This is a genomic window from Lentibacillus salinarum (assembly GCF_042679865.1).
Classification (GTDB): domain Bacteria; phylum Bacillota; class Bacilli; order Bacillales; family Amphibacillaceae; genus Lentibacillus; species Lentibacillus salinarum.
This window is the reverse complement of sequence record NZ_JBHTNH010000019.1, coordinates 1-57,671: the sequence shown is the minus strand read 5'-3', so window position 1 is coordinate 57,671 and position 57,671 is coordinate 1. Positions and strand designations below refer to the sequence as shown.

Here is a 57,671-nt window from a genome sequence, read left to right as displayed (position 1 = left end):
AAGTTATTTTTGGCTAGTTATCTCGGCTCTTCACCATAATCTATGGTTGACAAATCAAATTTAATTTGATTATAGCGATCGCTACGGAAAAACACTACGCTTTCCGTGGGCCCCGAGCTCAGCCTCCTCGAAAAAAGAAGTTCGCTTTTTTCTGCTCAGGTCTACACTGCGCTTTCCCACAGGAGTCTACATGTTTTTCCTCCGCTATCTAGTTGGTAATACCATATTTATTCATATATTTCAACCCTAGATTTTGGTGTTGACCCGTTATCCCCCAGCCTCTTTTTTATTCCAGATTAGTTATATATTTATCTTTAGTTTATTTTAAGAAAACATCCCACCCTTTTTTCGATATCAGAAAAAAAGGTGGGATGGTATTTAAAAAATATTGGACTCTTTCAGTCGCCCTATTTCTCGCTGCTTTACGTTCCGTTTTGATTAGAATTGCTCGCTCAGATTTGTAACAATTTGTTTCTTACGGGAGACAACGCCTTTCAAAAGCGCCCGATTATTCGCATCCAGTGACACGTCAAATGCTTTTTCAACTTTTTCTTTCGCACTGCCCAATGCGAGGACATCTGAATCGTTTTCCAAAAAATCAGTCGCAACGAACAGGAATAATTCCAGTCCTTTGTCGCTGATGAGTCGTTTCATTTCTTGTTCAATCGCAGCCTGTGATTCATAAATCTGGCTCGTGTCCACCGCATTCACCTGTGCGATTTGTACGTTGGCCTCACCGATTGTAAATTCTTTGGCATCCATCGTTACCAGGTCAAGTGCTGACTTATCACTTAAGTCGGCACCGGCTTTCAGCATTTCCAGGCCATATGTTTCAAGATCCACACCGGCAATTTCTGCCAGTTCATGGGCAGCCTCCTTATCAGCCTGTGTGCATGTCGGCGATTTTAACAGCAGCGAATCTGAGATGATGGCAGACAGGAGCAAGCCGGCATTTTCTTTGGATAAAATGACAGCATTTTCTTTGTGCATTTTATTCAAAATCGTCGCTGTGCATCCAACAGGCTCTACTCGGAAATAAAGCGGTTCTTTCGTTTCAAAATTGGCCACACGGTGGTGATCAATCACCTCTGAGATGTGGACATCCTGAATATTGTCGACGCTTTGCTGAAATTCATTATGATCGACCAGAATGACGTTATCAACATCGTCATCCACTTTTTCAATCAGTTCCGGTGCCTCTACACCGAAACGATCAAGCGCAAATTGTGTTTCTTTGTTTACGTCACCAAGGCGTACAGGACGCGCTTCCAGACCAAGTGCATTTTTTAAATCCGCATAGACCAATGCTGAACAAATCGTATCTGTGTCCGGGCTTTTGTGTCCGAAAATTAACGTCTTATCCATTATCCATTACTCCTTTAATGCATTTAATCTTAAACCCTTTTATTAGATTATCAGAAAATATGTCGAATGAACACTAATTAGTGCTAGTCAATGTTTCCGTTGCATTCCAGATTTTATCATAGGTATTATAGTTATTTAATGCAATATCGAGATCATGGAACATACGGTGGAGGTCGCGGATAACTTCGGATTCTTCCTCATTTTTAACGTTTTCCGCCAATTCCTGAATATGCTCCAGATCGTCCTGCAGTGTCTCATCCGTCACATCCGGCAATTCCGCATCTAGTGTTTCCAGAATGACATCTGCTTCTTCCCGCTGTTCGGACCAATCAAGTGAGGAAATAGCACCATAACCGGTTGTCTCATTATAAAAATCGTGCGCATCCGAGACAAACTGCCCGATATCCTGATGTTCTTGTCCCACTTCCTCCCGTACTTCCTCAACATTGGCCACCTCATCGTCTGACAAATCCTCCGCTTCGGTTGCCTGATTGTCACTATCATTCAATAAAGACGCCGGTCGCAAATCAAATAGATTAAAAAAGAATAATACCGAACCAAGGACCGTTACAGCGATAACGCTTGTCAATGTCCAACCGAACCAGCCCATTTTCATAAATTTCCTCCCAGTCAAAATGACACCCCTAACCTTGATCTGTTCCTCACATTATGACGTCTCGGCTGTACATGTTGATGTACCGCTTACGCCACTTCTGCTGTCGTGAGTCTTTTCATTATACCATTCAATGATGGATTGTCTGATAGCAGGATCGTCTGTTTCCTGAACGCCAAACCCCCCGGCATAAACAACCCTTACATAATAATCATGCCCGCTTTTAAACCGGACCAAACAGTAATCCTCTTTTGGTGATCGAACGAGTTCCACAATCAACTCATCCGGGTAATGATCATAAAGTGAATCAATTGTCGCTTTCTCATCCTCAACCAATCTCGATGATACACGCAGGTCGTTCATTTTCTGTACGGGCTGCCGCTTTTCCTTGTTACTGACTGATTCTGATCCGAGTTTGTCATGGATACGCTGCAGCAAACGAATGTTTTCGGCAAAACCAATGAACAGCATACCAGTTATAAACCCACCGGCCGTCCAGACAAAAAAGATGGACCAGCCTGCTCCCGCATAATACACATTCGCCCCATCGTGATGATCACTCCGATAATCAACCCTCCATCTGGGCAATCCCGATGACAAATAAGATTCTGGCAATGATATTGTCGTACATGGCTTTCAAACACCTTTCCCTTTTATCATTTGTTATGTATCATTGAAAACAACGTCACAATCAATGGCGTTTCACTTATCGTTGATGAAGGGAACTCTGAAAGGATGTTTTCATGAATAAAATGATTGTCATTGGCGCCGGCATTCTGGGTGCCTCGGCAGCCTACAAACTGGCCAAGTCCGGCGCAGACGTTGTCATCATCGACCGGCATGATCCCGGCCAGGCAACCGATGCTGCGGCCGGCATCATTTGTCCATGGCTCTCCCAGCGCCGGAATAAAGCATGGTATCGATTGGCCAAGGGCGGCGCACGGATTTATCAGGATTTAATCCGGGAACTCGCTGCTGATGGTGAAACGGAAACAGGCTATGCCCAAACCGGCGCGATCAGCATTCATACCGATGAACAGAAACTCATCGCCAAAAAAGATCGCGCCCTGAAACGCCGGGAGGACGCACCCGAGATCGGGAACGTGAGCCTGCTTGATGCCCAACAAACGAACGATCTATTTCCCCACCTTGCTGAGGACTATGCGTCCGTCCATGTCAGCGGCGCTGCCCGGGTTAACGGCCGGGCATTACGGGATGCGCTCATACGTGGCGCTCAAAAACATAACGCAACCGTCATACATGGTGATGCCCAGCTTATCAAAAACGGTTTTCGTATAAAAGGCGTGACGGTAAACGGCGAAGCAATAGAAGCCGACCAAGTCATCGCGGCATGTGGCGCTTGGATGCACGAATTACTGAAACCCTTAACTATTCAGTTTAATGGCACAGCACAAAAAGCGCAAATCCTGCATTTACAGTCGCCGGGGTTGGACACATCCAACTGGCCTGTTGTGATGCCGCCCAATGACCAATTCATGCTGACATGGGACGACCGGATTATTATTGGTGCCACCCACGAAGATGATGTTGGTTTTGACAACCGGATAACGGCCGGGGGATTGAATGAAATTTTGGCCAAAGCCCTAGACATCGGGCCAGGGCTTGCGGATAGCACAGTTCTTGAAGCACGTGTCGGGTTTCGCCCGCATACCCCGGGATTTTTGCCGGTTATGGGTCCGCTCCCCGGTATTGATGGGCTTCTCATTGGCAATGGACTCGGTTCGTCCGGCCTGACAACCGGACCGTTTGTCGGAATCCAGCTCGCCAATCTGGCACTCGGAAACGAATTGGCAATTGATTTGGCTGACTATGATGTTGCCGGTGCTGTGAACAATTTATAACGGTTTTCTAGATGAATTTACAGCAGACGCCGCATTTGCTAATCTTATGACAGGGATTATAAGGGGGGGCTCTTCAGTGGGGAAAAAAGTTGTATTGCTCGTTATTACCGGAACGTTAGCCATATTGATCGCCGGCTGGTTCGCTTTACAATATGTCATCGATCATTACGATGTGGACCGGGACACCTCACAGCCGGTCCAAACTGACATGATACAAGATACAGATACCATCACATAAGAGAATCAGTAGCACACTGATTCTCTTCAGGGTTTCTGTATCCTATCCGTTTAATTGCTCAATTATTGATCGTCATCTTCTATGATACCCAATACGACATCGGCCACTTCTGAGGATCGCAGCAATTTATCGGTTAATGAAAATTTGATATCATCCGCTTCAGCCAGTGACAGTCCTTTCGCCAATTCCACCGTCCCTTCCACGTGGTATTGCCGTCCTTCCTGAAGCACCCGCATTTTATAAATATCAACAACGTCATCTTCCGCCAGCAGTAAATCCTTGATCTTTTTTTCCACTTCCGCCGGTGCAGACACACCGATGAGCCCGACCATATTGTCATAACCGACCCGGAACGCAACAAATAACATCAAGACACCGATCAACATCGTGAAAATACCGTCCGCTCGCAAAACGCCAAACAGCTGTGCCAGCAATACACCGAGCAACGCAAAGACCGCACCAGATGTCGCCACAAGATCCTCATAAAACACTAGCCTTGTCGCTGGTGCTGCCCGCTGTGCACTTTTAAAAGCTCTTGTCACAATCCACCCATCGTGCTCTCCCGATGTTTCATTCGTGATTTCTTTCATCGCTTTGATTAAAACATACCCATCAATGAGAAAAGAAGCAACAAGCACACCAATGTTAAGCCAGATATTCCCAGATTCAGACGGATTCCAAAGCAGGTGCCACCCTTCTTTAATGGTTTCATAAGCCATCACCGTCACAACCACAACGGCAACCATGCAAAATATATTGATGACTCGTCCAAAACCCATCGGAAACCGTTCGGACGGTGGGCTTTCCGCCAATACACTGCCTATAAAGACAAAGCCCTGGTTTACAGCATCGGCCAGTGAGTGCATCGTTGTGGCAAACATCGACCCGCTGCCGCTGAAAAAAGCAGCAACACCTTTTATACCCACTAGAAATATATTGCCGAGGGAAGCCATGCCGGAAGACGTATTTCCTTTTTTTACGCGTTCAATGAATCCCATTTTTTCAAACCTCCACAAACGTTGCTACAGGTACTAAATAGGATTCTTATTTAGTGGGATTCTATTCATTTCAGGGATTGGTCTTAAATCGATTCATCGTTTGTAAAATCATAAATTTGATAATTATTTTTTCCGGACTGTTTTGCCTTATAGAGCTGGTTGTCAACATACTTGAGCAGCGTATTTGGCAACTCAGGTGAACACGGTGACGATATAACAATTCCCAGACTGGTCGTTGTACTGAATGCATGATCCTCGATACACCACGTCTCATTGACCGCCTGTTGAATGCGGTCAGCCACTTGGATTACATCGTCTCTTGCACTAACATTCGGCAGCATCAGTGTGAACTCATCACCACCGAGCCGTGCCAGCATATCATTGTCCCGGATGATCCGGTTGACCCGATGACCAAATTCCCGAATTGCTTTATCTCCAATATCATGCCCCAGCCGATCGTTAATGGTTTTAAATTGATCCAGATCCAACATCATGATCGCCATGCGTCGTTTCGTCCCTTTGATAGCGTCGATCTGTTTTGACAGCTGTTCCATGAAGTAACGGCGGTTCGGCAGCCCTGTCAGTGGGTCATGATAAGCCATGTGCTGCAACTGCAGTTCATAGTCTTTCCGGACCGTAATATTACGGGACACCACAACCATATGGGTGAATGCATCTTCCTCATCGTAAACCGGGCTGCCGCGCAGTTCCGACCATATGTATTGTCCCGCACGATTCTTCTGTCTGAATTGATCCTGCCATGTCGTCTGCGTCTTTACTGAATCAGCGAACGAATCCAGCAGCCGTTCGGTATCATCCTCATGAACATTATACAGGAAATGTTTGTTAATATAATCGTCCGGATCATGATCAAGCACATTTTTATAAGATGGTGAGACATAATCAATATAGCCGTCCTGATTGATCATCGTGATTAAATCATTGGAGTTATCCGTAATGATCCGCAACTGATCTTCACTTTCCCGGTATTTTTGCTTATTCCGGTCCAATTCGTGCCGCGAATTCCGCAACTTGAATTCGTTTAATTTATGTCTGGTAATATCTTTGACGAACGCCGTAATATGACTGCATCGTCCGTTTTCAAAAAGCGGGGTTAACGTGGTTTCTGAATATTTGATGCCTGCCGGCGATTCGTAGCTGTCTTCATATGTCACGCTTTCCTCTGTATCAAGCACTTTTCTGTATTGTGAAGCCAAATGATCTGCTATCTTCACAGGATAAACATCATGAAATGTTCTCCCAATCACGTCTTCCGTGAGTTTTGTCTGCTCTTTCGCCGCTTCATTTAAAAATGCATAATGGAATTGTGCCGCTTCGTCCACATTAATAATGAAGACCATTTCCCTAATTCCGTTCTTCAGCACATTCTGAAACAGTAACGATATGTCCGTGTTCACACTGTTACCTCCTCTCTGTCGTATTTTTCGATTTTCAGCTTTTAAAACGTTGTAAAATGGGCTATGTACTTATATTATATATGTTTTCTGAATTTTTTCTAGTACTTAGAGCCTAAATATTTGAAAAACTCGGCATACGACAAGTTTTACAGGCCTGGTGCGGGAGATCCAAAATTAGGGGGAGACGCACTTGAAATCGTACAAGGCGACATCAAAGTAGAGCGCGAGCAGCGTGCAAAATCAACCGAATGCGTCCCGAAATCGAACGAGGCCACCCATAAACAATCAACCATAATTTTGAGTTTTAACATGAAAATAAAAAACTGAGCCGGTTCTCAAGCTCAGTCGTTGTTCTTAATATGCTTTTTTCCAAAATCCCTGAACACAAAATATTTCACCATGAAAAAACTCGCAAGAAATGAGAGAAGCATCGCCAGTCCTTTGGCGGTATTATAGCGAAGCCAGTTGGGAAAAGCCGTGAGCTCCAGCAAATCATTGACACCAAGGAAAACAAGGTTGCTGACGCCCAGACTAATAAGACCCTGCGCGATGAACAAAAAACGCTGGCGGTTGCTGCCCTTTGCCGAGCGTTTAAACGTGATATTCGCATTCCAGAAGTAACTGTTCACTACAGCAAGTGTATAGGCAATGGAGTTGTACAATAAAAGCAACATGCGGTTATCCGTATGAAATAACAGTAATAGCAGATTCAAGGTGCCGATATCAATCCCTGCATTGGCAAAACCGATAACGCCAAATTGCAGAAATTGTAACGGGCCCCGTTTTCGTTTTTGTTGTGCCATGGCATTCCTCTTGTGGTTCGTATCGTTTGGCGTCTGCCCACACGCACTCGGGCAGCTCTATTCATTCTCCGTTCTCAGATCAGACGCGTCCATATGATCATCCTTAACCGTTGTGCCATTTTCTCCGGCGATTTCCTTGTAATAATCAAGGATTTGCTTCGACTGGGCATCCCAGCCCATTTCGGCGATATCGCTACGGGCTGCCCTTGCTAGCCGCTTGCGCAATGTTTCATCCGCAAACCGGAGAACGGTGTCTTTAAAGTCACCCTGCTTGTCCTTATCATAAAGTAGCCCTGTGCGACCGTCCTCAATCTGTTCACACGTCGGACCACTTCTAGCGGCAACCAGCGGCAAGCCTGATGCCATCGCCTCGGTAATCACCAGACCGAGCGTTTCAGTCGTGGACGGAAAAACAAAAACATCCGAGGAGGCATACGCTTTCGCCAACTCTTCGCCATGCATAAAGCCGGTGAAGACGGTATTGGTACCCGCAAAATGCTTTTCCAGCGTTTGACGATGCGGACCATCACCGACAATGGCCAACACAAATTCATCCGATGCGTCCAGAACAGATTTGATTTTTTCGATTTCCTTCTCCGGTGCCAGCCTGCCGACATACAGCAGCAACTTTTTATCAGCTTGTCCATTCGAGAGCTTTTCCCTTATCGCTTTATCATATTTGGACGGATCGAACAACTCGGTGTCCACACCACGCTTCCAGACACGCACATTATGAAAATGCTGTTCCACCAATTCTTCCCTGACGGCTTCCGACGTGCACAAATTCAGCTCCGCTTGATTATGAAGTTTGCGAAAATACCACCATAACAGCCCTTTGAACATAGGGAGGTTATAGTAATCCGCGTATTTCGGCACTTGCGTATGAAATGAAGCAAGCATCGGGTAGCCGAGCTTCTTGGCGTAATAAACCCCGGACATGCCAACGAGTGCCGGATTGACGACATGGACGACATCCGGATTATAGGCTTCAAGCATCTTTTTGACTTTTCGGGTCGGCAGCGAAAATTTTTTGGAACGATAAAGGGGGAGCGTACGTGCCGGCACCCCCTCAATTGTTACGCCCTCAAATTCATACACGCCAAGGTCCGGTGCGATAACCCGGACATCATGGCCCTGCTTTTTAATGTAACGAATACAAGCCTTTAAACGTGTCACCACACCGTCTGTAGAAGGTACGAACGTCTCCGTGATAATGGCTATTTTCAATGAAGACACTTCCTCAATATTGTTCTGGTTAAAGTTTGTTGATTTGCTTTGGCGTTTCAAGATGGACATCGGCTAATTCACCGATGTCCATCCATCTGACCTCTAGAAAAACGAGGCGGTAGCTGAGTTGTTCTATCGCCACGATACTTGCGGTAGCACATTGTCCTTAATGACCCGGTCTTTATGCCGCACCACCGTTCTAAAGATCGCACGGATCACGTCATCATCCAGCAAGTGCGGTTCCAGTCCTAGATCCCGCAGTTTTGTATTTTCAGCCTGGAAAAAGTGTGCTTCCAGTTCAACGCGCGGATTGTCCAGATTGGCGATAGTTGTTTCGCAGCCCTCTTCCTGTGCCACCTTTTGAACTTTTTCGGCCAGCTCGCCGACTGAGAATTCTTCCGTGAACTGGTTGAACACCCGGAATTCACCTTGGTCAGCCGGATTTTCGGCGGCAATTTCGATACAGCGGACGGTATCCTCAATGTTCAGAAAACCACGTGTCTGGCCGCCTTTTCCGTATACCGTGATATCATGGCCAATCGCGGACTGGATGATAAACCGGTTCAACGCCGTCCCAAACACCCCGTCATAGTCAAGGCGATTCGTCAGCACTGGATCCATTTTCGTTTCATCTGTCTCCAGCCCATAGACGACGCCCTGGTTCAAATCCGTTGCCCGGATGCCCCAGATTTTGCAGGCAAACGTCATATTATGGCTGTCATGCACTTTGGAAAGGTGATAAAATGAGCCGGGCTGTTTCGGGTATGGCAGGACATCTTTTCTGCCCTTGTGCTCAATCTCAATATACCCTTCTTCAATCGGAATATTCGGCGTTCCATATTCACCCATTGTCCCCAGCTTGATTAAATGGCAATCCGGGACAAATTCTTTAATGCCGTAAAGAACATTCAGCGTACCGGCAACATTGTTTGTCTGGGTATAAACAGCATGTTCCCGGTCAATCATCGAATAAGGGGCCGAGCGCTGTTCAGCAAAATGCACAAACGCATCAGGCATTTCCTGTTTCAACACTTCACGCAGAAAATCATAGTGCGTTAAATCCCCTTCGTATGTACGGATGTCGTTTCCGGTCAATTCTTTCCACTTGGCGACACGCTCTTCCAGCGAGGCAATCGGTGTCAATGAATTCGAATGCAGTTCGTTATCCATTTCACGTCTGACCATACTATCTACAATGGCGACATCATGGCCCTGCTTTGATAAATAAAGCGCTGTCGGCCAGCCACAAAAGCCATCTCCCCCAGCAACGATTATTTTCATGTTACTCCCCTCCAGTTTTTAACACTATTATATGCCACTTTCCATCGATTTAGAGCATTGTATAAATAAAGTCACCTCTATCATGTCTATAAAAAAATTACCATGCTACAGGCAATTTTACAAACGATGCGGTTATAGTGTATTTATGTCTTTTTCCATACGGAGGTGTATTTCTTTTTATATGGCGCGTCGTCTTCCTTTTCCAATCCAAAGAGGTTGTCTTAATTTCCTCATCGGTTGTTTCGTTATACAATAATTTAAGCCCATGAATGATATTGGAACGAATCAGGATCTTTCTAAACGCCTTCTATTAATAGTTTACGCCCTTTTTTGCAGGTTAACACACAGTTGTCTGTAGGCCGCTGCTTCCTGCTTCATTCCCAATTCCTGATAAACTTTTGCTAACCATTTGAGCGGCTTCGGATCTTCCGGTTTCAGTTCCATCTCCCAGCTAAAGCACTCAATGGCCTGATCCCGCTGGCTGAATTCATAATACAACTCCCCAAGCAGCTGCATCTGATCCAGATCATCATTGTATGTTACCAATGCATCCATTTTTAGATAGACCGGATGGACTGCGCGAGATTCAATAAAGGGTTTCAGCAACTTTTTGATAACGGATGGCTCGTATGTGTTCATTAGCTGAGCAACGTATTGGTGGATAAAATGTTCAGCTGTCTTCGGGGTCAAATCAATTGTCAATTTAAATAAGGTTTGCAGCTGTTTTGACGTTAGGGAAAGCGTCTCCAGGTCTAATTGTTCAAGCATGTCGTTTATGGATTCAGATTGTGAGGCATCAAGCTTAACATCTGAATCATCCAGGATATTCAAGACATTTTCAAGTTGATTCAGGTCAATATATTTTTTCAATAGATCCTGTTTCAGCGGAGCATAGTGAGGTAATTGGCGATATAAACTTTCCAGCATTTGCATGGTGTGCTGTTTATTCAAATGTTCGTCCAAAAGTTTTATGAGCGGGTCGTAGTTTTTCTTTGACGGATTCTCTGTCAATCTGTTGCCATACAGGGCCATCATATCCATCCATCTTGACGCTTCATCCAGAAAGGGTATTAGCTGCTCAAAATAGTGGTCTTTATCTTTTTCGGCATACAACACTTTCTCGGTAAAAATCGGATCTTGAGCCAGTATGTCAGCTGATTTGTGATGATACAAATCGGCATATTCCCTGAAGCGCCTGTCACCCGAAAGCTGTTTGACAAAGTCATGGCCCGGCGCAAAGTCCATTAAAATCCGGACAATCCGGTAGCCCAAAAAGTTCTGCCCATTCCGGCGGTAAATATAAAATATCGATTTGATTTCATTAAACAAACGCTTTTTTGAAATGAAGGATTCAAAGAATGTTAAGATACAGGCCTTTTCCTGGGGTGTGTAATGATTATCAAGTTTCTTCAGCAGTGAATCGAAGCGGGTAATGCGGCACGGGTGGTTTTCGGAGAGCAGGACATCGATAAACGGGTGCGGGGCGTCAAAAACCATCCCCTGTTTAAAGGCAGACGCGATGAACGAGCGGTGCCTTAGCTTTGTTGCTTTGGCAGCTGTAAGAAAATCATGTTTATAAAAAAACAGATAATACATGTTGTTTTGATCGCTTAACGCTTCGATGATTTCAGCCTGGCGATACAGGACTACTCTTTGCACATGGATCTGAATGGGTTTCCCGTTGGCCCGATAGATATAAAACGATTGCTGTTCCATTTTTAAGTCCCCCTGCCTCTTTTCTACCACTATAACATACTCTAAACGCCGACGGGAAACGCCTATCGATAAAACAGGGAATCAGTTTTAGCGTTCCCCTGTTTTATCTATGGTTATGCTGCACGCCCCTGTCAGCCTGTGCTGCTTGAGTTTGAATAATGCTTTTTCGCTAGCGTCATACGGTCCACAACCGGACGCATGCGCAGGTACGTCAATTCAAAAATCGGGCTTTGAATAAAGGTGAAAACAAAGGTGAAAATAAAGACAGGTCCGCCCAGCAGCAATCCAATCAAGAGAACGCCGGTTTCCGTGATGATACGCACCTTGCCGATCGATTTCCCGGTTTTATCGGAGATCGACAGCATAAACCCGTCACGCGGGCCCGAACCAACGCCTGCTGCATTATAAATGCCCCCGCCCAGCCCCATAACGACAATGCCGGCCAAAATAATGACGATATCCACCCACGTGTGCGTTGCATGCGGTAGAAAATCCAGCCACATATACAGATCAACAAAAGCGCCAATGAGAACAGCATTTAAAAATGTGCCGATTTTAATATAAGATTTATCCAATATCCAGGAGATGATGATCAAGATAAAGGAAATGATAATTGCCCAGGAACCGATGGACAACCCAATTAAGTCAAATAAGGCCACATTCAAGACGTCCCACGGGTGGATACCCAGATGCTGCACATTCACCGAAATGGTGATCCCCAGACTGAAAATCATGAGCCCGATAAAGTAAACCGACCAGCGAAATACATGAGCCATACTATCCTGCCTTCTTTCTATGTTCTATGAACGATGACGGAATCTTCATTATATCATACTCGGAAGCTTTCATCAGACGTTTGCAAAACATTCGGGTCAATGTATCGTTGGGGGGATCTGGAAACGTCCTGTTTAAACATATCCAATTCAGGATATTACTAACCGCAACGCCATAATAGCTTTAAACGAGGAGGTAGCAACAATGATGAGCTTTATCTGGAGTCTGATTGTCGGAGGTATTTTAGGCTGGATCGCCAGCTTAATCGTCGGAAAAGACGTGCCCGGTGGTGTCATTGGCAACATCATCGCCGGTATTGTCGGCGCATGGATTGGTTCCGCTTTAATGGGGGATTTTGGACCAGTCATTGGCGGCTTTGCCATCATCCCGGCATTAATCGGCGCAATTATTTTGATTTTCATCATCAGCCTGATTATGAAAGGAACACGCAAAGCGACATAGCGCTTTGCGTGTTCCCATTCGGCAGCCCTGTTATCAGTGCTTTGGATAGCAGGGCTAGTTTCTTGATTATTTATTCAACCTGAAATATCCGCTCTAACGCTCGTATGGGCATAGCGATCCTGCGGCATGGTTCCCCCATCTTGATCCGCAAAGCCTTTTGGGTTTTTCAGATAACTGAATCCGCCGATTGTATCGCGATATGCCATACGCTTGACTATTTGGCGAGATGATAGCTCTGAACCATCCGCATCCTCCAGGACAAGTCCTTGTTGCTTATAGCCAAGCGTTTGACCGTTACGGCGCAGCTGGGCATATTCCAGCGTCCACATGATAACTGTTGGCGTAATCAAAGCATGAACAGCTTCATTCTTCACTTTCTTCCTTAGAAAATATTCCACCCCGGCTGTGACAGCTGTTGAAATCGCGAAGTCAATCATAAAAGCCTTTGTCCGTTTTTTGCTAATCCGCTTCATCAAACCCGCTCCCTTTTTTGGTTCTATGTCACATACGTTTTGAATGTGAAATAGGTTTCAACGACCAAAACAGGTTTGATCTACATACTTTTTATGGCTCCCCCTCTTTATAACGATAATCGAAATTATTGAGCATTTGGGGGCGTGAGACTGAAAAATATTTTTAAAGTTTTTCGGCCGGAAGACGCCCCTATTTCCAGGTTTTTTTCGATTGTAGGGGTGAAAAGGGGTGCTTGAACATTATCGGGGCGTGTTTAGGGATCAGGACATTTTTCTCCGTTCGCGTTCATCATTTGATTTTCGTGCCCATGTTGTGAAACTCGACGCAAAATCAAGGATCGTCGCGCGATTTCGGAGTGGTGCCGCGCGAATTCAAAGGACCGTCGCGCGATTTTGGAGTAGTGCCGCGCGAATTCAAAGGACCGTCGCGCGATTTTGGAGTAGTGCCGCACGAATTCAAAGGACCGTCGCGCGATTTTGGAGTAGTGCCGCACGAATTCAAAGGACCGTCGCGCGATTTTGGAGTAGTGCCGCACGAAAAGAAACTTCAGCCAGGCGTGTCGTTTTGTCTACCTTTGTTCAATCAAAAGATTTTCGGTCACTGCCGAAAATCAACTGGATAGAAGTCTGGAAACTTATATGATTTAATCATATTCAGGTATTAACATTTAAGTAGAGCAGGCCGACCGAATGGCAGAAAAAAGTTATTGGGTATTAACCTGTTCCATTAGGTATGGCAGTCTATTTTAGCGAGCAGGAGTAATTGGAGGTCTGGATGAGAGTACTATCTTTAAATTCATTATGGTTTGTAATAGCTATACCTTTAAATGCTTTAGGCAATAGTTTTATGATAATCAGTAACTTAGGAAGTGCACCTTGGACATCTGCTGCGGAAAATCTTGAATATATATTACCGTTTTCCGTCGGTGTATGCCTCATTATTTTGTACTTCTTTGCGGTTCTGTTTAGCTATTTTATGAAAATGAAATTCACCGTGGGAATGATTGTCAAAACCATTGCTCTTTCTGTCATTTTTGGGGTTTTCATTGATTTGTTTTTGTACTTGCATCAGATGATTTATGTGCCAAATGATTTAAGCATTCGTTATATATACTTATTCATTGGTCTCAACCTAATTGCAGTCGCTATATGCATTTATTTTCAATCAAGTTCAGTATACTTGCCAAGTGACTATTTGTTGAAGGCATTTGGGAAACTGATGAACAATTATACAACAGGCACCATTTTGTGTACGGCAATTCCGCTGTCGATAAGTATTATCATTATTATTTATCGGCAAAGTATAAACGGTATTGGCCCAGGAACATTGTTGTTTATGTTTTGAATGGGGTTTCTAATCGATTTATATAATCGCTGGATTGTGATTCATCAAACGCCAGAGAAGCTTAACCAAATTAGTTAACTATACAAAAGTAGCCGGGATACCAATACGCAGCTATAGTCATTAAGAATCGACCTGACAATATGCATCGACCCCCATTCACCAAACGAAAAAGATGTAATCGGATATTTCTTTTTAAAGATCGTCGCCCAGATTTCCTGTTCATTGTAACCTTGCTTTTGGAGTGTGTGTATTCTTTCCTGCAATTCCTTTAAATAATCAAGCTTATTGGTTAAGGCTTGACGGCCGTCTTTCACGTAACCCGCATGGCAGCAGAACATTTCGTCAAAATCATAGGTCAATATTCTTTCGATGGAATGAATGATCATGGGGACATTCTCTTCACGCAATATAACTTTGGTTTTGGGCTGCACGTATAGATCGCCGGAAAAGAGCTGCCCTGTTTGGCGATTCAGAAATGACAAATGATCTTTTGCATGCCCGGGTGTCTGAATCACATCCCAGGTGGCATTCCGCGATGTAAATGATTCACCTATTGGCTGTGCTTGAAAAGGGCGTCTCCTCCCCCAGAATACTTGAAGAGCAATTTCTTAAGAAGATGCTTTACCTGGAAAAAAACAACAGCTAAACCTTCTACAGGAACAGGGTCATTTACACAAGATTATTGACACACCCAGCCAAATAATTCCTCATTAATTACAGTATAAATGATAGAATATGTTATAATAAAATACAATAGACTGGCTTCGCATGAGGGGTATGGTAGCATTGCCGATCGCCGTTTGTCTTCTTTGGGAGACTTCCCGGGGAAGGGGGTGCTTGCCATGGACATTGTTGGTACATTATCGGTCATGATATCCTTCGGGGTACTGGTGGCTATTATTATGTCTGACAAAAACCAAAAATAACCCCTCATATGCGTTGGTGTAGCGCCGAGGGATTATTTTTACCTTGTGCTGCCTAGCCCCTCTTGATGGGGTTCGGTCTATTGGCCGCTCCATGTAATAGCATGGGCGGTCTTTATTATTTTATGAACTTACTACATACATTATACCACGAATAGAATGAATGTACACATTCTATATTCCGACTTTAAAGTTTTTTCATATCTCATAATTGCGCCCGATAATGAAACTGACGCCATAAGGCGCTTATAACGGAACTTGTCGAGCGTGGCCCTTTTCTGGAACAACTATATGTCACAAAAACATCTTTATTATCATTCAACACCAAAATTATAGAGGTTTCTCAAAAGATGTGCCTCTATAGTCAATCTGAATAGGAGGATAATGCGTCTTCAAATAATCCCCAAAATTTTTTATGATTCAATTGATGGGCGAAATGCACATTCGGTTCTCGATTGGTTACGCCAAGTGTATCAACGCAAGTCATGCCATAAGTGAATTCCCCTTTTGTTTCAATATCGACACGTACATGTTTGACACCAAAAATTTCGGGATCCATTAAGTAAAGAGCGGTGCATGCGTCATGGATCGGGCCGCCATCCATATCAAAAACATCCTCATTTGTTTTGATAAAAAACTTGAGCAGGTCAACGACAAAATTGGAAACATGATTATCGATTTCGGAAAGCCTTTCTACCGTTTCCCTGGTTGCAATGGCCTGATGCGTCACATCCAAGCCGAACATGGTAATGGGTGCGCCGCTTTCAAATACAACTTTGGCAGCTTCTGCATCCACATAAATGTTAAATTCAGCCGCCGGTGTCCAATTGCCGAATGTGCCGCCGCCCATTAATACAATCTCTTTTATTTTTAGTATTATTTTCGGTTCTTTGATCATGGCTAATCCAATATTTGTTAAAGGGCCGGTCGGAACCAGCGTTATATCATCGTTTGAGGCCATAATTCTATTGATGATTAAATCGACAGCGTGCTGATCAACCGGCTTTTTATTTGGGTTATCAGGCATCTCAGGTCCATCCAATCCCGTTTCGCCGTGAATCTCTTCAGCAATTTCCGGTTTTCGGAACAATGGGGTGGAGGCACCTTGAGCAACCGGGATATCATTTAATCCAACAATGTCACATACTCTGAGCGCATTAACTGTATTTTTTTCAACTTCAACATTGCCCGCTACTGTTGTAATGGCTTCGATGTTGAGGTTACTTAATTTGGAGGCTGCTAAAATAATCGAGATTGCGTCATCATGACCTGGATCACAATCTAATATCAATTTCTTGTTGTTTGCCATATTGATTCTCCTTGGAATGTTATGTGTATCTATTATGATATTACGGTTGTCTGTATTTAATCATCTTGATTCCGAACCTCATCATCGACGTCATCATCTTGATTTTTAATAATCCTCATGTAACTTCTTATTATCGGTTAAACCATTTAAAACAGAATTACGGAATTTCACTACATAATTCGACTTTAATTCAATGTTGTGTTCTAATGCATCACATTTATCAAAGATTTGCTCAATCTTATTTACTATTCGAGCTTGCTCCTTCAGAGGTGGCAAAGGTGTTATTAGTTTACTTAATGAAGTTGCATTAACGTTAGGCTGACCTGTCCCTTTTGAAGAAGATTTTAGTTGATTCCAATATAAACTACTTTCTAAAAAATATTTAAAGAACTTTTCATTTAATGTTTTATTCAACTGAACTCTAATTAAATAAGATGCAAATACAGAAGGATATAATATATTTTCAATTAAAAAGGATTTTCCAATTGTTCCACCCGTTCGAGCTATAAGTATATCTCGCTCTTGCAGCGAATTCTTTTTATAATTGTCATCATCAATATCACAGTAGGGGACAGTATTCCAATTCACTTTATTTTTTTGTATATCGCTGATTCTAAGTAACTTTGTACCTGTATCTGTATCTTTTGCAGAAGCTGTATAGCCATAATGAATTTTATTCGATATAGTTCCTAACCTGATCCATTCCCATCCCTGTGGCAATTCATATGGTTTTTCTTCTTCCATTATCTCAGGCAATTTCTTCGGTTTTCTAATCTTGCCTTCTGCCACTAAACGTTCTTTTTCGCCTTCAATATTTTCAAGCAATACAGATGTCGGTTCATCGTTTGGATCTTGCTCAACCAATTTACCTTGAACCGCCAAACTCAACAGGCTCTGTCGTAACAAATCGACGTCTTCTTTTGTCTGACACAAATCATCCATATGCTCAATGGCAAAAGCCAAATCTTCTTTTTGATAAGGGCTGGATGCGTCTTGTATACGTGAAAAAAGATTAGTATTAAATTTGTCTGATGATTGTTTTTCCAATTCTATTTGTGTATGCAGTTGATCACAAATAGCAAACAATTGGTTTACCCTATTAACTATACGATTTTGTTCGTTGAACGGTGGTAACGGGAAAACTAAATTTTTTGCCCTTTTAATTGTTAGAGTACTAACAGTTGTTCCCATAGCATCCTTGGTTATTTGGCTTTTAGCAAAGTTAGAATGCATAAATAATTTAACAAAATCCGGATTAATGTTATAAATATTACTAAAGCATAATACACTTGCATCCTTATAGTAGAATTCATCAGACTCTTTTACTACATAGGTAACCCCTATTGTTCCTACTCCAGTAACCATTAAATCATTTTTCCTTGGCACGCCAACAGCGTCCTTTAATTGCGAATAATGATCTTTTGAAATAAATAAATCATTATTAACAAAACCATGTTTGGATAATTTCACAATCTCTCGAGCCCGGTAGAAAGGTATTCCCGAATTTCTCCAATCAGCTTTTCTAACTCTTTTTGAGGAACCAATATTCATTATGTCTCTCATGTGTAACCAAGTCCAATTACTTGGTAAATCAAAAGGATTTTCTGTTATTTCTGGTACCTTTTCATGGAGTTTTTCCTCATTTTCCAATTGCTTTAAAGCAGGTTTTTCATTTTTATTCTGTGGGACAATATTTCCCTGAATGGCTAATTCTAAAATGATCTTTTTTAATTCCTCTACATCTTCTTCCGTCTGCACAATCTCTTCAAAGTGTTTTAAAAGTAGTTCCATCAAAACACCTCTTTCATAATGGAAGCGAGTTCGTCTGCCAATTTTTGCTTGGTATCTTTCACATCCGCTTTCGCTTTCTGATAACGTGCCAAAGCTTCCTCTGGATCCAAATACTCTTCCTCTTCCGTATAAGGATTTTTGATATCCAGATTATAATCCCGTTCTTTTATGTCATCAATAGACACTTTCCAGGCATATTCGTTTTCTTCGCGGTTATTCCACCAGGCTTTTTCACGGTCAAATTCCTCGATACGGATCGGCTTAGTTTTGGAATAGCTTTTTTGCCCTTCCGGATAAGGATGTTCATAATACCAGACTTCTTCTGTGGGTTTCCCTTTTTCAAAAAACAACACGTTCGTACGAATATTTGTGTACGGTGAAAATACATTATGCGGTAATCGGACAATCGTGTGCAGATTAAATTCTGTCAGCAACCTTTCCTTTATCCGATACTTAACACCGTCATCACCAAACAAAAAGCCATCAGGTAAAACAATGGCGCCACGTCCATTATCTTTCAACAATGTCATAATCAGCACCATGAATAAATCAGCTGTTTCCTTGGTTCGAAAATTATTTGGAAAGTTCGCTTGAATGCCGTCTTCTTCTGTCCCGCCAAATGGGGGATTGGTAACGACAATATCGACTTTATCTTTTCTGGAATAATTACGTAATGGCTGCGCTAAGGAATTATCACGACGTATTTTAGGCACTTCGATATCATTCAATATCAAGTTTGTAACACCGAGCAAATGAGGCAATGGTTTCTTTTCAGTTCCCAAGACGGTATCTTGAAAGGTTTGGCGTTCTTCGACTGTTTGGGCCTGTTTTCTCAAGTGATCGATTGAACTGGTTAAAAAACCACCTGTTCCGCACGCTGGGTCCAGTATTTTTTCACCTAATTTCGGATTGACCATATCCACGGCAAATTGAGTCACGGCACGTGGTGTGTAGTACTCGCCGCTGTTGCCGGCGCTTTGCAAATTTTTTAGGAATGTTTCATAAAAATCGTTAAACAGATGACGATCTTCAGAGCTATTAAAATCTATTTCGTTAATTTTGTTCACAACTTGACGAATCAACGTCCCTGATTTCATATAGTTATAAGCATCATCAAAGACCGAACGAACCATATTCGCACGTGAATGGACTTCGGTTACTTCCAATTCTTTTAATGCTGGGAATAGTTCATCATTTACAAACGCTAGTAATTCATCTCCCGTCATGCCCTCATCATTCGCAGCCCAATGACGCCACCTGATGTGCTCCGGAATCGGGGATTGATAATCGTCCTCTATTACTTCCAGTTCCCTTTCTTTATCATCAAAGATTTTTAGAAAGATCATCCAAACTAACTGGCCAATTCGCTGGGCATCCCCATCAACACCAACGTCCTGGCGCATAATATCCTGAATACTTTTAATCACAGACGTAATACTCATGCTCGTTACCTCTCCCTATTCTAATTAAGACGCATAAATTTCCTGTTCTAATTCCTGTACGGCCATTAAATAGTTATTTTTTCCGCCGAATTCTTTTATGATCTCAATAACCGATCCATGCTCGCTGAAGGTATCTAATTTCAACACTTCCATGCTTTCAATATTTTCAACACCATCATCAGCATATTTATCCAGAAGTTTTTCCAGCACGGCTCGGGCTTTGTCGCCATATTTGGTAAAGTAATCCCGCTTTTTAACATTATTCGCTCGTTCTTGTCGTGTTAAAGGTTTCTGATCATATGCTACGTGAAGGATTAAATCGAACGGGTCATAATCACGCCCGACTGTCCGCTCCAATTCATCCAGCATGACACCCTGTTCCAGCAATTCCTGGATAATGGCTTCTTTTCGCTCTGATTCATTCCATTTATTCAGAAATTCATCTAATGTCTGATATTCATTCTGGACCGTTTTCTTTGTATAGTCTTTGAGTGACTCAGTAATTAATTTACCATCTTCACCGTAGTATTGAACTTTTTCAGAAACAACTTTTACGTTTGCATCTTTGACATAATAGATTTTGTTCTCATTATCTTTATCGTCAATAAAGATGTCCGCACCACCCGGGTCTCTTTCCGGGTAACCATCGTCAAGTGAATCAGGATCATCCGGTTCATCTCCCCCGTCTTGCTCAGGCGGTACTGCGGGATCACCATCTTTCGGTTCATAGATTTGAACAGGATCACCATCAAAGTCTGGATCAGCAAACAAATCGGTGACACCACGAAAATCAAGGATTGTAAATGAATATTTGCCATATTCCTCATTAATGCGTGTACCACGTCCAATGATTTGCTTGAATTCTATAGGGCTATTTATAACAGAGTCTAATACGATTAATTTACACGTTTGTGCATCGACCCCTGTTGTCATTAACTTAGATGTCGTTGTCACAACCGGATACACAGATTCAGGGTCAATAAAGTTATCCAGCTCCATTTTCCCTTCCTCGTTATCCCCGGTAATGCGCATGACATACTTGTGATTCTCAGTCACCAAGTCCGGATTTTCATTGGCAATCGCCTGGCGCATTCGCTCGGCATGGTCAACATTCACACAAAAGATGATCGCCTTTTGGAAACGATCCGTATGCGCCATATATTCAGCTACTTTTTTGGCAACTTGAATCGTCCGATTTTCCAGGACCAAGCCTTTGTCGAAATCTTTCTTGTTATACATCCGGTCTTCTATTAAATTACCAAACCGATCCTTTTCACCTTTTCGTGGACGCCAACCTTCCACATCACGGTCAAACGTATAACGAATCACACGATAAGGCGCTAAGAAACCGTCATTGATACCCTGCTTGAGTGAATACGTATAAATCGGTTCGCCAAAATAATGAATATTGGAAACGTCTTCTGTCTCTTTCGGTGTTGCTGTCAGTCCGATATGTGTCGCATCACTGAAGTACGCCAGTATCTCCCGCCATGCGGAATCTTCCCGTGCTGAGCCGCGATGGCACTCATCAATCACGATTAAATCAAAGAAATCAGGGGAAAATTCTTTATAAATATTTTTCCAATCTTCAGCACCTGATACGCCCTGATAAAGAGCTAAATAAATTTCATAAGATTTATCAACAGTACGATTGGTAATTTTGGTCATCTTATCGCCAAAATGTTTGAAGTCATTGGCCATCGTCTGATCAACTAATATATTTCGATCCGCCAAAAATAAGATACGTTTTTTCGCACGGGATTTCCAGAGGCGATGAATAATGTTAAACGCAATCATCGTTTTGCCTGTACCAGTTGCGCAGACTAATAAATTCCGGTCCCCGCCTTTCGCAACGGCTTCCACTGTTCGATTAATGGCAATCCGCTGATAGTAGCGAGGGGTCTTGCCACCCGGTTCCATAAAGTAGTCCTGGGCAACAATCTTCTCTTCTTCTTCGGTAAAACCCTGAGATTTCCGGTACCGATTCCACAGTTCTTCGGGAGAGGGGAAGGACTTCAGGGACAATTGCCGTGTAATTTGCTCATCTGAGTTCGTTCGATCATGCTCCACAAAGCCTTTTCCATTTGAACTGTAAACAAACGGAATATCGAGCGTCTCAGCGTAGTCCAAGGCCTGCTGCATGCCGGAGCCGACAGAGTGGTTTTGATCCTTGGCTTCGATAATGGCAAGGGGAATATTCGGTTTGTAATAAAGGATATAATCGGCCCGTTTCCCTTGTTTGCGGATATATCCGTTATGCCGTTCAATAATGCGACCTGCTGTAAAACTGACTTCCTCCCGAATTTGTTTATGTAAATCCCAGCCGGCATCTATGACAGCAGGCGTGATAAATTTACTGCAGACATCACGTTCTGATAGATTTTTCCCCATGCTTTGCCACCTCGCTACTAAAATCATCGGTGTGACTATTGTAGCAAACGACGGTGTTTTTGGGTATGGGAAAGATTGAAAGAACGGCTTCTTTATGCCACAGGAACTGATCACATAAAAAACAGATAGCGAACAGTACCAGCCATTGTTCGCTATCCATTCAAACGATTAATATTCATTTCCTTGCATCCTGCATGCTTCCTAAGATCTTCATAGTTTACGGTTTAATCCTATGATAAGCATATTTTCTAGTTTTTTATAAAAGTAGGATTCCCCTCTAAGCGGTCCGGTCAATTTCTTCTTTCATCCGCTTATCCGCATAAGCCGTGCCGTATTTCGCCATCGATACATTATACAGGACAAAGCCTAATATGACCCATAGACCAATGATTGCCCATTCATAGGGCCAAACGAGTGCTGATGGCATGCCCGGCATATACAAAATCCCAACACCAATTGACATGACGACGGCAATCCAGCCAATTAAGGTGCCACCGGAAAGCTTAAACGGACGCTCCATCTCCGGATCTTTTTTACGGAGAATAATGAACGATATCGCCACCATCAGCCATGCTACGACAAGCCCGAGTCCGCCTGCGTTAACCAGCCATTCCAGTGCAGGACGGCCAAGTAGCGGCGCTGCAGTGGACAGAACAGCAATCAGTATGATCGCCTTATGCGGTGTATTATATTTGGGGTGCAATTCCCCCAATGATTTGGGAAGCATACCCGCTCGAGCCAAGGCGTAAATGGCGCGGCTGCCGCCCACATAAAAGCCGAGCCAACTTGTTAAAATGCCGCCAATACCACCCAGCACAAGCAAATTTCCCATCATCCGGCTGTCGCCAAACGCTTTAGCCATCGCATCGGCCGTTACGAGGTTCGATTCACTCAGTTCAGCCGGACTCAGCATCCGGGAGACACCAAAAATAACGGCAACATACCAAAGGACTGCGAGGACAACTGATACAATCAGCAGTTGACCGATTCGCTTCTGGGGCACATTAATCTCTTCTGCTGCTTGTGGAATGACATCAAAGCCGACAAACATAAACGGCGTCATAATAATGACTGACATAATACCTGCAGAGCCCGCTGCAAAAAATGGCTGCATTGTTTCAACATTGCCGCTGACCGTACCACCGGTGATCAATAAAACACCTGCAGCAAGAATCAACCCGGTCAAAATCACCGTAATCGAAGACGTCAGCTTAATACCGCGGTAATTAACCCAGGCAATAATGATCGATCCTATGATACCAATCCCGGCCCAGGTTAGCGTAACGTCCCATCCAGCAACAGTATATAAATGGCCTTGGCTGTAGTTCGGTATCAGATATTCAAAGACGGTTGGCAAGGCAACTGCTTCAAATGCTATCACCGAAACATACCCAAGTATTACGGCCCATGTAGCAATAAACGAAACGATTCTTCCCATTGCTTTAAAGGAATAAACAAGCTCACCACCTGCAAGTGGCAGGGCAGAAGCTAATTCTGCATACGTCAATCCAACTAGAACCACAAGTAAACCGCCGACCAGGAAAGCCAAAATCGCACCCAATGACCCAGCTTCGGTCACCCATAAACCGGCTGTGACAACCCAACCCCAGCCGATCATGGCACCAAAAGCAAGCGCGATCACGTCCTTATTCCCCAAAATCCTCAACAGTTTCTGATCACGCATGATTACCCTCCTCTGCCTATTTTTTGGTTAGTGGGCTGATAAAAATGTATGAATAATCAAACTGTTTTATGCCGTGATCACTGCTGGGTATCTTTGTCATAGTAATTTTGAAACGATGGCTATCCCACTTTTTTCCTCAGCCAATCTCTTTTTCAACCGCCAACACAGCATCATGAACTCTCGCCACAAGGGTATCGACTTGTGCTTCATTAATGATCAGCGGCGGTGCAAAACAAATAATATCCGTGCTATCAAATGTGACAGGACGGCATATGACGCCCTGGTCATACAGCGCTTGGATGGCATTTGCTGCCACCTTCCAATCTGCCGGGAAGCGCTCGTTAGTGGCCGGATCTTTGACAAGTTCAATAGCCCCAAGCAATCCAAGTGTCCGAACCTCGCCAACAATGTTGGCATCAGCTTTGATTCGTTGGAAGCCTTTCAACAACCGCTCACCCATGTGACGAGCGTTTTCACGTAGCTTTTCATTCTCGATGATCTCAATGTTTTTTAACGCAACCGCGCTGGCCGTTGGATGACCGCTATACGTAAATCCGTGGAATAGTGTGCCGGTAGACTTCTCTTTCAACGTTTCATGGATTTCGTCTGAAACAATAACCCCGCCGAACGGAAGATAGCCACTTGTGACACCTTTGGCAAACGTCATCAAGTCAGGCTCCACTTCCCAATTTTCCACGCCGAACATCTCCCCTGTGCGCCCGAACCCGGTAATGATTTCGTCGGCGATAAACAAAATATCGTATTCATCACAAAGCTTCCGGATTTCTTGAAAATAATCATTAGGCGGAATGATCACCCCGCCAGCACCTTGCACCGGTTCAGCGATAAACGCCGCAATCGTTTCCGGCCCCTCTTGTTCGATCACCTGACGCATCGAATCAATCGCTTCAGCTGTGCTTTTTTCATAGGGTGTTTCCGCATGCACAAAATCAGGCGTAAATGTTCCGGCCATATCCCAAAATTGCGGAATACCCGTTGCACTAGTTGACGCAGCAGCCACGCCATGATAAGCCTTTTTCCGGGAAATGATTTTTCGGCGTTTCGGCTCACCTTTCACCTTCCAATAATGCCGTGCTAATTTAAATGACGTATCATTTGATTCAGATCCGCCGGACGTAAAAAACACGGCATTTAAACTGTCTGGTGCTATGGAAGCAATTTTTTCTGCAAGCAATATCGCGGGCTCGTGACTGAATGTGGAAAAGGCAGAACTAAATGCCAAGTTTTCCATCTGATCTTTGGCGACTTCCGCCAATTCAGTGCGTCCATGACCAATATTAACGTTCCATAATGCGGACATCGCATCGATATAAGTGTCACCCTTGGTATCTGTTAAATAAATGCCATCTCCTTTTTCAAAAATAAAGGCCGGACCTTCCTGTTGTTGCTGCTGAATGGAAGATGTCGGGTGAATAAAGTGTTTTTGATCCAATTCAACTAAGTTTTTTAACAATAGGATCATCTCCTTTCTGGTTGTAAACATGTATGATAAGTAACCGCATTCGACTGACTGACGACTAAGATTATTTGATACCTTTTAGCTTCATTCATGAATTGAAATAAATCGCTTACATAACTGTTACTCTGAATTTATAGACCAGTATGATATTTGGTTGGTATAATGAAAAGTGCCAGAATTTAAAAAATCATGGCACCAGGGTAATACAGGTGATTAAATTTCATATCGATAAAAGTAAAGGTGCTAATTACATTTAAAAGCAGATTTATAAGAATCTCAACTTTCACATAATGAAATAGGCGGGTATACCTTGATATAATTCGGCAACCCCGCAATCCATGCTGCAGTTGACTTTTGATGAGTTGTTACATTTTCTTATTACCCTTTTTCAGGGTATCTTCAAGAAGCTCGGTTAACTGCTGTAACGCGACAGCCCTCGAGGTCATTTACTTCATCACATAATTCATAAAACATACTGCCAAATGTTCGGTCGTCTGTGCTGCAGCAGTTTTGCCACAACATCATAATATACCTTACAAACACAATGCTTGTGTGACTGATGAGAGCGTCATAGGAACGGCTCTGGAATTCCTTCTGAAGCTTCAAAAGAGACTTAGTCGTTTTGAAGAAAACCTCAATATCCAAGCGCATGCCGAAAATACGGATAATTTCCTGGTCATTCAGGGTACAGTCTGTACTTAAAATCGCTAACCAATCACTTTCCTTATTCCGATTTCGGACGAAAACGACCTTAACAGGCACACCATTGGCCTGTGTCGTATGGATGGAGCGCAAAATACCTCTTTTCCCATCGGTTGGTACAGCCAGGCGATACAGCTCATCTAAGCTAATACGCTTGCCATCTACAAGGTAAAGCTGTTTTAATTTTTGGACCATGCCAATCACGTCCAGACCTTGTTCTGTCAGGTCTTTAATGAAGGGCAGTTGTATAAACCATGAATCCATCAGCACATAGAAGGCATCAATGCCGGCTTTCATTGCCCGGGCAATCATATATGTAATCTGTTCTGGTGCCGTTTGTAACGCCTCTTTTCGGCGCTTGTAACCGGAACTACATTTATCAATATTTTCTGATATACCATTGATCTGACTCTTTTTCGAACTCAATAACAAAAAGAAACGGGAAGAAATGTAGCACCATCAGACCAACCCAGTGTCAACATACGAAACTCTTTATAGATACGCATTTTCTGTCTCAACTTCGACAGTGACTAGGTAAGCGAAAACACCGCAAAAGGGCATAGGGATAGCGTTTTGCGGTGTTTTTGGACACAAAGAGCGTGTAACTAGGATTTTGGCTGCATTTCATGGATCTTTGGAGGAGCCTCAATCCCAAGTCTCCCATGAATTAGGCGCTGTTCATGTGTTAATTCGGTCCGCTGATAGAGGTCACCGTTTTTAGAAGAAAATCTTCCAAGGTGAATTTCATCCAATTCCTGACGAAGCCTCGGCCAGGACGCACCGGTTTCCACCTCGGCAATTCGAATCAACAGTAGCGCCAGCCAGTTCAAGAGGATGTACGCTTGAATTCGTTCATCCAGGCGATGATACATTGGACGAAGAGACAGCGTTGATTTCAACTTCCGGAAAACCTGCTCAACCTCAATAAGCTGTTTATGGCCAAGGGCTATATCCTTCAAAGATAGTGTATCATCCGACGTACGAATCAGATATTTCCCGTCATAGCGCTCTGCACCCCGAATAGCCTGTTTATTGAGCTTCAAGCGGCCATCTTTCAGCTGACAGAGATAACGGCCACATACCTTATGAACCCTGAGTTTACAAACAGCTTTGGTATGTTGCTTATCCAGCAGCTGACTGATTGTTTCCAGCTCCTGCTTCAACTGTTCAGCAATCTGTTCACGCTGTTTGCGCTCGTTTTCGGCCTCTTTTGGGTTATGGACGCCACAAATTCGGTCTCGATGAGATTCTTTAAAAATTGTTGAAAGACCGCAATCATCAAGTGAACATTGACAAATATTTGCGATGGTTGCCAACCGTGCCCTGGCACCAACAAGTACTCGGCATGGAAGATTGGATTCATGATGATGTCGTGATTCCCGGTTTACGTCAGGTCGTATTTCACTAGCTCTAACGGAGAATGGACGTCCTGCTGGAAGTGAAAGAGGCTTTAGAAAAACAGGTCTACTACGCCACGGCTGATCTGATGAACCTTGAAGTAGATCTCATTTATTTTAACACGACATCGTCTAATTTTGAGGTGGAACCTCCCGAGGCATCAGATGACGAAGAATAAACGACCTGACCTTCTTCAGGTTGTAATTGCCATGGCATCCGAAGACAATCTGCGCTATCTTCAACGAACCGGCGAGCATTACATTGTAGGCGAAAAAATGCCATCAGGTAAACCCGAAATAAAAGGGGACGTTATCACACCGATAATCTGAAGGCAAAAGAGATTATTGTCGGCGATGGAGAAGCAAGAAAACGTTTTGTGCTAAATGCCTATATTAACCTCATATAAACCGTGATGTAGAAATTATCCACAAATGTGTGCCTATGAATAACGTGAGCTCCCCTATTTTAACTGTGGATAAACGCCCTACATGGAAGAGATGTGGATAATCTTTCTTGAAACATGTACCCTTTAACTGCCGAACTTGAGTATGAGGGATTCTGAATTAGTATTATTATAAAAAAAGCTGCTCTTCCGATACATATTGCTAGCGGACGGGCAGCATTTGATATTTACCTCAAAGTGAAATAAAAACGTGGCGGTGTCTTCTTCTTTTATTCAGCTTTACTATTTGTCTATTAGTACTGAATATAAATCTGTTTTTCTACTAGACACATAATTCATTTTGGGATCCTTTACAGATAAAAGTGGTAGTGTAACCGTTTTAACATCCTCCGAACCTTCCATTGTTAATAATTCATGACCCCAAGAATCAAGCACTAAACTATCACCACAGAAGTTAAGATCTTCTTCTAGACCTAAGCGGTTACATATTACAACGGGAATTTCATTTTCCATCGCACGGGATTTGGCATATATATAATGATGTTCCTTATATGGGTCCATATTCGCGTTCACTATGACTATAATATCAGCCCCCATAAGCTTAAGAGCCCTAGCTACTTCTGGAAACTCTACGTCAAAACAAATCATTAATCCGAAGTTACCTATTGGTGTTGGAATAACTTTCAAGCCAGAACCGGAATTAAAAAATGCCTTTTCCTGATCAAAAAGATGTGTTTTTCTATAGGTCCCTATAAGTTCCCCTTTATCATCAATAAGTGCAGATGTTATATAATAATGACCGTTATCACCCAATTCCGGAAATCCGAAAACTGCATATAATGATAACGATTTACACATTTCTTTTATTTTGTTGACGCTCGGTCCATCAATTGTTTCTGCCAACTCATTTAATTTATCTCCCATAGAATATCCTGTTAAAAATAGCTCTGGAAATACAATCAGATCAGATTGTTCTTTATTGGCTTTTACCATTGCTTTACTAATTTGGTCAAAATTATAATCTTTGTCTTCTAGTTTCGGGGTAAGTTGCGCTAATGTTACGTTAATGTGTTTCAATTACTCATCCTCCCTTCCCGTGACATATAACTAACATGTTGAACTAGATTTCTATAATAAGAGTAAAACACCATAGAGATTCACTCTATGATCGGTTTACCACAATCGCGTGTGCTAGACATTGTAAAGACAAAAAGGGATTTACCTCAGTAACTCTCTTCTATCATATTTATATCTTCAAATGAGAATTATAATGTGTTTCAAATTCTTATTAAGTTAGCGGGCTGTCAGTTTAACAGCCCACTTTATAATTTGGATTCTTGAATCAATCTAGCTCCAAATATTTTACTTGTTTCATTAATTCATATTATAAATATCTTGCTCTAGAACCTAACATATCAACCGCAAATCTTGAGGCGGTTATTGCTGTAGTATCTGCATGGTCATATGGCGGTGCAATTTCGACAACATCAAAGCCGATAATATCCAATTCACCTAATTGATCAATTGCAAGGATCATTTCCCTACTGGTAATTCCTCCAGGCGTTGGTGCACAAGTTCCCGGAGTTTCCGAAGCATCAAGAGAGTCCATATCAATTGAAACATAAACACCATCTGTTCCATCAGAAGCAATTTTAATTGCTTCCTCCATAACCTGTTGAATCCCTTTAGAGTATATGTCCCTCATCGTATACAGAGAGATATTATTTTCTTTAACATATTCATACTCCGCTCTTGGGTTCATTGCACCGTGTGGACCAATAATAACAGCGTTATTCGGATTGAAACAGCTTAATTCCATCGTTCTAGGAACAGGACAACAATGGTTCCATTTATCCCCATCTATGTCGGTTGCCGTATCAAGGTGCGAGTCAAAAATAATAAACCCATAGTTTCCCTTAGGATTAAATTCTTCAAAAGCTCTAGTTGCACTAACAGTTACTAAGTGGTCACCACCGACTACCATTGGCATTGCCCCTCCATGGAGTAATTCTAAAACATCTTTCTTTCCTCTTTCAACTGTTTCAAATGGAGACCCTATTTTGACCTGAACATCCCCACAGTCATGAACATTATAGGTTTCCACAATATCCGTATCATAATCAAAGTGATAAGGAATAGTGCTTGATGAAACATCACGGAATTTACGGGGGCCCATTGTCGATCCAGTTCTTGTGATGGTAGTGCCATCAAAGGGTATCCCTAGTAGGGCAGCTTTAACATTGTTATTTTTAATTGCATCCCTTTGAGGTTTAACAATCGGTCTTTTCATAAAAGTTGCTATTCCCTCATGTAGTACAGAGCTCCAAGTATCATTCGCCATTTGTTACTCCTCCTTAAGTAAATTTTATATGAAAGGGAAAGGCCGTAAAAAATAGAACGGCATTCCCTATCAAAACTGTAGTTATATTATATTTCAACATTCAACCTATTTTAATTAGCTTTATCTAATTCCTTCTTAATTTCTTTCAATTCCCCAACTCTGTTTTCTTCTTCATAATCATTCAAATGGTAATCTCCCATTAATTTTCCTTTAAAATACCGCCTAGCTAATATAACATATACCGTTCCAGAAACTATCATAGCCGGTAAGGTAGCAGATGTAATCGTAAATATGGCATCTCCTGAAGCAAAAGTGATAATTTCAAAACCTGTCATCCATCCTCCAATATATATCCATAGAAGCATACCTACTATTTGGGCTATTACTGCTATCGGGTTTATCCCTCTAAAATAACTGTAAACACCTTTAGGGTCAAAACAAGCTTTCAGATTAATTTTTCTCTTTCTCAAAATGAAGTAATCCGCTAAAATTATTGCCCAGTATGGCCCAGCCAACATTCCCCCAAATATTAATACTAAATCAAAAATGTCACGTAAGGTACCTTGAAAGACAAAAATAATAGAAGGTGCAGCAACACATAACGCTACTAAATGAAATTTCCACTTTGGAAAGACAGTCAATACAGCCATTATTGCAGCATATAATAATATTGCACAACTAGTAATAGTCCCTAGAATAACAATGACAAATCCAAATATCCCCAAGTTTAGTTCAGCCATCCATAATGTGGGATCGATTTTACCTGTTAGTAGCGTAGCAAGTCCACCTATAATACCAAACAACATACCAACTAGAGCTAACCCTAAGTAAGTTCCCCAGAAGCCTCCACGCTCCTTTTTCGAAAATTTATTCCAAGCTCCTAGGTAAGGTAACCAAACTACGGCGAATGCAAAAATAACTTCAAAAGCATACATCCAGCCGAATTCTCCAGTTGGTTCTACACTAGATATAGCAGAAAGGTTTTCTGCACTTAACATTTGGAACAACATAATAATGGAAAAAATGATCATTAATGGAACCGTAATATTAGCCACCTTAAATCCCATTTTAGGGTTGATTAAAAGTAATAATAGAGGAATGACTATTCCACCGCCTAGTGCATATATACTATAGTCTCCTGGGAACGTGTATCCCCCTGTAATTGTCTCCATTACCATTTGACCAGCTGTTCCAGTCATAGAGGAGAGGATACCAACCCAACCAATAGTAATAAAAACGATCAGAAAAACACCAAACAAGGCGCCATAATATCCGAATGCTGGTCTATGTGAGATTGCTTCATCCAAACCATATTTAATGTTTTTCTGAGCTGACCAAGCACATATAGTGTAAGCCGCTAAATTACCAAAAATGGTTACCATAATCATTGGCACCAAACCAAGCGTCTCTGCATAATCACTTCCAACCATAAATGCAGCTAATAAGACATTTCCACCTGCGAAGAGCCAGAACATGCTTAGAGGTCCCGCATCCCTTTTTGTAGCAGGGACTGGGGCTATATCTATTGAGTTTTTATTCATCTTCTATCTTCCTTTCTATATTAATATTTTGAATATAAAATATTAATAGACTAAAAACCAAACAAATCCAACAAAAAACGGAAGAATTCCCACTACTGTAAGGACAAGATGGTCAGTTTTAGTGACATCAGTAACCGTATCTACCTCTTCAGTATTTATTATTAATTCTTCAGTTCGTTCCTGAGAAGACATCAAAATACCTCCTTCAATAAATACCTATTTTTCTCCATATATACTCACTAGTTCGTACCCTTACTCTTTGTATATCCCATTAAAAAGTAATACCCGAAAATCCTTATTTAAATATAAATTAAAGGTTCTGTATCTATTAATCTTGGTCTATAAATTCCCAACCGACAAATACTTCGTCTCTAAATAAGGCTCAATTCCTTCAATTCCTCCTTCACGCCCCAGTCCACTTTCTTTCATACCGCCAAATGGTGCGTGTGCGGCAGAAGGGGCGCCATCGTTCCAGCCAACAATACCGAAATCTAAGTTTTCATGCAGAAATGTTCCTGTCCGATAATCATTGGTAAAGAAATAGGCAGCTAACCCGTATGGTGTGCCATTGGCAATTTGCACCGCTTTTTCAATCGCTTTAAAGGTCGTTATTGGGACGACTGGCCCGAATGTTTCTTCCTGCATCATTTCCATGGTTTCGCTTACATTTTTGAGTACAGTCGGGTAAATAAAGAAATAACCTGCTTCCCTATCAGCGTCAGATTGATTGCCGCATAATACCTCTGCTCCCTTTTCCTCCGCATCATGAATTTGCAACATAACCTTGTCAAAACCTTTCTCGTTAATGGCAGGTCCAACTTGTGTTTGTTTTTCTAATCCATTCCCGACTTTAAGTTTAGCTACTTCATTGGCTAATCTGTCGGAGAATTCTTCAGCTATATTTTCGTGGACAAGAACACGATTCGCACAAATGCACGTTTGGCCTGCATTCCTAAACTTGGAAGCAATGGTTTGTGCGACAGCAAAATCAAGATCAGCATCTTCTGCGATAATAAGCGGGGCATGTCCACCCAATTCCATCGAGACATGTTTCACCGTATCAGCACTATTTTTAATTAGATGCTTTCCAACCGGCGTTGATCCAGTGAATGTGATTTTGCGTACGTGCTCACTATCGGTGAAAAGCTTCCCAATTTCACTGCCATAACCATTTACACATTGAACAGCCTCTTCCGGTATGCCGACTTCATGTGCCATTTCAATCAGTTTAATCGTTGTTAAAGGTGTGTCCTCAGCCGGCTTTACAATGAACGTACACCCTGCAGCTAGTGCTGGTGCAGCTTTTCTGGTCATCATGGCTGCCGGGAAATTCCACGGTGTAATCGCTGCAACGAGTCCTACTGGCTGACGGGTTACAACGATTCGTTTGGATTCGGTATTGGCTGGAATGGTCCGGCCATAAATCCGTTTTGCCTCTTCTGCATACCAGTCAATATAACTAACTGCATATTTTACTTCGCCTAAAGACTCATTAATCGGTTTCCCGCTTTCCAGCGTCATGATTTTGGCGATTTCTTCTGTTTCTTCCAGAATTCGATCAGACCATTTTTTTAACAATCGTGACCGTTCATGTGCGTTCACTTTGGACCACTGCTTAAAGGCTGCATGTCCTTTTTTCAATGCCTCAAGTATTTCTTCCTCGGAATTTATCCTTACTTCTTGGACAGGTTCCCCTGTAGCAGGGTTTTTTACCTGAAGTGACTCTGTCATTGTTCGCACTCCTCTCAGCTGAAAACAATAGTAAGATAGGGGGAAAAAAGAGCTTCTGCTATTACAAACTGCCGTATTCTCCATATCTTTCAAATTCTTTTTATGCAAAAGCCTGTTCTAATTTAGCTAAACCTTTTTCCAGTTCGTCATCAGTCATTACAAGCGGTGGCAGAAATCGGATGATATTTGAATTTATCCCCGCTGAAAGAAGTAATAATCCAGTTTGATTCGCATTCGAAACAATTTCACTCGTTTTTTGTTTATTCGGCACCTTCGATTCGCGGTCTTCCACAATTTCAACGGCTACCATTGCACCCAGCCTGCGTACTTCTCCAACAAACTCATGTTTTTCCTGCAATTCCAGTAGTTTGCTTTCAATTTTCTGTCCGATGGCTTCTGACTTTTCCATTAATTGTTCTTCTTCCATGACGTCGATAACAGCCAAGGCCGCTGCACATGCGACTGGGTTCCCAGCGAATGTTCCGCCTAATTCTCCTGGGTTGGCAGCATCTAAGATTTCCTTCTTGCCAACGACACCACTTAAGGGCAATCCGGCGGCAAGTGACTTGGAGACCGTCATAAGCTCAGGTTCAATATCAAAATGTTCTGCTGCAAATAATTTTCCGGTGCGCCCAAATCCGGTTTGAATTTCATCTGCCACAAAGACAATCCCATGCTTATTACAAAAATCCTTAACATATTGAACAAATCTCTTTGGTGGGACAACAAAGCCGCCTTCACCTTGAACTGGTTCCATAACAACACAGGCAACGTTTTCTGGTGCAACGGATGATACAAAAAAGTCTTCGAAGTTCTGAATCACCTGACTGACATATTCTTCATCCGTCAGCTGACGTGGCTTACGGTATAAATAGGGATATGGTGCCTGGTAAAGGTCCGGTGAAAATGGACCAAAGCCAAATTTATACGGCTTTACCTTACTGGTCATTCCCATTGTTAAATTCGTTCTTCCGTGGAATCCACGTTCAAACGATACAACGGCTTGTCTGCCTGTATATTTTCTTGAGACCTTTATAGCATTTTCAATCGCTTCTGCTCCTGAATTAAGCAAGAGTGCTTGTTTGTCGACATTACCTGGTGTGATCTGACACAGTCTTTCTGCCAAATTGATATAACTGTCATACATCATGACATTAAAACCAGGGTGTAAAAACTTATCAATCTGTCCTTTGACGGCAGCCGTTACTTTCGGATGACTGTGTCCAACATTTAGTGTACCAATTGCACCCGCAAAGTCGATCCATTTATTCTCATTGATATCTGTAATTGTGGCACCACTTGCATCCTTTGCAATGTTTAAATTACCATTGTTAACGCCCTTTGGTACGTATTTTTCTCTTTTCTCCTGCAAATCTTTTGTAGCTGTCGTAACCGTTTCCACAATGGAGCCTCCTTTTTTGATATACTGTGAATTTATAGACTAGTATGACACTCAATTGGTATAATGAAAAGTACCAGAATTAAAAATATTTGGGTACCAGGGTGATGTCAGATGATTAAGTTTCATATAGATAAAAGTGAACATTCCAATTATATTTATAAGCAGATTTACGAAACATTGAAAGGATTTATATTGGAACATAAAATTGCTGCAGGAAATAAAATGCCATCAAAAAGACAATTGTCTACTGAATTAGGCGTAAGTATTAATTCGGTTGCCACTGCCTATGAACAATTACTAGCAGAGGGATATATTAATACCATTGAACGTAAAGGATATTTCGTTGAAGATATCGCACATTTTATTCATGATCGTTCTCCGAAAGAACATAATCTACCTAAACATCTAAGAGAAACTTTTCACCATAAAGAAGGTTGGCTTTCTTTATCTCATATTACAACGGATAGCTCTGTGTTTCCTTTTCACGAGTGGTTGAAAAGTCAACAGAAAGCCATAAATCAGCACAGCTTGGACCTTTCAAGAATCACGCATCCCCAAGGCCCTTACATCGTAAGAGAGACCATTTCTCATATGATCGCCTTAACGCGTGGTGTAACCTGTGAGCCAGAACAAATTGTCATTGGTTCCGGTACGCAGCCACTCATTCATCAATTGATGGCTATACAACCATCAAGCACAAAAATAGCTGTCGAAAACCCAGGGTATTCTCGTATTTATCAATTATTAAACAGCCTGAAATTCCAAGTATCAACTATTGCGTTAGACAAGGAAGGAATTGATATCAGAGAAGTAAAAGCATCGAATCCAAATTTTTTGTTTGTTACACCCTCTCATCAATTTCCGACTGGCACCATTATGCCAATCTCCAGAAGAGTTGAGCTACTAAATTGGGCTGCGCTGGGTGAGGACCGATATATTATAGAAGATGATTATGATAGTGAATTTAAATATGGAACAGACAATATCCCTTCCTTACAAAGTCTCGATCAGAATCGACGTGTTATTTATGTTGGTACCTTTTCTAAAACACTATTACCCAGTTTTCGAATAAGCTATGTTGTATTGCCGCCCAAGTTACTGGAATTGTATCGATACCACTATTCGGATTGGATACAAGGGACTAATTCGCTCCATTTATATACATTACATTACTTTATACAAGGTGGTGAATATGCCAAGCACATTAAACGAATGAATCAACATTATAATAGGAAACGAAAACACTTAATAAAAGAGCTTCGTTTAAGATTTCAGGATAAGATGCACATAAAAGATGTACCAGCTGGCCTTCATTTTTTGGCAGAATTCAATACAAGCAAAAGCTATAAAGAAATCGATGAAAAAGCACAACAAGAAAAGCTCGAAATCTATACAATAAAGCGGTTCTTACTGGGAAGCGAGGTTAGATATTCGACAAACATTCAGCTCGTCATTGGTTTTGCAAGCATTAGACAAGAAGACATTGCAGAGGCAGTTGATCGATTATATCGTGTGATCTGCTAAATATGCTTTCCTGGACAATCTTATGTGAGAGTATTCCTAATATCTTTGACATAAATATGATAAAATACAGTTAAATCTATTAAGCTTTTGACTTAAAAAATAACGAGAATCAAAGGAGTGACACAATGACCAACAAAATACCCGAAATCACATTAAATGACGGCACACGCATACCAGCACTAGGCTTTGGCACGTATAAGCTGTGGGGCAATGACGGTGTAGCAGCTATCGCCGGTGCGATCGACCACGGCTACCGATTGATTGACGCCGCTTACAATTATGAAAATGAAGGGACTGTCGGAGCGGCCGTTAAGCGAGCATCCGTACCGCGTGAGGATTTGCGCATTACATCAAAGCTCCCTGGACGCTATCACACCTATGAGAAGGCAGTAAAAACCATTCAAGAATCCCTTTATCGCGCCGATCTGGACTATTATGATTTATATTTAATCCATTGGCCAAACCCGAAACAAGACATCTATGTGGAAGCTTGGCAGGCTTTGATTGATGCGAAGAAATGGGGCCTAATCCGCTCCATCGGTGTTTGCAACTTCCTACCAGAGCATCTGGTACGGCTGGAAAAAGAAACAGGTGTATTGCCTAGCATCAATCAAGTGGAACTGCATCCTTTCTTCAATCAAGAAGAACAGCGTAAATGGCATGAGGAACACGGTGTTGTAACTGAATCGTGGAGTCCGCTAGCGCGTGCCAATGATGTTTTCAATGATGATACCATTAAGGAAATTGCAGACAAGTACGGTAAAACTGCTTCACAAGTCATTCTGCGCTGGCATTATCAGCACGGCGCCGTCGCTATTCCAAAATCCGCCTCGCCGAAACGGCAATTGGAAAATATGTCTATTTTCGAATTTAATTTAGATAATGAGGATATGACGGCATTGGACAAGCTGACAAAACCGGATGGCCGCTTGAAGGATCAGGACCCGGCTGTTTATGAGGAGTTTTGAGTAAATTTATTGAAAACAAAAGGCTACACTTCCGCCACCATTTTAATTGACGGAAGTGCAGCCTTTTTCAATGACTGTCACTAAGTCTTTCTTCCCATTCTGAAAAATGGATTGATTTTTGAAACTTAGTATATTAAAATGACTTATATTAAATCATACTAAACTGATTTGATTTATTTGTATTAAATTCGTTTTCGAGGGGGAAGCGGCTTTTGTCGAAAGAAACCGTGCAACCATTCGTGGAATTAAAACAAGTGAATAAATATTTTGATACAGAGGGGAAGAGAAACCTCGTTCTGGGGAATATTTCCTTTAGTGTTAAGAAAGGCGAATTCGTCTCTCTTTTAGGGGAGAGCGGCTGTGGAAAGAGTACCGTGCTTAACTTAATCGGGGGCTTTGAAAAACCGACAGCCGGCCAGGTTTTTCTGGATGGGAAACCAGTACAGGAACCGGGGAGACACTGTGTCATGCTGTTTCAGGATTACGGCCTCCTGCCCTGGCGTTCCGTTTTGAAAAATGTGGAACTCGGCCTGGAGCCAATCAGCTTATCGCCGGATGACAGACGTGAACGTGCCATGGATTATTTGCGTTTGGTTGGTTTGGAAGAAAACATTAGCCAATTCCCTTACGAGTTATCAGGCGGCATGAAGCAGCGGGTCGCTATTGCAAGGGCCCTCGCTATGAGACCAGAGCTAATTCTTATGGATGAACCATTTGCCGCGCTTGATACGTTTAACCGGTATTATCTACAGGATGAACTTCGTCGGCTTCAGGAACAAGAGGGAACAACTATCATCCTGGTTACCCATGATATTGATGAGGCTGTTTACTTATCAGATCGCGTATTAATCATGAAGACTCATCCGGGGCGTATCAACAAACGTTTGCACATTGAGCTGTCAAAACCACGTGACCGGAGCCATGGTGATTTTCAGTATTATCGACGAATCATTTTTGAAGCGTTTCAGTTTACCCAACCTAGACAACAGCCTGACTTTCAAATATAAAGCGAATCTTCATTCAGTGGAGTGCTCTTTTCCACTGAGATTAATGAACAAAGGCTAAGTACGCGGGCGTCCTCGAAAAAGGGAAGCACTTTTTCTTCGTGCGATGTATTGCTGTCGTGACTTTCCTTGTCCTGTTGCAACGCCTTTGTGACCTGCATCGTGCAGGCCCGAGCCGAATCGGACATTTACGACGCACAGGACGTGCTAGTGCCGATAATGCGACAGGACGTCGCGTTATTATCGGTCTGGCAGTTGAATCCCCACTTATCCTCTTTGATTTCACCACCTCGTCTTGAATGGGGGCTTACTACCAGTTACATGCGGGATAAACGCCCTAAGTATAAGTAATGGAGGGAAATGATGAAACGACACAAAAAGCCCACAGTCTTTCTATTAATCGTTTCATTGATTTTTTTATCAGCCTGTGGAACCGACAGTCATGCAAAACAAAAGACAACCTTAAAAATCGGTTACCTCCCTATCACCCATGCCGCTCCGGTTTATTTTGAGAAAGAGATGACCAAGGAATACCTTGGGAATGTGGAATTGGAGCTGGTCAAATTCGGAACATGGATTGACTTGATGGATGCATTGAATACCGGACGGATTGACGGTGCTTCTGTCCTGATTGAACTTGCCATGAAATCAAGAGAAAAGGGAATTGACCTGAAAGCAGTGGCTTTAGGCCATAAAGACGGTAATGCCGCAATCGTTTCTCCCGAAGTGGATCAAGTGGAAGATTTAGCTGGAACGAGCGTTGCGATCCCGCACACCCTTTCCTCCCACAATATCCTGATGGCGAGAATGCTCGAACAGGGTGGCATGAGCTATGATGACGTTCATATGGTGGAAATGCCACCACCAGAGATGCCTTCCGCATTAGCAACCGGACAGATTTCCAGCTATGTCGTTGCTGAACCATTTGGGGCGCTTGGTGTAACGTTGGATCAGGGAAAAGTTCTGTATCAGTCCGAGGATTTATGGCCGGGTTCCCTGTGCTGTGCTCTTGTCCTGCGCAATGAGCTTGTTCAGAATCACCCAGAACTTTCACAGCAATTTGTGAATGGCTATATTGCGACCGGTAAAAAAGCTGGAAAAGTTCATGACCACACCCATTTTGTACATAAGAAATATTTAGATGTTAACGAGGAAACATTAGAATTATCCTTGGAGTGGATTTCCTATGATGACCTGCGGATAAGAAAAGAAGACTATGCGATTTTGCGCGAAAGTTTGATCGACATGGGGCTGTCGGATGACCCGCCCTCATACGAAGAATTTGTAAGCAATTCATTGATTGACGAGGCGATAGATTCCTATGAGAAACAATCAGATACTCCCTAAATTTATAAATATTACAATAGCCTTTTTGCTTGTCATCACAGTATGGCAGCTGGTGATAATGATCGGTGATTACCCAGAAGCCCTTCTGCCTTCTCCTCTCAGTGTTGGGAAGGGGATTTTTAAGCTGGTGGAATCGGGCGTTCTATTTGAACATTTGCAAATAAGCCTGATGCGATTCACTATTGGGTACCTTGCCGCTGTCCTTGCTGCCATCGTTTTGGGACTCATTCTTGGCCGTGCAAAAAGTATATGGCAAATCATCGATCCGATTGTCCAGGTATTGCGGCCGGTTGCACCGATTGCTTGGACCCCCTTCATCGTCCTGTGGTTCGGAATCGGTAACATGCCAGCCATTGTCATTATTTTCATTGCCGCTTTCTTCCCAGTTCTTCTAACAACGGTATCTGCCGTAAAAAAAGTCGATAACACTTATCTGAAAGTGTCACAGAATTTAGAGATTAAACAGCCTCAATTAATGTATAAAATCATTCTTCCTGCCGCATTCCCCAACATTGCCAACGGGCTGCATGTTGCTATCGGAACAGCATGGATTTTTCTGGTCTCAGGTGAAATGGTCGGTGCTCAATCCGGGCTTGGTTACCTGATTATCGATTCCAGAAATGCCCTTGATCTTGACCTGGTTCTTGCGGGCATTGTCTTTATCGGTATCCTTGGCCTTCTTCTCGATAAACTGGTCAGTCTGTTTGAAAAATGGGTTGGAAAACAATGGGGAGGAGCAGGTTAAAAATTTTAGCCAAATTAGTCATGTGGGGGTAACTATGTTCCGGATGTTGCCGTATCAGGTTAAGAGTGGACGAAGCAGGATCAGCGGATTCGTCCGCACGTCAGGCAACTACCGGAAATCCCTCACTCCCCCACTCTCCACTATGAAACTTCTTCCTCACCAGCGACAGGCAAGACAACCAGTTCATCCTCCGTTACATTTTCTTCGCAGTGGGAACAATAATATGTGATTTCCACTTCATGCCGGCATGTATCGTGGACAAGCTTCTTGTAGCATTTCTCCAGATGCTTCCGGCCCCAAAGCAGTAGGGAATGAAAAACGGGCTCCAAATCCTGGCCGCTCTCCGTCAGGGAATACTGATATCTTGGCGGGTGAGCAGAGTACAGACTATTTGTGACTAATCCGCTTTCTGTCAGATATTTCAACCGGTCCGATAATAAATTTGAGGAAATCCCGTCCAGCCCTTTTTTGATTTCATTAAAGGTCGAGGCACCCATCAGGATTTCATGGAGAATCAGCAATGTCCATTTGTCTCCAACAATATTCAATGTCTGTGCAATGTTGCATGGCAAATTATAATTCTCTTTCATAATTAATCATTCTCCTCCGTAACTTTAAAAAAATTATAACATATTTGCCAAATAAAGGTTGATTTTTTGAACTTAGTATCATATGATAACTAACAAGACAGATAAAACATATAAAATTTATAGGTTTTATAAGTAATAAACGAAGGAGGCCATATCATGGGATTGTATTTAGTGGAAACGACTTTTAATGGTGAGATTAAAGACAAAAATGCGTTGGAGGAAAAAATAGCTTCTCTTAAAGAAACTGTAGAAAAAGATAATATCACCCTGATTGAAGTACAGGCTGCCAAAGACCTCTCCCGCTCTTTTTTGATTTTTGAAAGTGATCAGGTTGAAACAGCGCTTACTGATACATTAAAGGACAATGGGGTTCCCGCAGATTTGGTAAAAGCCGTCCGCATTGTCGGCAAGGATTTAGAGGAAGTGAAAAAACAGTCTGATAAAGTGAATTATCTCGTTCAGTGGAATCTGCCGGAAGATTTAACAATGGATGAATACTTGGAGCGCAAAAAGAAAAACTCAGTCCATTATGCAGAGGTTCCAGAAGTATCATTTGAGCGTACCTATGTATGTGAAGATATGTCCAAATGCCTTTGTTTTTATGATGCACCGGATGAAGATGCAGTCAGAAAGGCCCGCAAAGCAGTTAAAACACCCATCGATTCCGTCACGGAAATTTCCAGTGGTGAGTAAAAAAAAGAGTCCCAATTGGAAAGGAGAGAGATACCGACATGCTAAAGGAAAATACAGCAACAGAAGCAAATGAGCTGCCTCTCTACCTGCAAAGGGAGCTGAAACCCCTTGTCAGAAAGATCGATGAAGAGCATTATTATCCAAAAGACTTTCTGTGTTCACTGGGAGAAAAAGGATACTACACATCCAAGTCGCTGATGAAGAAGGATGTTTCTCTCCGCGAATTCCAATTGGTTGAGGAAGTATCAAAGGTGTGCATGACCACCGGGTTTGTATTATGGTGCCATCTGGCCGCGTTGACGTACGTGCGGAACAGCCGTAACGATTATTTAACCACCAAATTGCTGCCAAAATTGGAAGATGGTACACTTCTCGCCGGTACCGGCCTTTCCAATCCAATGAAGTTTTATGCCGACATAGAAAGACTTCACTTGAAAGCAGAGCGAAAAGACGGAGGATATATTGTTTCCGGTGCCCTCCCTTCTGTCTCGAATATTGCTGATGAACACTGGTTCGGGGCAGTGGCTGAGGTGAACGACGACCAACGGATTATGCTATTCATCCCATGCAATACCGACGGGCTTTTATTGAAGGAAAATAAGGGTTACATGGGCATTAACGGCAGTGCCACATACGGATGCCGTTTCCATAACTGCTTCATCCCCGATGAGTGGGTTATTTCTGAGGATGCAGATACTTTTGTTGAAAAAATTCGCCCGATATTTCTGCTGTATCAGATACCTATGGGGCTAGGTGTTACCTCGGCATCCGTCCAATCAATAGAAAAGGCCGGCAACAGGCAAGCCGGGTGCAACCAGTATCTACCTGTGCAAGCAGAGGAATTAGAGAGTGAACTCAGATGCCAGCGGGAAGACATTTATAGTTACCTCGAGTCAAATTTCGAAAACCTGAGATGGCAACCATTGATCCAATTTCGTCTCGACATCACCTATCTGACTTTAAAAGCAGCTAACGCAAGCATGATCCATAACGGTGGGGCTGGTTATTTAAATGTCAGCCGCCCTGTACGCAGATTACGGGAAACCTACTTTCTTGCCAATCTAACCCCTACGGTCAAACATCTTGAAAAAATGCTGGCAAATCCGGAAAATGGGAATTGACGATGTTATATGAGCCGCCATTACGGATGACAGCTCTTTTAATATTGGGAAAAGGATTAGGCGAAGGACAAGGAATTATAACGATGATATGACTGAGATGACGGCATTCATTGGATGGGATGGCACTTCCTAATAGCCGCATGAAAAATCAGGACCCGGCTGTATCAAGGCATCATGTTCATAATCAGCTTTGGGTCTCTACTCATGGCTGTCGTGACATTAATTGTTTTGATCATAAAGTGAAACTTCAATCAGTGGGGCGATCTTCCCCACTGATTGTTAGTTGAACAGAATCGGAAATTTACTGGCAGTTGGACCCCCACTTATCCTCTTTGCTTTTACCTAATCGTCTTGATATGGGGGGACTTACTGCCAGTTACATGCGGGACAAAAAAAGTAATCCCCACCTGTGAAAATGGACGCGGTTGGGGATTTCTAACCAATCCACCGCAACTTCTTGCGGCGTAGCTTAGAAGAACTCCGACACGCCATTGTCGGGGTTCTTTTTAGTATTATGCTTTCTATATTCATTATATGTCAAGAATGGTTTTAATTCAAGGTATCGTTATTAAATTGCTTTTGTATTTAAGTAGAGTTGTCAACAAAAAGGTACAGTGCCCGAATACAAACACTGTACCTTTTGAAAGTTAAACCTGATTTTATTAAACCCACCGCGTCGTANGAGCATCCCCGCATCGATGGTTTCACGAAATTGGCGTACACTCCCGCCATCGCGTGTGAATAAGCAAGATCCATTGGCAAACGGTGATTCATTCGTCACATCGATCGCTTCATCCAAATCCTTAACACGAACGATGGACAAAACTGGGGCGAAAATCTCATCCTGCCAGATTGTCATGTTGGTTGTCACGTTGTCAAAAATTGTCGGCCCTACAAAGTAGCCTTTTTTCTGAGCTTTTCCGTCTTCACGGCCATCACGAATCAATTTAGCTCCTTCATTCTCACCTTTTTCAATATAGCCAAGGGTCCGTTCTTTATGCTGTTCACGAATGACAGGTCCCAGGAATACACCATCATCCAAACCGTTTCCGATTTTAATATCGTCCGTTTTTTTCACAAGCTGATCAATAAATTCATCAGCAACTGATTCTTCCACAGCCACTACGGATGCAGCCATACAGCGTTCGCCAGCTGAACCGAATGCAGCATTCAGAATTTGAGTCGAAGCATTATCCATATTGGCATCGTTCAATACGATTGAATGGTTTTTGGCACCTGATAACGCCTGAACACGCTTCAGATTGTCTGTCCCTCGTTTATAGACATGCTCAGCTACAGGCTGCGAGCCGACAAATGAAATCGCCGCAACGTTCTTATGGTCCAACAACCCATTTACGACATCGTGAGCACCATGCACAATATTGAAGACCCCCTCAGGAAGACCCGCTTCCTCCAACAGTTCAGCCAAACGATTGGCCAAAAGCGGCGTACGCTCAGATGGTTTCATGACAAATGAATTACCCGTCGCGATCGCCATTGGGAACATCCAGCAAGGCACCATCATCGGAAAATTAAATGGGGTAATCCCACCGACGACACCAATCGGATAGCGATACACGCCGGACTCAAGTCCCGATGCAATCGAAGACAGTTGATCACCCATCATTAGATTCGGTGCACCAGCAGCAAATTCCACATTTTCAATTCCACGCTGTACCTCCCCCTTGGCTTCCTTCAAATTCTTACCGTTTTCAATTGTAATCAGTTCAGCCAGCTCATCCCAATAATCAACCAATAGTTGCTGGTATTTGAATAAAATTCGCGCACGTTTCGGAACTGCTAGCTCCTTCCAATCCTGAAATGCCTCATGAGCCACTCTGACCGCATAATCAACGTCTTTTTGTGATGAAATAGGGACTTCTGCAATAACCTCACCTGTCGCCGGATTAATGACCGATTCCGTTTTATCACTCTTCGCTTCGATCCATTTACCACCTACATAGTTTTTAAGTAATTTCGATTTTGTTTGAGATTGTGCCATTTTGAAACCTCCTAAATTACATTTAATGAGTTGTCAATTCCATATCTTCCAGCAAAAAACTTGGGTCCTTATATTCCATTCCATGTGCTTCTGCAACAGCCTCATACGTTATAAAACCTTGCATCGTGTTAATTCCTTTTAAAATCGACTCTTTCTCTAAACTTGAAGTAACATAACCCTTATTAGCAATTTCCAGAGCATATGGTAATGTAACGTTTGTTAGCCCTAAAGACGCTGTTCTTGGGACCGCCCCAGGCATATTCGCCACAGCATAATGAACAACACCATGTTTCGTAAAAGTAGAATTATCATGGGTGGTTACTTTATCACTCGTTTCAAATATACCCCCTTGATCAATGGCAACATCAACAACAACTGATTTATCCTTCATTGCTTTAACGGTTTCTTCCTGTACCAGTTTTGGTGCTTTTGTACCGGGAATTAACACGGCACCAATAACAAGATCAGATTGTGAAACGGATTCCGCTATGTTTAGCGGATTTGACATGAGTGTGTTTATTTTATCACCAAACAAACTCTCCAATTCCCGCAGTCTATTAGGATCAAGATCGATGATGGTCACATTAGCCCCTAATCCAATTGCAATTTTTGCAGCATTTTCACCTACAACGCCGCCACCTATAATGGTTATTTTACCAGGCTTGACCCCCGGAATACCGCTTAATAGAACACCTTTACCGCCCTTAGGTTTTTCTAACAGTTGCGCACCAATTTGGGGTGCTATTCGACCTGCCACTTGACTCATTGGTGCCAGTAGTGGTAGCGATCCATCTTTTTCTTGAATTGTTTCATAGGCAATACTAATAACCTTTGAATCTGTTAAAGCTTTAGCCAGATCATGTTCAGCGGCTAAATGTAGGTACGTTAATAAAATAAGGCCTTCATAAAAATAAGGATATTCCTGTGGGAGCGGTTCTTTAACTTTCATGACCATTTCCTGAGACCAAGATTCTTCAGGACTTTGTACAAGGGTTGCACCCATTTGTTTATATTCTTCATCTGAAAATCCTGAGCCAACCCCTGCCTGACTTTCAATAACGACTTCATGCCCTGCTTTGACTAAAGCATCGACTCCTGATGGTGAAACCGCTACTCTATTCTCATTATTTTTTATTTCTCGTGGTATTCCAATTCTCATATCCAAACCCCCATCATCCATTAATGTTACAATGAAAATACAGTTTAAGATTCATTTTCCTTAAATACCTTTTTAATAACGGACACAATAAAATCTAAATCATCATCAGTACTTGATAGCGGCGGACAAAGTGTCAGTATATTATTATATCCGGCCACGGTATCCCCATTCTTGCCAATAATCAGGCCATTATTTTTACAATCTGCTATAATTTTCCCAACACGCTGGTCGGTTGCTGGTTCTTTCGTAGTTTTATCCTCTACCATTTCTATTCCCATTACAAAGCCTTGATTCCGGACATCCCCAACATATGGGTGGTTTTCCAGTTCCTTTAGTCCATCTCTCAGTTTTTCGCCTAAAACCGCAGCCCTATTGGTTAAATTCTCGCGTTCCATTATGTCAATATTTTTTAATGCAACAGCACATGCCGCTGGATTACCACCAAATGTATTCACATGGCGAAAGTGACTATTTTCTTCAGTATTATTAAACGTCTCATATATATCTTTACGGACAGCTGTAACGGATAAAGGCAAATAAGCACTTGTAAGACCTTTTGCCATCGTAATAATGTCAGGTTTTATATCAGAGTGCATATGGCCAAACGTTCTTCCTGTCCTGCCAAATCCGCAAATGACTTCATCAATAATTAACAATACACCATGACGTTTGCAAATTTCCTCGACTTTTTCTACATAAACAGGATGCGGTATCAAGACGCCTCCACCAGTAATCACTGGTTCCATAATCACTGCAGCAATGGTCTCTTTCTGTTCCCATATAATTTTTTCCTCAATCTCTTCGGCTCTTTGTAAATTATATTCTTCAATCGATTGGCCCTCAGGTCTGCGATAATTATCAGGTGGTGCAACATGTAAAAAGCCGGAAGTGAGCGGTTCGTATTTGTACTTGCGAATCGATTGCCCTGTGGCTGCTAAAGCCCCCAGTGATCCTCCGTGGTAGGCCCGATAACGGGAGATGAATTTATATCGCAATGACTCGCCATTTTGCTGGTGATATTGCCTTGCTACTTTAAAAGCCACTTCATTGGCATCAGAACCACTATTGGAATAAAAGATCATATACTCATCGTTCAGCATGTCATTCAATTTTTCAGCGAGTTTTATCGCCGGCAAATGACTTTGTGACATTGATGTATAAGACATCTCTTTCAATTGATCATAGGCTGCTTGTGCCAATTCTTCACGGCCGTACCCGACATTTACACACCACAAACCTGACATACCATCAAGGTAACTGTTCCCATTATGGTCTGTAATCCATGAACCCTTTGCTTCTGTTGCAATCATCGGCTCCCTGTTGGCATCATCTTTGGACATGTGATGCCATATATTTTTCTGATCTTTTTCCACAAGTGCCTGAGGTGTTTCATTTGAAGTTTTCATTTTAAAACTCCTTTCCTGAATAAAATATTGACGGCTGTCAGCAGCTCAGCATTTTACAAACTGTCCAAGCGCCTATTTCCATACCCCGAGTGCTCCCAATCACTCCAAACCAACATCGAATTAATTGACAGCGGTTTCATTTATTTTATAATTATACTATAACTATTATTTTTGAAATTTTCATTTTACAATATGTTAAAGTAATCCTGTTTTGTTTTAACAGTTTGGAGGGGTGGAATAATGATCGGCTTTAACTTAACAATCAATGACGCACTGAACAGTGATCTATTTAAAAGTGCGCGTGTTTTAGGAGGCAAAAAAGGATTAAACAAAAACATTAAATGGACCCATATTATTGAAACGGACGATTTTGATGCCTTGCTCAACGGAGGCGAATTGGTACTCACAACAGGAACAAAGCTCGACCTCGAGTCCTCGCTAAATACCTATGAAAGGTTAATTAACAAAAATGTTGCCGGCATCTGTATTGAAATAGGGCCTCATTTTGCCACGCTTCCAGCTAAAATTAAGCGGTTTGCAGATGAGCATAACTTTCCAGTCATAGCATTTGAGGAAGTCGTCAAATTTGTTGATATCACACAACACTTGCATACACATATCATTGACCAGCACCATCAAATGCTGCATGAGATTAGTGAGTTGACCCAAGCGTTTACAGAACTCTCCCTCTCACCAAACGGCATACTAAAAATCCTGCAAAAATTATATGATCAATTTCAATCGTACGCATTGTTTATGACTGATGAAGCCAAAGCGTATTATTATCCTCCTGAAGGGAAAGCTTTTAAAGAATCACTCGCTTCATACGTGCAAAATCATCGTCCCGAAAATTTTCTCGAACAAACAGTTACCATTGACAACAAAACGTTTGCGCTGACCCCTGTCAATGTTGTCGGTCAGATTTGGGGCTATCTATGTCTTCATGTAACCGAAGAATCGCCACACGAATTTTTATTTACTGTGCTGGACAGGGCAGCCATATCAATTGCACAAATTTTATTAAGAAACAGGACAATTGAAGAACGTAAATTAAATGTAGAAGATGATTTGGTACAAAATCTGTTGCTTGGAAAACCATATAACCCTGATGAGCTCAAAATGATAATGCCATCATCGAAGAAACATTTATCCTTCAGAGTGTTTATTTGTCATACCGATGCCACGCATTCAGCCAGCAATCATGATGAGTGGGAAGAATTAAAAGTGCAGCGGTCGATGAGCATCCGATCATTATTTGAGCGCTACGGTTTCTATCCAGCCGTTTCCGTGAAGAAAACGGAAATAGCCGTCATTTGTTTTTTTGATACCGACAAGCATGACAAATTTGCTGCAAATCAATTCACTGAATTAATCTCGGAATGTCCGCAGACACTGAACATTCAACCTCAAAACATAGGCTTCAGCGGCAGCCATCAGAACACCTCCAGGTTCATGCGAGCGTATAAGGAAGCCAATGAAGTGCTTCATCTGAACAAATATCACAATTCAGACAATGCCCTTTATGAAAACATCGGGATATACCGGCTGCTTTTCCAGCTTAAGGACAATCAATTAATCGAATCGTATATTGACGATTATATTGGTCCATTACTCAAACATGATAAGAAAATGAACACAGAACTGCTGACGACACTTGAAATGTATTTAAAATTCAACGAATCAAAAAAAGAAACAGCAGAGCGTTTATTCATTGTACGTCAGACGCTTTATCACCGCCTTGACAAAATAGAAGAGCTTCTGGGAAACGATTACCTGGAACCGACTAACCGGCTGGCGATTGAAACAGCGATCAAGGCATATCATTTAATAGAAGACACAAGCCCGGAAACCCTGTTATGAACTACTTTGAATAACCAAACTCCAAGCGACAGAATTTTAGGCGTTTGGTTATTCCCAGCTTTAATTCTGACTTTACTACAGCTATTGCCATTCATTCAGAGGGGATGGTACTGACCTGTCACCCCATCCACAATAAAATCCTGTCCGTTCTTTTGATTATTGTAAACAACCCAGTAAGGTCTATAAAATAGTTGTTGTTCCTCGACCTTCACATGTGATACAGAAAGCATTCGCATTTTTAATGAAAGGGACCGGTAAATAAAACTTTCAGAAATAGTTAGACAATCCTCAAGCGGCTGGTACTCTTGCATTCGCTGCTCATGCGATATTTCAGCCACTTCCCATTTTGGATTAGAATCCACCAACGAGCTATCTCCATTGATAGCATCTACTGCACAGCTGACTTTTTCATCCGAAGGCAGGAAAAGTCTTTCACATACGGTTGTACTCTTTCATAATATTAATTAATTTGTCATGGTCAATAGCATGAACTTTACCACCATATGGCTTTACTGTTGTCATTGTTTCCGCTGAAACTAGCGCGTTTATTACAGATTCCTCAATAGCCTGACACACTGCTTCATAAATTGGATCAAACTCTTCGTCGTTTATAAAACTCATCTTCAACTTTTCAGACGATTGCTGTGGAATTTCCATCTTGTTGGCAACTGAAAATGCTAAGAAAATATCACCTGAATCATTTCCACCAGGGGTTCCGTTTCGTCCGATTCCAATTGCCGCACGTTTTGCTACTCTTTTAAGTTGATGAGGAAGCATTGGAATATCAGTTCCAACAATAACAACGATAGATCCCTGTTCTGTTTGGTTTTTACAATTTTCATTCAGATGCTTGCCAACAGGTACTCCACACACTGTTAGCCATTGGCGAATCCCGTGATTTGCCTGTACTAGTGATCCAACATGAAATTTTTCTCCGCCAATTTTTAATACACGTGAAGACGTTCCTGTTCCTCCTTTAAACTCATAACAAATCATCCCGGTTCCTCCGCCAACATTTCCTTCCGAAATGGGTCCTGGTTTCGATGATTGTATGGCAGATAAGACATGTTCCTCTTTAATATGCTGGCCGTTTATATCATTTAACCTACCATCATATGTTTCCGCTACAACTGGCATTGCCCAAAGATGCTCATCTTTAAATTGTTCAGCGTACTGCTGTATCATCCATTTTACAGAGGCATGATGTGCTATCCCTACAGAATGGGTGTTTGTAATACAAATAGGACTTAAAAAATAACCGCTATCATGGATCCAATGAGTGCCTGTCATTTCGCCATTTCCATTCAGACTGTATTGACCAGCCCATATAGGACTCATTTTTTCTTGTTTACCTCTAGGTAAAATTGCCGTTACACCAGTGCGAATAGGACCTTCTCCCTCAATTAAGGTTGTATATCCAACTTCAACCCCTGGAATATCTGTAATGGCATTATTAATCCCATGATCACCTTGAAATGGTAATCCTAGATCACGTGCTCTCAATGATTTTGTCATCGTAAAATTCCTTCCTTTCTCATTAGAATCAAAACAATAAAATAAATACTTGTTTTACGTATTTTAGATTTAAAATTAAACCTTAGGATAAAGGGAAAACTTCTTTATCACGAATTAGCTGACTTAACTCAGTGATAGATTTCGTTATGAGTTCATTATTCATATACATCACTTCCTGCATTAAATACCAATCCAATGTCAGTTTCTTCAGTTTTAAGACCATTTTTTAGTTGTTGTATTAACTTCCATCTTTCGATTAATAAGTCGCAATCTTGATCAGTTAAAATAATTCCTTTTTCCGTAAGAGTTTGTTTAATTATTTCTCTCAAAATAACTCACTTCCCTTATTGAAATTTTTCTCAGCCTTCGCAGTAAGAATTATTTACCCTGAATTATTTATATCATCGCATTAGTGCTTAAAAACGGAATCATATTTAAAGACTTTTTGGGTTTCAATGAAAAACTTGAGTCAATCAAGCAATCCGTTATGACAAACAGAGAAGCACCCCAAAAATGTCATACTTTGGATAAACTTCTTCCGGAGGTTTTTAACAATGTGAATATGTTAATATACGATACGTCACTCAAGCTTTAATGCTTGTATTTCCTCAGCATAGTTGACTAGTTGATCAGCCGCATCATCTTCTGTGTAACCGGCAATGACTTAATAGACCTTTTGCCAAATTAAATCTTCATTAGCAAAATATAGTATGTTTTTTCTATTTCTAACTGCAGGTGATTAGCCAAAGTACGGGAAAATCAATCGCTTCATCAAACTCTCCGAATAACAATTCACCTGTATCCGAGGGGGTGCACCTCCATTAGAAGAACCCTTTTCTGTGAATTTTTATGGTACTTTCACTGTAACAGGAAATAGGTTTTTTCGAGTGGAATGATAACCGAGTCAAACAGGAACATCAAACAATCCGGTGTTCCGTAAGCTTAATCCGCAGACAGGTGCCCATCACCCCATGTTAAACCTTCGAATCTATCACTTTTACCCCACACGATTTAGCGAGGAAACATAAAAGCTAATCATAATTAGGTATATAAAGAACAGTAACAGAGTAATTATTTTCATTGAAGAACTAACGATCTAATAATGGCATCATTTCTTGTAATGCATCCTTGAATACGTCGCCGGCTTCTTGGATATTTTGTTGTGTCATTACAGTTGAGAGATTTATTAGCCCTCTGGGGGCGATAAATATTCCTCGATTCAGTAATTTAATATGTAAAATGTCTATTAGTTCTTTATTTGAATGCAAAGTTTCTGCATAATTTTCAGGCTTATTTTCAGTAAAGTGTATATTCATCATAGACCCTACTCTAGTAAGCGTGACGGGAATATTCGATTGTTTGACTGTCTTTTTAATCTTATTCTCTAATTCAATAGAAAGACTATTCATTTTTTCTATTTTATCTATATCTAGTAATTGCATTGTTGCAATTCCAGCACTCAAGGTTACTTTGTTGCCATTGAATGTTCCACCGTGAGCAAGAAAACCATCTTTAGAAGGGTCAAACATATTCATGATTTCCTTTTTTCCTCCAAATGCTCCGACAGGAAATCCTCCACCGATGATTTTAGCCATGCAGGTTAGATCAGGCGTTACCCCGTACATTTCTTGAGCACCTCCAATGTCCAAGCGCAGCGTCTGAACTTCATCAAAGATAAGAAGAACCTGATATTTATCAGCTAATTTACGTAATTTGTCTAGATATCCTTCATTTGGAGGAATAACGCCAGCCACCCCCATTACAGGTTCTACCAATATTGCAGCTATATCATCCGCATGTAGCGATAAAATTTGTTCAATTGTTTCTGAATCATTAAACGGAGCAACATAAATATTCTGTGATATATTTTTTGGGAACACAGCGGTATTGTATCTTGAATCCCAAGCAGCTAAGTCATGCGTTCCATGATAGGCACCGTCCATCTTTATAATTGAGGTTTTCTTAGTAAATGTACATGCTGCACGAATTGCGAACATGGTTGCTTCTGTTCCAGAATTACAGAAACGTATTTTTTTAATACTAGGAACTCTATTACATAATAATTCAGAGAATTGAATTTTCTCAGGAATTGTTGCTGCATAAGCGGTTCCTTTCTTTAAAGCAAACTGTGCTTTTTCTGCTATATGTTCATGTGCATGTCCGTGTACCATTGATGTATAGTTATTGAGAAAATCTATATAACGGTTTCCATCAATATCATATAGATAAGCACCACGTGCTTCCTCAATTGTTAACGGATAAGGCTTATGGAAACAAACGGACCTCGTTTCCCCACCAGGCATATAATTATTTGCTATTTCATATTTATTTTTTGATTCAGGCGTTTTATTAATATAAGTCTCTACATCTTTTTTATATACATCTTTATATAATCCCACCAGGTATCACCTTTCTGAATTTCTTGTAATTGAAAGAATCAATTTCTATGCTCCAACATCTTTGAATCCGATTTGATGGACAGTGCCACGTTTTATATCACGTGAAGCCGTACTGAGGTTGCGTTCTATTATTCTTCCTATTTCCCCTAGTGACAGACTTTCATTTAAAAAATGTAAATTTGTTTGCTCTTAATTTTAGTTAGACGTATAAACGTGTGAACCTTCGTGCTAGAATGGGTTGGAGTCACCGTGAATAACCTCCGTATAATTTGGTGGTTCAGTCACCCTTAACCATACTCGGTTTCACGATGACTTTCTATTTATTTAGCTGTTGTATTTGATTTTACAATGGAGCGTTATGAAAAAGCTTTTTTGGTTTTTTATGTCTATTGACATAAATGAACTTTTAAACTCATTCACCAATTTTGCGATTAGGTGTGTACGTTGCCATTACAAAGCCGGTAACAAAAACAAGTGCTGGGATACAAGCAAGGATATAACTAATAGTGACCGACAAACCAGTGATCAACTGAAAGTTGGCCAGTGCCAGACCCATGCATATAAATATTAATGTCATTGCAGTAATTGGCGCAATATTTGTTTTAAACCTGCTACTTATAATATCTTGATTACTTCTGAAAAAAATTAATACTGATAAAGAGGTGAGAAATAACAATATCATATTACCAATTGTTGCTACACCAGCCATTGATCCAAAAATATTAACTAGTGGATCTATGTTGGTCAATGAAAAGGGCACAAGTATGATAACCGCTGTAACAGTTTGAACTAATGATGAAAACGATGGAGACCTATGTCTTTCATGAACAAAACTAAATTTCTTAGGGAAGTCACCTTCAAGGGCAAGAGCATGTTGATATCTGGTTATTATATTATGAAATGATAAAACACAAGCAAATATGCTTATAAGTAACAATAAATTAACTATATCAGCAAATATAATGCCAGCGTACTCTGCCGCAGTCGCAATTAAAAACCCGTCTGGATTTTCAGCAACTTTATCCACAACAAGGGAAGGCCCCCATCCAACCACAAAAGCCCAAGTGGTAATCGCGTAAAAAAGGCCGATTAAAAATACAGCAATATACGTTGCACGAGGTATTACACGGTCCGGATTACGCGTTTCATCACGATAAATAGCCGTTGACTCGAAACCAAGAAAACCGGTTAAAGCAAATAAGATAGCAACCGATATCGTACCTGTAAACAAATTTGAAGCAGAAATTGGGTCTGAAGTTATCCCCTCTTTTCCACCACTTGCAAAAATAATTAGATCCAAGATGATTACAACAGACATCTCTAGGATAAGTACAATACTAAGTACTTTTGCACTCAGTTCAACTTTTCGATATCCAAAAAAGCCAACGATAGCTACTAAAATAAATGAAAAGATCCACCAAGGAAGCGATATCCCGAAATTCGTTTCAAAGTAATTAGTAATAGAGCCTCCTCCAAAGGCATACATACCCACCTGAATAGAGGTGTAAGTAACTAATGCGATGTATGCCGATGAAAGCCCTAAACGCTTCCCAAGACTCTTGCGAATGTAGGCATAAAACGCCCCGGGTTCTTTCACATAAGGGGTCATGGTTGCGAATCCTATGGAAAAAAATAACATCACGAGCATTGCAATTAAAAATCCAATAGGGGCACCAGGGCCGTTACCATTTAAAATAGCGATTGATACGTTACCTCCTATAACCGTCAATGGCGCGGCAGCTGCAACAACCATAAAAACTAATTTGGCAGTTCCTATTTGCCCTTCTAACCTCTCTGGACTTTTTTTAATACTTTCTTCTTTTTTTGTTATTGGTGTATTCACTTCGTATTCCTCCAATTAATTATTTATTTTAAGACTAGCAAACCATGTGTAAATTCCGGTATTACACTGTATAATAGTTAATTAATGTGCTACAAAACTATTTTAAGATTTTTCACACGATCTTTTAACTTCAGGAAAAAATGTTAGAGAGAGCGATTTGAAGTGGTCGGTTCATTTTTTCCCTTTTACATTCAGGACATTTGTCCTCTTAATAGCTCTTTCGTTCTCAGAATGACTTAGGATTTCTTGATGTTTGGCCAAATCCCTCCTTCCAGTGGTTAAGTTTTTCCATTTTATACAATTGTTCGGATTGGGTAAGGGCAATTGTCCTTGTCTTTTTTATGATGATTCACTGGTTTGCTTAGGACATCTGTCCTTAAACAATGAGGATGATGGCGTTTTAGTATCTCCATGTATTGCTCGATGACTTTTGGCCACTCCGGTTTCTTTTGGCTATATCCGGCGGTGCCATTAGCTGCTCATATAATTCGATAATAATCTTTTTATGTGTCACGCCAGGGCCAATATCAAGCTGATTTCCCTTGATGGGTAAAATAACCTGGTGCTCTTCCTGATATTCTTGAATTCGCTTTGAAACAGTCATCGGAGAATGATTAATCATAAGTCCTATTTCCTCAAGGGTTAAAAGGCCACCTTCCTTGTTCAAAGGCCGCGTTAATTAATCGAATAATTTTCACTTGATCTCGTTTGGCACATTTGTCCTTGACCGGTTTTAAGTCTTCTACGTTGATAAGCAGAAGATCGATTCGCAGGGCTTTATAACCCTCAACTTGTTGACCTGATTTAGGATTTTCATTTTCACTGGACGTTGTCACCCAAGTTAGATTGCCAAAGCTCGTTTCGTGACTTTTAGGGTAAAACCCGTAATTGGCAAATGTCATCATCGGCAATCAATTCAATGGCTTTGTGGCTACCAATGAGTTTGTATTCTGTTCCCAACATTTCAATCAACATTTTCAATTCGGTCGGCATATTTAGGTTATTATAATCATAAAAAAGCTCAAGGCATTCACCCGTTAAACTTTTAGAAACACCGGCAATATGAGCTGTTTCGGCTAAGGATAATTCACACATCACCACGCGGCCAAAGTCTTTGATATAGCGTTTAATCAAGGTGGTGAAATGTTTGATTTGTCTGGCAATTTCTGAATACGTTTTGTTCTATAGATACAGGCTCACAATCCAAACTTTGTGGGAAAGTGTTGGACCGATATCGTGATAGGCACCTCTTGTTTGAAAACGAATTTTCTTCTGTGTAAGTTACTTAATATCACGTCTGATGGTTCGTATGTCCACTTCAAGTAGATCGGCTAAGTCTTCTTGTGTCAGCACACCACCTTGGTCAATGGTTTCATCTGTCAGCCGACAGATCCGGATCTGTCTTAAACCTTACATACCGAATTGGGGACGCACCTCATTGTCTTCTGTGGATTGGTCAGCAGTAAGTGTAACTGTAACCATTGGCAGTTTCCTTAATCGCGGCCGTGCTTAGCATTAATTGATATGGCTTGCTTTTTGACTTTTCCTGGCTCGACATCGATGTCCGGATCAAAACGATGTAATTCATAGGCTTCTTTGACTGTTTCGATGATTGCCTCAGCTGTCTTAGGTGAAAATTCAAATTGATGTACAAAATATTCAAATAATTGGTTATCTCTTGATTTAGTCTCAAGTCTTACTTGAACTGCTCTTTCCATTTCATTTGTCACCCTTGGTTTCCACTCCAAACCTCCTCTATTTACTATTAATAACTTTATTGATAGCGGTTTCATTTTTTGTAAATAAATCTTTTCATAGAGGGAGACTCAACCTAGTGTTTCAGGACGACCATAGACCTATGGCTTTTTCTCTAAGAAAACAGATGCAACACTAAGTTTCGAAATAACATTCCTTCATTAGTTGCGGTATTCTTCCATTTTTAGGTTGTCTCCATCTATTTTGGAATAAAGGGTAATATCATGGAGACTCAGAATTATGGAAACCACAACCCTCGTAAAACACCTCCAATCGATTCGACACAATTTTTAGATGTCACAAGCAAAACAATATTAAAGTATTTTGTTCCTAAGATTTTATTATTCTTAAATGCTAAATGCACTATACACGATGTAATTTTTATATCGGTAATATAAGACAATGTGTAAACATCATTACCTCTTTATTCTTTAAACCATCAGAATGCTCTGAAATCCTTAAATAGACTACAAGCTGTTTTATTTTTCCGTCAGCTATGTTCTCATCTTTGACACTAAAAACCGCCATAAGCGCTGCAAAATCAACGTTATTGGCGGTTTTAAATTGCTCAAAAACAGCGTACTATTTTCCTTTTTTGGTTTGTTTTAAAATTTTTTTCATGTTTTT

Annotated in this window: 46 protein-coding genes and 6 pseudogenes; 13 read left to right on the top strand and 39 right to left on the bottom strand. The window is 41.6% G+C overall.

All coding sequences use genetic code 11. The features are described from left to right. Positions 1–438: 438 nt before the first annotated feature. From ACFQ4A_RS08845 to ACFQ4A_RS08835, 3 genes are all read right to left on the bottom strand, one after another. Positions 439–1,365 carry a manganese-dependent inorganic pyrophosphatase gene (locus ACFQ4A_RS08845; protein WP_382399667.1) on the bottom strand — a complete coding sequence of 309 codons (927 nt, stop codon included), beginning with the start codon at positions 1,363–1,365 and terminating at the stop codon, positions 439–441. A gap of 73 nt (positions 1,366–1,438) precedes the next feature. Beyond that, positions 1,439–1,981, bottom strand: a complete 543-nt coding sequence (locus ACFQ4A_RS08840; protein ID WP_382399665.1) for a hypothetical protein — start codon at positions 1,979–1,981, stop codon at positions 1,439–1,441. 51 nt (positions 1,982–2,032) lie between these two features. Beyond that, positions 2,033–2,515: a hypothetical protein gene (locus ACFQ4A_RS08835; protein WP_382399663.1), complete on the bottom strand. Its 483-nt coding sequence runs from the start codon at positions 2,513–2,515 to the stop codon at positions 2,033–2,035. A gap of 206 nt (positions 2,516–2,721) precedes the next feature. Between ACFQ4A_RS08835 and ACFQ4A_RS08830 the strand changes: the two genes are divergently transcribed. Both ACFQ4A_RS08830 and ACFQ4A_RS08825 read left to right on the top strand, forming a co-directional pair. Continuing rightward, positions 2,722–3,840 carry an NAD(P)/FAD-dependent oxidoreductase gene (locus tag ACFQ4A_RS08830; RefSeq protein WP_382399661.1) on the top strand — a complete coding sequence of 373 codons (1,119 nt, stop codon included), beginning with the start codon at positions 2,722–2,724 and terminating at the stop codon, positions 3,838–3,840. Positions 3,841–3,916: 76 nt separating this feature from the next. After that, the gene (locus ACFQ4A_RS08825; protein WP_382399659.1) at positions 3,917–4,078 is read left to right on the top strand and encodes a hypothetical protein; all 162 of its coding nucleotides are present in this window, start codon (positions 3,917–3,919) and stop codon (positions 4,076–4,078) included. 62 nt (positions 4,079–4,140) lie between these two features. Here ACFQ4A_RS08825 and ACFQ4A_RS08820 read toward each other — a convergent pair whose 3' ends face one another. The 7 genes from ACFQ4A_RS08820 to ACFQ4A_RS08790 form a co-directional block, all read right to left on the bottom strand. Then, positions 4,141–5,076, bottom strand: a complete 936-nt coding sequence (locus ACFQ4A_RS08820) for a cation diffusion facilitator family transporter (protein WP_382399657.1) — start codon at positions 5,074–5,076, stop codon at positions 4,141–4,143. 83 nt (positions 5,077–5,159) lie between these two features. Continuing rightward, on the bottom strand, positions 5,160–6,494 hold the full coding sequence (locus ACFQ4A_RS08815) for a diguanylate cyclase domain-containing protein (RefSeq protein ID WP_382399655.1): 1,335 nt from the start codon (positions 6,492–6,494) through the stop codon (positions 5,160–5,162). 341 nt (positions 6,495–6,835) lie between these two features. Next, positions 6,836–7,297 (bottom strand): GtrA family protein, encoded by a 462-nt coding sequence (locus ACFQ4A_RS08810; RefSeq protein ID WP_382399653.1) that lies wholly within the window; start codon positions 7,295–7,297, stop codon positions 6,836–6,838. Between the two features lie 57 nt (positions 7,298–7,354). After that, entirely contained in the window at positions 7,355–8,524 is a 1,170-nt protein-coding gene (locus ACFQ4A_RS08805) for a glycosyltransferase family 4 protein (protein WP_382399651.1), read from the bottom strand. A 132-nt stretch (positions 8,525–8,656) separates the two neighbouring features. Further along, positions 8,657–9,805 (bottom strand): NAD-dependent epimerase/dehydratase family protein, encoded by a 1,149-nt coding sequence (locus ACFQ4A_RS08800; protein ID WP_382399649.1) that lies wholly within the window; start codon positions 9,803–9,805, stop codon positions 8,657–8,659. A 318-nt stretch (positions 9,806–10,123) separates the two neighbouring features. Next, positions 10,124–11,521, bottom strand: a complete 1,398-nt coding sequence (locus ACFQ4A_RS08795) for a hypothetical protein (protein ID WP_382399647.1) — start codon at positions 11,519–11,521, stop codon at positions 10,124–10,126. 131 nt (positions 11,522–11,652) lie between these two features. Then, positions 11,653–12,297, bottom strand: coding sequence for a YczE/YyaS/YitT family protein (locus tag ACFQ4A_RS08790; RefSeq protein ID WP_382399645.1), 645 nt, complete (start codon positions 12,295–12,297; stop codon positions 11,653–11,655). A 205-nt stretch (positions 12,298–12,502) separates the two neighbouring features. Here ACFQ4A_RS08790 and ACFQ4A_RS08785 point away from each other — a divergent pair, with 205 nt between their 5' ends. Continuing rightward, positions 12,503–12,757, top strand: a complete 255-nt coding sequence (locus ACFQ4A_RS08785) for a GlsB/YeaQ/YmgE family stress response membrane protein (protein ID WP_382399845.1) — start codon at positions 12,503–12,505, stop codon at positions 12,755–12,757. A 74-nt stretch (positions 12,758–12,831) separates the two neighbouring features. Here ACFQ4A_RS08785 and ACFQ4A_RS08780 read toward each other — a convergent pair whose 3' ends face one another. Then, a complete protein-coding gene (locus ACFQ4A_RS08780; RefSeq protein WP_382399643.1) occupies positions 12,832–13,230 on the bottom strand; it encodes an RDD family protein in 399 nt (132 codons plus the stop codon). A gap of 775 nt (positions 13,231–14,005) precedes the next feature. Here ACFQ4A_RS08780 and ACFQ4A_RS08775 point away from each other — a divergent pair. After that, a complete protein-coding gene (locus ACFQ4A_RS08775; protein ID WP_382399641.1) occupies positions 14,006–14,575 on the top strand; it encodes a hypothetical protein in 570 nt (189 codons plus the stop codon). 74 nt (positions 14,576–14,649) lie between these two features. On the opposite strand, the pseudogene ACFQ4A_RS08770 reads toward ACFQ4A_RS08775, so the two are convergent. From ACFQ4A_RS08770 to ACFQ4A_RS08730, 9 genes and pseudogenes are all read right to left on the bottom strand, one after another. Beyond that, positions 14,650–15,171: pseudogene (locus ACFQ4A_RS08770) on the bottom strand (MBL fold metallo-hydrolase); the annotation flags it as partial. Between the two features lie 691 nt (positions 15,172–15,862). After that, complete coding sequence (locus tag ACFQ4A_RS08765) at positions 15,863–16,807, bottom strand: nucleoside hydrolase (RefSeq protein ID WP_382399639.1); 945 nt, start codon at positions 16,805–16,807, stop codon at positions 15,863–15,865. A 105-nt stretch (positions 16,808–16,912) separates the two neighbouring features. Further along, positions 16,913–18,598 (bottom strand): restriction endonuclease subunit S, encoded by a 1,686-nt coding sequence (locus tag ACFQ4A_RS08760; protein WP_382399637.1) that lies wholly within the window; start codon positions 18,596–18,598, stop codon positions 16,913–16,915. Beyond that, the gene (locus ACFQ4A_RS08755; RefSeq protein ID WP_382399635.1) at positions 18,598–20,040 is read right to left on the bottom strand and encodes a type I restriction-modification system subunit M; all 1,443 of its coding nucleotides are present in this window, start codon (positions 20,038–20,040) and stop codon (positions 18,598–18,600) included. The genes ACFQ4A_RS08760 and ACFQ4A_RS08755 overlap by 1 nt, the downstream gene beginning before the upstream one ends. A 24-nt stretch (positions 20,041–20,064) precedes the next feature. Next, positions 20,065–22,431: an EcoAI/FtnUII family type I restriction enzme subunit R gene (hsdR, locus tag ACFQ4A_RS08750; protein ID WP_382399633.1), complete on the bottom strand. Its 2,367-nt coding sequence runs from the start codon at positions 22,429–22,431 to the stop codon at positions 20,065–20,067. A 277-nt stretch (positions 22,432–22,708) separates the two neighbouring features. Beyond that, entirely contained in the window at positions 22,709–24,115 is a 1,407-nt protein-coding gene (locus tag ACFQ4A_RS08745) for an APC family permease (RefSeq protein ID WP_382399631.1), read from the bottom strand. Between the two features lie 136 nt (positions 24,116–24,251). Continuing rightward, positions 24,252–25,598 carry an aminotransferase family protein gene (locus ACFQ4A_RS08740; protein WP_382399843.1) on the bottom strand — a complete coding sequence of 449 codons (1,347 nt, stop codon included), beginning with the start codon at positions 25,596–25,598 and terminating at the stop codon, positions 24,252–24,254. Positions 25,599–25,871: 273 nt separating this feature from the next. Next, positions 25,872–26,809: pseudogene (locus tag ACFQ4A_RS08735) on the bottom strand (IS4 family transposase); the annotation flags it as partial. Positions 26,810–26,902: 93 nt separating this feature from the next. Beyond that, positions 26,903–27,538 (bottom strand): annotated as a pseudogene (locus tag ACFQ4A_RS08730) (IS1634 family transposase); the annotation flags it as partial. Between the two features lie 55 nt (positions 27,539–27,593). Here ACFQ4A_RS08730 and ACFQ4A_RS18950 point away from each other — a divergent pair. Continuing rightward, positions 27,594–28,077, top strand: a pseudogene (locus ACFQ4A_RS18950) (IS1634 family transposase); the annotation flags it as partial. A 303-nt stretch (positions 28,078–28,380) separates the two neighbouring features. Here ACFQ4A_RS18950 and ACFQ4A_RS08715 read toward each other — a convergent pair. The 6 genes from ACFQ4A_RS08715 to gabT all read right to left on the bottom strand — a co-directional run bounded on the left by ACFQ4A_RS08715 (position 28,381) and on the right by gabT (position 35,116). Continuing rightward, a complete protein-coding gene (locus tag ACFQ4A_RS08715; RefSeq protein ID WP_382399623.1) occupies positions 28,381–29,175 on the bottom strand; it encodes a carbon-nitrogen hydrolase family protein in 795 nt (264 codons plus the stop codon). A gap of 307 nt (positions 29,176–29,482) precedes the next feature. Further along, positions 29,483–30,439 (bottom strand): agmatinase, encoded by a 957-nt coding sequence (speB, locus tag ACFQ4A_RS08710; protein ID WP_382399621.1) that lies wholly within the window; start codon positions 30,437–30,439, stop codon positions 29,483–29,485. Between the two features lie 110 nt (positions 30,440–30,549). Continuing rightward, positions 30,550–31,980 carry a purine-cytosine permease family protein gene (locus ACFQ4A_RS08705; protein ID WP_382399619.1) on the bottom strand — a complete coding sequence of 477 codons (1,431 nt, stop codon included), beginning with the start codon at positions 31,978–31,980 and terminating at the stop codon, positions 30,550–30,552. 42 nt (positions 31,981–32,022) lie between these two features. After that, positions 32,023–32,172 carry a hypothetical protein gene (locus ACFQ4A_RS08700; protein WP_382399617.1) on the bottom strand — a complete coding sequence of 50 codons (150 nt, stop codon included), beginning with the start codon at positions 32,170–32,172 and terminating at the stop codon, positions 32,023–32,025. Positions 32,173–32,319: 147 nt separating this feature from the next. Beyond that, positions 32,320–33,711 carry an NAD-dependent succinate-semialdehyde dehydrogenase gene (locus tag ACFQ4A_RS08695; RefSeq protein WP_382399615.1) on the bottom strand — a complete coding sequence of 464 codons (1,392 nt, stop codon included), beginning with the start codon at positions 33,709–33,711 and terminating at the stop codon, positions 32,320–32,322. A 100-nt stretch (positions 33,712–33,811) separates the two neighbouring features. Then, positions 33,812–35,116 carry a 4-aminobutyrate--2-oxoglutarate transaminase gene (gene gabT / locus ACFQ4A_RS08690; RefSeq protein ID WP_382399841.1) on the bottom strand — a complete coding sequence of 435 codons (1,305 nt, stop codon included), beginning with the start codon at positions 35,114–35,116 and terminating at the stop codon, positions 33,812–33,814. Positions 35,117–35,224: 108 nt separating this feature from the next. Here gabT and gabR point away from each other — a divergent pair, with 108 nt between their 5' ends. The 5 genes from gabR to ACFQ4A_RS08665 all read left to right on the top strand — a co-directional run bounded on the left by gabR (position 35,225) and on the right by ACFQ4A_RS08665 (position 40,701). Beyond that, positions 35,225–36,637: a MocR-like transcriptional regulator GabR gene (gabR, locus tag ACFQ4A_RS08685; RefSeq protein WP_382399613.1), complete on the top strand. Its 1,413-nt coding sequence runs from the start codon at positions 35,225–35,227 to the stop codon at positions 36,635–36,637. Positions 36,638–36,762: 125 nt separating this feature from the next. After that, positions 36,763–37,605: an aldo/keto reductase gene (locus ACFQ4A_RS08680; protein ID WP_382399611.1), complete on the top strand. Its 843-nt coding sequence runs from the start codon at positions 36,763–36,765 to the stop codon at positions 37,603–37,605. A 212-nt stretch (positions 37,606–37,817) separates the two neighbouring features. Further along, the gene (locus tag ACFQ4A_RS08675) at positions 37,818–38,612 is read left to right on the top strand and encodes an ABC transporter ATP-binding protein (protein WP_382399609.1); all 795 of its coding nucleotides are present in this window, start codon (positions 37,818–37,820) and stop codon (positions 38,610–38,612) included. A 360-nt stretch (positions 38,613–38,972) separates the two neighbouring features. Further along, positions 38,973–39,956, top strand: a complete 984-nt coding sequence (locus tag ACFQ4A_RS08670) for an ABC transporter substrate-binding protein (RefSeq protein ID WP_382399607.1) — start codon at positions 38,973–38,975, stop codon at positions 39,954–39,956. Beyond that, positions 39,931–40,701, top strand: coding sequence for an ABC transporter permease (locus tag ACFQ4A_RS08665; protein WP_382399605.1), 771 nt, complete (start codon positions 39,931–39,933; stop codon positions 40,699–40,701). Before ACFQ4A_RS08670 ends, ACFQ4A_RS08665 begins: the two co-directional genes overlap by 26 nt. A 140-nt stretch (positions 40,702–40,841) precedes the next feature. On the opposite strand, the gene ACFQ4A_RS08660 is transcribed toward ACFQ4A_RS08665, so the two are convergent. Further along, positions 40,842–41,291, bottom strand: a complete 450-nt coding sequence (locus ACFQ4A_RS08660) for a winged helix-turn-helix transcriptional regulator (protein ID WP_382399603.1) — start codon at positions 41,289–41,291, stop codon at positions 40,842–40,844. 156 nt (positions 41,292–41,447) lie between these two features. On the opposite strand from ACFQ4A_RS08660, the gene ACFQ4A_RS08655 reads away from it, so the two are divergent. Continuing rightward, positions 41,448–41,984: a DUF4242 domain-containing protein gene (locus ACFQ4A_RS08655; protein WP_382399601.1), complete on the top strand. Its 537-nt coding sequence runs from the start codon at positions 41,448–41,450 to the stop codon at positions 41,982–41,984. A gap of 38 nt (positions 41,985–42,022) precedes the next feature. After that, positions 42,023–43,105 carry an acyl-CoA dehydrogenase gene (locus ACFQ4A_RS08650; RefSeq protein WP_382399599.1) on the top strand — a complete coding sequence of 361 codons (1,083 nt, stop codon included), beginning with the start codon at positions 42,023–42,025 and terminating at the stop codon, positions 43,103–43,105. Between the two features lie 682 nt (positions 43,106–43,787). Here ACFQ4A_RS08650 and ACFQ4A_RS08645 read toward each other — a convergent pair. The 3 genes and pseudogenes from ACFQ4A_RS08645 to ACFQ4A_RS08635 form a co-directional block, all read right to left on the bottom strand. Continuing rightward, positions 43,788–45,107 (bottom strand): annotated as a pseudogene (locus ACFQ4A_RS08645) (CoA-acylating methylmalonate-semialdehyde dehydrogenase); the annotation flags it as partial. 22 nt (positions 45,108–45,129) lie between these two features. Next, a complete protein-coding gene (gene ald / locus ACFQ4A_RS08640) occupies positions 45,130–46,266 on the bottom strand; it encodes an alanine dehydrogenase (protein WP_382399597.1) in 1,137 nt (378 codons plus the stop codon). Between the two features lie 44 nt (positions 46,267–46,310). Then, positions 46,311–47,672: an aspartate aminotransferase family protein gene (locus tag ACFQ4A_RS08635; RefSeq protein ID WP_382399595.1), complete on the bottom strand. Its 1,362-nt coding sequence runs from the start codon at positions 47,670–47,672 to the stop codon at positions 46,311–46,313. A 240-nt stretch (positions 47,673–47,912) separates the two neighbouring features. Here ACFQ4A_RS08635 and ACFQ4A_RS08630 point away from each other — a divergent pair, with 240 nt between their 5' ends. After that, complete coding sequence (locus ACFQ4A_RS08630) at positions 47,913–49,532, top strand: PucR family transcriptional regulator (protein ID WP_382399593.1); 1,620 nt, start codon at positions 47,913–47,915, stop codon at positions 49,530–49,532. A 95-nt stretch (positions 49,533–49,627) separates the two neighbouring features. Here the strand turns inward: ACFQ4A_RS08630 and ACFQ4A_RS08625 are convergent, their stop codons facing one another. The 9 genes and pseudogenes from ACFQ4A_RS08625 to ACFQ4A_RS08585 all read right to left on the bottom strand — a co-directional run bounded on the left by ACFQ4A_RS08625 (position 49,628) and on the right by ACFQ4A_RS08585 (position 57,037). After that, positions 49,628–49,894, bottom strand: a complete 267-nt coding sequence (locus tag ACFQ4A_RS08625; protein WP_382399591.1) for a hypothetical protein — start codon at positions 49,892–49,894, stop codon at positions 49,628–49,630. A gap of 70 nt (positions 49,895–49,964) precedes the next feature. Then, positions 49,965–51,047, bottom strand: coding sequence for a DmpA family aminopeptidase (locus ACFQ4A_RS08620; protein ID WP_382399589.1), 1,083 nt, complete (start codon positions 51,045–51,047; stop codon positions 49,965–49,967). A gap of 155 nt (positions 51,048–51,202) precedes the next feature. Next, positions 51,203–51,376: a hypothetical protein gene (locus ACFQ4A_RS08615; protein ID WP_382399587.1), complete on the bottom strand. Its 174-nt coding sequence runs from the start codon at positions 51,374–51,376 to the stop codon at positions 51,203–51,205. Between the two features lie 759 nt (positions 51,377–52,135). Beyond that, the gene (locus ACFQ4A_RS08610; protein ID WP_382399585.1) at positions 52,136–53,446 is read right to left on the bottom strand and encodes an aspartate aminotransferase family protein; all 1,311 of its coding nucleotides are present in this window, start codon (positions 53,444–53,446) and stop codon (positions 52,136–52,138) included. A 412-nt stretch (positions 53,447–53,858) separates the two neighbouring features. After that, a complete protein-coding gene (locus ACFQ4A_RS08605; RefSeq protein ID WP_382399583.1) occupies positions 53,859–55,289 on the bottom strand; it encodes an APC family permease in 1,431 nt (476 codons plus the stop codon). Positions 55,290–55,689: 400 nt separating this feature from the next. After that, positions 55,690–55,956, bottom strand: a complete 267-nt coding sequence (locus ACFQ4A_RS08600; protein ID WP_382399581.1) for a DUF1670 domain-containing protein — start codon at positions 55,954–55,956, stop codon at positions 55,690–55,692. Continuing rightward, complete coding sequence (locus tag ACFQ4A_RS08595; RefSeq protein ID WP_382399839.1) at positions 55,925–56,191, bottom strand: DUF1670 domain-containing protein; 267 nt, start codon at positions 56,189–56,191, stop codon at positions 55,925–55,927. The genes ACFQ4A_RS08600 and ACFQ4A_RS08595 overlap by 32 nt, the downstream gene beginning before the upstream one ends. Next, positions 56,160–56,687 (bottom strand): annotated as a pseudogene (locus ACFQ4A_RS08590) (DUF1670 domain-containing protein). Before ACFQ4A_RS08590 ends, ACFQ4A_RS08595 begins: the two are co-directional and overlap by 32 nt. Before the next feature lie 95 nt (positions 56,688–56,782). Further along, a complete protein-coding gene (locus tag ACFQ4A_RS08585) occupies positions 56,783–57,037 on the bottom strand; it encodes a hypothetical protein (RefSeq protein WP_382399579.1) in 255 nt (84 codons plus the stop codon). Positions 57,038–57,671 lie beyond the last annotated feature (634 nt).

What these genes read in the sequence shown, in the direction of transcription:
- ACFQ4A_RS08845 (WP_382399667.1), bottom strand. Translation starts at nt 1,365, where the DNA reads ATGGATAAGACGTTAATTTTCGGACACAAAAGCCCGGACACAGATACG.
- ACFQ4A_RS08840 (WP_382399665.1), bottom strand. Translation starts at nt 1,981, where the DNA reads ATGAAAATGGGCTGGTTCGGTTGGACATTGACAAGCGTTATCGCTGTA.
- ACFQ4A_RS08830 (WP_382399661.1), top strand. Translation starts at nt 2,722, where the DNA reads ATGAATAAAATGATTGTCATTGGCGCCGGCATTCTGGGTGCCTCGGCA.
- ACFQ4A_RS08820 (WP_382399657.1), bottom strand. Translation starts at nt 5,076, where the DNA reads ATGGGATTCATTGAACGCGTAAAAAAAGGAAATACGTCTTCCGGCATG.
- ACFQ4A_RS08810 (WP_382399653.1), bottom strand. Translation starts at nt 7,297, where the DNA reads ATGGCACAACAAAAACGAAAACGGGGCCCGTTACAATTTCTGCAATTT.
- ACFQ4A_RS08800 (WP_382399649.1), bottom strand. Translation starts at nt 9,805, where the DNA reads ATGAAAATAATCGTTGCTGGGGGAGATGGCTTTTGTGGCTGGCCGACA.
- ACFQ4A_RS08795 (WP_382399647.1), bottom strand. Translation starts at nt 11,521, where the DNA reads ATGGAACAGCAATCGTTTTATATCTATCGGGCCAACGGGAAACCCATT.
- ACFQ4A_RS08790 (WP_382399645.1), bottom strand. Translation starts at nt 12,297, where the DNA reads ATGGCTCATGTATTTCGCTGGTCGGTTTACTTTATCGGGCTCATGATT.
- ACFQ4A_RS08785 (WP_382399845.1), top strand. Translation starts at nt 12,503, where the DNA reads ATGAGCTTTATCTGGAGTCTGATTGTCGGAGGTATTTTAGGCTGGATC.
- ACFQ4A_RS08780 (WP_382399643.1), bottom strand. Translation starts at nt 13,230, where the DNA reads ATGAAGCGGATTAGCAAAAAACGGACAAAGGCTTTTATGATTGACTTC.
- ACFQ4A_RS08775 (WP_382399641.1), top strand. Translation starts at nt 14,006, where the DNA reads ATGAGAGTACTATCTTTAAATTCATTATGGTTTGTAATAGCTATACCT.
- ACFQ4A_RS08765 (WP_382399639.1), bottom strand. Translation starts at nt 16,807, where the DNA reads ATGGCAAACAACAAGAAATTGATATTAGATTGTGATCCAGGTCATGAT.
- ACFQ4A_RS08760 (WP_382399637.1), bottom strand. Translation starts at nt 18,598, where the DNA reads ATGGAACTACTTTTAAAACACTTTGAAGAGATTGTGCAGACGGAAGAA.
- ACFQ4A_RS08755 (WP_382399635.1), bottom strand. Translation starts at nt 20,040, where the DNA reads ATGAGTATTACGTCTGTGATTAAAAGTATTCAGGATATTATGCGCCAG.
- hsdR (WP_382399633.1), bottom strand. Translation starts at nt 22,431, where the DNA reads ATGGGGAAAAATCTATCAGAACGTGATGTCTGCAGTAAATTTATCACG.
- ACFQ4A_RS08745 (WP_382399631.1), bottom strand. Translation starts at nt 24,115, where the DNA reads ATGCGTGATCAGAAACTGTTGAGGATTTTGGGGAATAAGGACGTGATC.
- ACFQ4A_RS08740 (WP_382399843.1), bottom strand. Translation starts at nt 25,598, where the DNA reads ATGATCCTATTGTTAAAAAACTTAGTTGAATTGGATCAAAAACACTTT.
- speB (WP_382399621.1), bottom strand. Translation starts at nt 30,439, where the DNA reads ATGGCGAATGATACTTGGAGCTCTGTACTACATGAGGGAATAGCAACT.
- ACFQ4A_RS08705 (WP_382399619.1), bottom strand. Translation starts at nt 31,980, where the DNA reads ATGAATAAAAACTCAATAGATATAGCCCCAGTCCCTGCTACAAAAAGG.
- ACFQ4A_RS08700 (WP_382399617.1), bottom strand. Translation starts at nt 32,172, where the DNA reads ATGTCTTCTCAGGAACGAACTGAAGAATTAATAATAAATACTGAAGAG.
- ACFQ4A_RS08695 (WP_382399615.1), bottom strand. Translation starts at nt 33,711, where the DNA reads ATGACAGAGTCACTTCAGGTAAAAAACCCTGCTACAGGGGAACCTGTC.
- gabR (WP_382399613.1), top strand. Translation starts at nt 35,225, where the DNA reads ATGATTAAGTTTCATATAGATAAAAGTGAACATTCCAATTATATTTAT.
- ACFQ4A_RS08680 (WP_382399611.1), top strand. Translation starts at nt 36,763, where the DNA reads ATGACCAACAAAATACCCGAAATCACATTAAATGACGGCACACGCATA.
- ACFQ4A_RS08670 (WP_382399607.1), top strand. Translation starts at nt 38,973, where the DNA reads ATGAAACGACACAAAAAGCCCACAGTCTTTCTATTAATCGTTTCATTG.
- ACFQ4A_RS08665 (WP_382399605.1), top strand. Translation starts at nt 39,931, where the DNA reads ATGAGAAACAATCAGATACTCCCTAAATTTATAAATATTACAATAGCC.
- ACFQ4A_RS08660 (WP_382399603.1), bottom strand. Translation starts at nt 41,291, where the DNA reads ATGAAAGAGAATTATAATTTGCCATGCAACATTGCACAGACATTGAAT.
- ACFQ4A_RS08655 (WP_382399601.1), top strand. Translation starts at nt 41,448, where the DNA reads ATGGGATTGTATTTAGTGGAAACGACTTTTAATGGTGAGATTAAAGAC.
- ACFQ4A_RS08650 (WP_382399599.1), top strand. Translation starts at nt 42,023, where the DNA reads ATGCTAAAGGAAAATACAGCAACAGAAGCAAATGAGCTGCCTCTCTAC.
- ald (WP_382399597.1), bottom strand. Translation starts at nt 46,266, where the DNA reads ATGAGAATTGGAATACCACGAGAAATAAAAAATAATGAGAATAGAGTA.
- ACFQ4A_RS08635 (WP_382399595.1), bottom strand. Translation starts at nt 47,672, where the DNA reads ATGAAAACTTCAAATGAAACACCTCAGGCACTTGTGGAAAAAGATCAG.
- ACFQ4A_RS08630 (WP_382399593.1), top strand. Translation starts at nt 47,913, where the DNA reads ATGATCGGCTTTAACTTAACAATCAATGACGCACTGAACAGTGATCTA.
- ACFQ4A_RS08620 (WP_382399589.1), bottom strand. Translation starts at nt 51,047, where the DNA reads ATGACAAAATCATTGAGAGCACGTGATCTAGGATTACCATTTCAAGGT.
- ACFQ4A_RS08595 (WP_382399839.1), bottom strand. Translation starts at nt 56,191, where the DNA reads ATGACATTTGCCAATTACGGGTTTTACCCTAAAAGTCACGAAACGAGC.